General features: G+C 65.9%; 48 protein-coding genes and 1 tRNA gene (1 of these 49 running past the window's edge). 33 read left to right on the forward strand and 16 right to left on the reverse strand.

The window, feature by feature from the left end:
• Window positions 1-2,453: galactose oxidase-like domain-containing protein (locus AAGA11_10805; GenBank protein ID MEM9603344.1), on the reverse strand; the 2,453-nt coding region annotated here is incomplete at its 3' end.
• A gap of 401 nt (window positions 2,454-2,854) precedes the next feature.
• Between AAGA11_10805 and AAGA11_10810 the strand changes: the two genes are divergently transcribed.
• The 16 genes from AAGA11_10810 to AAGA11_10885 all read left to right on the forward strand — a co-directional run bounded on the left by AAGA11_10810 (window position 2,855) and on the right by AAGA11_10885 (window position 20,456).
• Entirely contained in the window at window positions 2,855-3,859 is a 1,005-nt protein-coding gene (locus AAGA11_10810; protein ID MEM9603345.1) for a phosphotransferase family protein, read from the forward strand.
• Complete coding sequence (locus AAGA11_10815) at window positions 3,856-4,785, forward strand: glutathione S-transferase family protein (GenBank protein ID MEM9603346.1); 930 nt, start codon at window positions 3,856-3,858, stop codon at window positions 4,783-4,785. The genes AAGA11_10810 and AAGA11_10815 overlap by 4 nt, the downstream gene beginning before the upstream one ends.
• A 374-nt stretch (window positions 4,786-5,159) precedes the next feature.
• Window positions 5,160-6,881, forward strand: coding sequence for a 2-isopropylmalate synthase (gene leuA, locus AAGA11_10820; protein ID MEM9603347.1), 1,722 nt, complete (start codon window positions 5,160-5,162; stop codon window positions 6,879-6,881).
• A gap of 229 nt (window positions 6,882-7,110) precedes the next feature.
• Window positions 7,111-9,954 (forward strand): hypothetical protein, encoded by a 2,844-nt coding sequence (locus AAGA11_10825; protein ID MEM9603348.1) that lies wholly within the window; start codon window positions 7,111-7,113, stop codon window positions 9,952-9,954.
• 86 nt (window positions 9,955-10,040) lie between these two features.
• The gene (locus tag AAGA11_10830; GenBank protein ID MEM9603349.1) at window positions 10,041-10,613 is read left to right on the forward strand and encodes a cob(I)yrinic acid a,c-diamide adenosyltransferase; all 573 of its coding nucleotides are present in this window, start codon (window positions 10,041-10,043) and stop codon (window positions 10,611-10,613) included.
• Window positions 10,610-11,065 (forward strand): thioesterase family protein, encoded by a 456-nt coding sequence (locus tag AAGA11_10835; GenBank protein MEM9603350.1) that lies wholly within the window; start codon window positions 10,610-10,612, stop codon window positions 11,063-11,065. Before AAGA11_10830 ends, AAGA11_10835 begins: the two co-directional genes overlap by 4 nt.
• Complete coding sequence (locus AAGA11_10840) at window positions 11,058-11,882, forward strand: hypothetical protein (GenBank protein MEM9603351.1); 825 nt, start codon at window positions 11,058-11,060, stop codon at window positions 11,880-11,882. Before AAGA11_10835 ends, AAGA11_10840 begins: the two co-directional genes overlap by 8 nt.
• A gap of 28 nt (window positions 11,883-11,910) precedes the next feature.
• Window positions 11,911-12,843 carry an ABC transporter ATP-binding protein gene (locus tag AAGA11_10845; GenBank protein MEM9603352.1) on the forward strand — a complete coding sequence of 311 codons (933 nt, stop codon included), beginning with the start codon at window positions 11,911-11,913 and terminating at the stop codon, window positions 12,841-12,843.
• A complete protein-coding gene (locus AAGA11_10850) occupies window positions 12,836-13,618 on the forward strand; it encodes an ABC transporter permease (protein MEM9603353.1) in 783 nt (260 codons plus the stop codon). Before AAGA11_10845 ends, AAGA11_10850 begins: the two co-directional genes overlap by 8 nt.
• Before the next feature lie 14 nt (window positions 13,619-13,632).
• The gene (locus tag AAGA11_10855) at window positions 13,633-14,451 is read left to right on the forward strand and encodes a class I SAM-dependent methyltransferase (GenBank protein MEM9603354.1); all 819 of its coding nucleotides are present in this window, start codon (window positions 13,633-13,635) and stop codon (window positions 14,449-14,451) included.
• A 251-nt stretch (window positions 14,452-14,702) separates the two neighbouring features.
• Window positions 14,703-15,350 carry a thymidine kinase gene (locus AAGA11_10860; protein MEM9603355.1) on the forward strand — a complete coding sequence of 216 codons (648 nt, stop codon included), beginning with the start codon at window positions 14,703-14,705 and terminating at the stop codon, window positions 15,348-15,350.
• Window positions 15,351-15,353: 3 nt separating this feature from the next.
• Entirely contained in the window at window positions 15,354-15,980 is a 627-nt protein-coding gene (locus AAGA11_10865) for a DNA-3-methyladenine glycosylase 2 family protein (GenBank protein ID MEM9603356.1), read from the forward strand.
• Window positions 15,981-16,080: 100 nt separating this feature from the next.
• On the forward strand, window positions 16,081-16,785 hold the full coding sequence (locus AAGA11_10870; GenBank protein ID MEM9603357.1) for a VacJ family lipoprotein: 705 nt from the start codon (window positions 16,081-16,083) through the stop codon (window positions 16,783-16,785).
• Window positions 16,786-16,795: 10 nt separating this feature from the next.
• Window positions 16,796-19,312: an MMPL family transporter gene (locus AAGA11_10875; GenBank protein ID MEM9603358.1), complete on the forward strand. Its 2,517-nt coding sequence runs from the start codon at window positions 16,796-16,798 to the stop codon at window positions 19,310-19,312.
• Between the two features lie 61 nt (window positions 19,313-19,373).
• Window positions 19,374-19,967 (forward strand): ABC transporter substrate-binding protein, encoded by a 594-nt coding sequence (locus AAGA11_10880; GenBank protein MEM9603359.1) that lies wholly within the window; start codon window positions 19,374-19,376, stop codon window positions 19,965-19,967.
• 183 nt (window positions 19,968-20,150) lie between these two features.
• Window positions 20,151-20,456 carry a hypothetical protein gene (locus AAGA11_10885; GenBank protein MEM9603360.1) on the forward strand — a complete coding sequence of 102 codons (306 nt, stop codon included), beginning with the start codon at window positions 20,151-20,153 and terminating at the stop codon, window positions 20,454-20,456.
• Here the strand turns inward: AAGA11_10885 and AAGA11_10890 are convergent.
• The 3 genes from AAGA11_10890 to zwf are packed head-to-tail and all read right to left on the reverse strand — an operon-like array spanning window position 20,450 to window position 23,711.
• Window positions 20,450-21,280: a MurR/RpiR family transcriptional regulator gene (locus AAGA11_10890; protein ID MEM9603361.1), complete on the reverse strand. Its 831-nt coding sequence runs from the start codon at window positions 21,278-21,280 to the stop codon at window positions 20,450-20,452. The two genes, AAGA11_10885 and AAGA11_10890, sit on opposite strands and share 7 nt — an antisense overlap.
• Complete coding sequence (gene glk, locus AAGA11_10895; protein MEM9603362.1) at window positions 21,277-22,239, reverse strand: glucokinase; 963 nt, start codon at window positions 22,237-22,239, stop codon at window positions 21,277-21,279. The genes AAGA11_10890 and glk overlap by 4 nt, the downstream gene beginning before the upstream one ends.
• Window positions 22,236-23,711 carry a glucose-6-phosphate dehydrogenase gene (zwf, locus tag AAGA11_10900; GenBank protein MEM9603363.1) on the reverse strand — a complete coding sequence of 492 codons (1,476 nt, stop codon included), beginning with the start codon at window positions 23,709-23,711 and terminating at the stop codon, window positions 22,236-22,238. The genes glk and zwf overlap by 4 nt, the downstream gene beginning before the upstream one ends.
• A 167-nt stretch (window positions 23,712-23,878) precedes the next feature.
• Between zwf and edd the strand changes: the two genes are divergently transcribed.
• Both edd and eda read left to right on the forward strand, forming a co-directional pair.
• Complete coding sequence (edd, locus tag AAGA11_10905; GenBank protein ID MEM9603364.1) at window positions 23,879-25,729, forward strand: phosphogluconate dehydratase; 1,851 nt, start codon at window positions 23,879-23,881, stop codon at window positions 25,727-25,729.
• Window positions 25,716-26,351, forward strand: coding sequence for a bifunctional 4-hydroxy-2-oxoglutarate aldolase/2-dehydro-3-deoxy-phosphogluconate aldolase (eda, locus tag AAGA11_10910; GenBank protein ID MEM9603365.1), 636 nt, complete (start codon window positions 25,716-25,718; stop codon window positions 26,349-26,351). Before edd ends, eda begins: the two co-directional genes overlap by 14 nt.
• Before the next feature lie 22 nt (window positions 26,352-26,373).
• Here eda and AAGA11_10915 read toward each other — a convergent pair whose 3' ends face one another.
• The 5 genes from AAGA11_10915 to AAGA11_10935 form a co-directional block, all read right to left on the reverse strand.
• Complete coding sequence (locus AAGA11_10915; GenBank protein ID MEM9603366.1) at window positions 26,374-27,360, reverse strand: hypothetical protein; 987 nt, start codon at window positions 27,358-27,360, stop codon at window positions 26,374-26,376.
• Between the two features lies 1 nt (window position 27,361).
• Complete coding sequence (locus AAGA11_10920; protein MEM9603367.1) at window positions 27,362-28,405, reverse strand: 3-oxoacyl-[acyl-carrier-protein] synthase III C-terminal domain-containing protein; 1,044 nt, start codon at window positions 28,403-28,405, stop codon at window positions 27,362-27,364.
• Window positions 28,406-28,699: 294 nt separating this feature from the next.
• Complete coding sequence (locus AAGA11_10925) at window positions 28,700-28,945, reverse strand: hypothetical protein (GenBank protein ID MEM9603368.1); 246 nt, start codon at window positions 28,943-28,945, stop codon at window positions 28,700-28,702.
• Window positions 28,946-29,096: 151 nt separating this feature from the next.
• Window positions 29,097-31,169, reverse strand: a complete 2,073-nt coding sequence (locus AAGA11_10930) for an EAL domain-containing protein (protein MEM9603369.1) — start codon at window positions 31,167-31,169, stop codon at window positions 29,097-29,099.
• 289 nt (window positions 31,170-31,458) lie between these two features.
• Window positions 31,459-31,545 (reverse strand) — tRNA-Leu (locus AAGA11_10935).
• Window positions 31,546-31,641: 96 nt separating this feature from the next.
• On the opposite strand from AAGA11_10935, the gene queA reads away from it, so the two are divergent.
• From queA to AAGA11_10955, 4 genes are read left to right on the forward strand one after another with little or no spacing between them, the layout of a single operon-like run.
• A complete protein-coding gene (gene queA, locus AAGA11_10940) occupies window positions 31,642-32,679 on the forward strand; it encodes a tRNA preQ1(34) S-adenosylmethionine ribosyltransferase-isomerase QueA (GenBank protein ID MEM9603370.1) in 1,038 nt (345 codons plus the stop codon).
• Between the two features lie 44 nt (window positions 32,680-32,723).
• Complete coding sequence (locus AAGA11_10945; GenBank protein MEM9603371.1) at window positions 32,724-33,161, forward strand: YeeE/YedE family protein; 438 nt, start codon at window positions 32,724-32,726, stop codon at window positions 33,159-33,161.
• Window positions 33,158-33,562 carry a DUF6691 family protein gene (locus AAGA11_10950; GenBank protein MEM9603372.1) on the forward strand — a complete coding sequence of 135 codons (405 nt, stop codon included), beginning with the start codon at window positions 33,158-33,160 and terminating at the stop codon, window positions 33,560-33,562. The genes AAGA11_10945 and AAGA11_10950 overlap by 4 nt, the downstream gene beginning before the upstream one ends.
• A gap of 32 nt (window positions 33,563-33,594) precedes the next feature.
• A complete protein-coding gene (locus tag AAGA11_10955) occupies window positions 33,595-34,473 on the forward strand; it encodes an MBL fold metallo-hydrolase (GenBank protein MEM9603373.1) in 879 nt (292 codons plus the stop codon).
• On the opposite strand, the gene AAGA11_10960 is transcribed toward AAGA11_10955, so the two are convergent.
• A complete protein-coding gene (locus tag AAGA11_10960; GenBank protein MEM9603374.1) occupies window positions 34,470-35,834 on the reverse strand; it encodes a TAXI family TRAP transporter solute-binding subunit in 1,365 nt (454 codons plus the stop codon). The two genes, AAGA11_10955 and AAGA11_10960, sit on opposite strands and share 4 nt — an antisense overlap.
• Before the next feature lie 165 nt (window positions 35,835-35,999).
• On the opposite strand from AAGA11_10960, the gene tgt reads away from it, so the two are divergent.
• Both tgt and AAGA11_10970 read left to right on the forward strand, forming a co-directional pair.
• Entirely contained in the window at window positions 36,000-37,103 is a 1,104-nt protein-coding gene (gene tgt, locus AAGA11_10965; GenBank protein MEM9603375.1) for a tRNA guanosine(34) transglycosylase Tgt, read from the forward strand.
• Complete coding sequence (locus AAGA11_10970; GenBank protein MEM9603376.1) at window positions 37,100-37,561, forward strand: flavodoxin family protein; 462 nt, start codon at window positions 37,100-37,102, stop codon at window positions 37,559-37,561. The genes tgt and AAGA11_10970 overlap by 4 nt, the downstream gene beginning before the upstream one ends.
• A 10-nt stretch (window positions 37,562-37,571) precedes the next feature.
• On the opposite strand, the gene AAGA11_10975 is transcribed toward AAGA11_10970, so the two are convergent.
• Together AAGA11_10975 and AAGA11_10980 are read right to left on the reverse strand one after the other, a co-directional pair.
• The gene (locus tag AAGA11_10975) at window positions 37,572-39,746 is read right to left on the reverse strand and encodes an HD domain-containing protein (protein MEM9603377.1); all 2,175 of its coding nucleotides are present in this window, start codon (window positions 39,744-39,746) and stop codon (window positions 37,572-37,574) included.
• A gap of 72 nt (window positions 39,747-39,818) precedes the next feature.
• Window positions 39,819-40,673: a shikimate kinase gene (locus AAGA11_10980; GenBank protein MEM9603378.1), complete on the reverse strand. Its 855-nt coding sequence runs from the start codon at window positions 40,671-40,673 to the stop codon at window positions 39,819-39,821.
• Between the two features lie 250 nt (window positions 40,674-40,923).
• On the opposite strand from AAGA11_10980, the gene AAGA11_10985 reads away from it, so the two are divergent.
• Together AAGA11_10985 and AAGA11_10990 are read left to right on the forward strand one after the other, a co-directional pair.
• Window positions 40,924-42,108 (forward strand): amino acid aminotransferase, encoded by a 1,185-nt coding sequence (locus AAGA11_10985; GenBank protein MEM9603379.1) that lies wholly within the window; start codon window positions 40,924-40,926, stop codon window positions 42,106-42,108.
• The gene (locus AAGA11_10990) at window positions 42,108-42,824 is read left to right on the forward strand and encodes a gamma-glutamyl-gamma-aminobutyrate hydrolase family protein (protein ID MEM9603380.1); all 717 of its coding nucleotides are present in this window, start codon (window positions 42,108-42,110) and stop codon (window positions 42,822-42,824) included. Before AAGA11_10985 ends, AAGA11_10990 begins: the two co-directional genes overlap by 1 nt.
• 2 nt (window positions 42,825-42,826) lie before the next feature.
• On the opposite strand, the gene AAGA11_10995 is transcribed toward AAGA11_10990, so the two are convergent.
• Window positions 42,827-44,248, reverse strand: a complete 1,422-nt coding sequence (locus AAGA11_10995) for a pyridoxal-dependent decarboxylase (GenBank protein MEM9603381.1) — start codon at window positions 44,246-44,248, stop codon at window positions 42,827-42,829.
• Window positions 44,249-44,419: 171 nt separating this feature from the next.
• Between AAGA11_10995 and cobS the strand changes: the two genes are divergently transcribed.
• From cobS to AAGA11_11025, 6 genes are all read left to right on the forward strand, one after another.
• The gene (gene cobS, locus AAGA11_11000) at window positions 44,420-45,385 is read left to right on the forward strand and encodes a cobaltochelatase subunit CobS (protein ID MEM9603382.1); all 966 of its coding nucleotides are present in this window, start codon (window positions 44,420-44,422) and stop codon (window positions 45,383-45,385) included.
• Window positions 45,386-45,389: 4 nt separating this feature from the next.
• Window positions 45,390-47,216: a cobaltochelatase subunit CobT gene (locus AAGA11_11005; protein MEM9603383.1), complete on the forward strand. Its 1,827-nt coding sequence runs from the start codon at window positions 45,390-45,392 to the stop codon at window positions 47,214-47,216.
• A gap of 276 nt (window positions 47,217-47,492) precedes the next feature.
• Entirely contained in the window at window positions 47,493-48,146 is a 654-nt protein-coding gene (locus AAGA11_11010) for a methyl-accepting chemotaxis protein (GenBank protein ID MEM9603384.1), read from the forward strand.
• Window positions 48,147-48,152: 6 nt separating this feature from the next.
• On the forward strand, window positions 48,153-50,324 hold the full coding sequence (locus AAGA11_11015) for a reprolysin-like metallopeptidase (protein MEM9603385.1): 2,172 nt from the start codon (window positions 48,153-48,155) through the stop codon (window positions 50,322-50,324).
• 78 nt (window positions 50,325-50,402) lie between these two features.
• On the forward strand, window positions 50,403-51,764 hold the full coding sequence (locus AAGA11_11020; protein MEM9603386.1) for a glutamine synthetase family protein: 1,362 nt from the start codon (window positions 50,403-50,405) through the stop codon (window positions 51,762-51,764).
• A gap of 228 nt (window positions 51,765-51,992) precedes the next feature.
• Entirely contained in the window at window positions 51,993-53,594 is a 1,602-nt protein-coding gene (locus tag AAGA11_11025; protein ID MEM9603387.1) for a hypothetical protein, read from the forward strand.
• A gap of 19 nt (window positions 53,595-53,613) precedes the next feature.
• Here AAGA11_11025 and AAGA11_11030 read toward each other — a convergent pair whose 3' ends face one another.
• Genes AAGA11_11030 through dapD form a run of 3 tightly spaced genes read right to left on the reverse strand, consistent with a single transcriptional unit; the run spans window position 53,614 to window position 56,400 of the window.
• A complete protein-coding gene (locus AAGA11_11030; GenBank protein MEM9603388.1) occupies window positions 53,614-55,182 on the reverse strand; it encodes a sulfatase-like hydrolase/transferase in 1,569 nt (522 codons plus the stop codon).
• A gap of 31 nt (window positions 55,183-55,213) precedes the next feature.
• Window positions 55,214-55,570: an arsenate reductase gene (locus AAGA11_11035; protein ID MEM9603389.1), complete on the reverse strand. Its 357-nt coding sequence runs from the start codon at window positions 55,568-55,570 to the stop codon at window positions 55,214-55,216.
• Window positions 55,570-56,400, reverse strand: coding sequence for a 2,3,4,5-tetrahydropyridine-2,6-dicarboxylate N-succinyltransferase (gene dapD / locus AAGA11_11040; GenBank protein MEM9603390.1), 831 nt, complete (start codon window positions 56,398-56,400; stop codon window positions 55,570-55,572). The genes AAGA11_11035 and dapD overlap by 1 nt, the downstream gene beginning before the upstream one ends.
• A gap of 127 nt (window positions 56,401-56,527) precedes the next feature.
• On the opposite strand from dapD, the gene AAGA11_11045 reads away from it, so the two are divergent.
• Window positions 56,528-57,671, forward strand: partial view of a thiolase family protein gene (locus tag AAGA11_11045; protein ID MEM9603391.1) — the 5' portion only. It continues 44 nt past the right edge of the window; only the first 1,144 of its 1,188 coding nucleotides appear in the window; it begins with the start codon at window positions 56,528-56,530; the stop codon falls past the right edge of the window.

Genomic DNA, 57,671 nt, shown 5'->3' on the forward strand with positions numbered 1-57,671 from the left:
CCGCCGCCGCCGCCATCGCCGCCGCCGCCATCGCCGCCGCCGCCATCGCCGTCACCATCGCCGCCGCCGCCATCGCCGCCACCGTCACCGCCGCCGTCTGCAGCCAGGCCCAAGCGGTACTGGCCGGCGTTGTACCCGTACACGCCGATCACCACCCCACTGCCATCGCCGGGCAGGGTGCATTGCTCTGCGCCGGTGCCGCCCTCCCAGGGCCGGCAGTCGTAGGCTTGCAGCGTCGGACGGGCGCCGGCGCGCACGTAGAGGTCGAGGTCTGCACTGAGGTTGTCTAGTGATGCCACGATGCCGGTCAGCGCGTTCGGGTTTGACGCGGTGTAGAACGCCCACTGACCTGCGTTGAGCGAACCGGCCAGCGCAGTGCCGACCGCGATTGGCTGACTGTCGGGCTCGACACTGGCGGACACTCGCAGGGTGAAATCCGAGGCCGCGTAACCGTACACACCGATGTGCAAGGTGGCGTTGGCGCCCTGGGTCAGCGTGCACTGCTCCGCCTGGATGCCGGATTGCCAGGATCGGCACGCGTAGTCCGTCAGGCTCGGTGCCTGGCCGAACCGGGCGTAGAGGTCGGCGTCGCTCGACAGGTTCGTGAGGTCCACCGTGAGGGTGCGTGCGCTGCCAGAGGGTGCCACGGTGTAACGGCGCCACACGCCCTGGGCCACCGCGGCGCTGACTGCGTCGCCCGGGTTGAGGTCTGGTCCTTGTGGTGCTGTGCCCACCGACCAGGTGAACGCGACGGTGTCGGTCAGTCGACCGTCGGTCACGGTCACGGTGGTGCGCACGGTTTGCTGCTGTGTCGGTGTGCCGGAGATTACGCCGGTGGTCGCGTTGATCCCGAGGCCGGCCGGCAGCGCGTCCGCGCTGAAGGTCAGGGTGTTGCCGTCACCGTCGGTGGCTGCGAGCTGCAACGACACGGCCGCACCGAGGGTGACGGATTGTGGCCCGGGTGACGCCAACACCGGCGGCGCGTTGGGCGGTGCAATGCCAACGTCGATCAGGAGCGGTTCGCCGATGCTCGGTGTGTCGTCGGCGTCGAGCGCGTACAGCCAGTAGTTGCCCGGCAACAACACATTCGGGTTGGTGGGCAGGGTGATACGGTACCGGTTGCCGGTGACCTGCTGGACATCGGGCTCGATGAAGCGTTGGTCGGTGTTGATCGCGTGGGTCACCGAAGACAGGCGCACCAGTGTGAAGCGCTGCACCGGGCGGTCCGTCGTGACTTCGAAGGCGCCACCAGCCTGCGCGGACGCGAGGTTGCCCAGCACCGCCGGACGGTCGCGCAGGTTGCCGTTGGCGTCGTAGAGGAACGGGGGCGTGTAGATCTGGCTGTTCTGGTGGTTTGCCGCGCAGTTGCCGCACAGTCCGCCGCCGCTCGCCAACACGCGACCGTCGCGCATCAACAGCGCGACCGAGTGGTAGTTTCGGGGCTCGCTGATCGCGGCGACTTCGCGGAACTGGCCGGTGCTCGGGTTCCAGATCTCTGCCGGCAGCACCGAGTCGACGTCGCTGAACAGCACGCCACGCGATTCACCGCCGACGATCAGCACGTCGCCGTTCGGCAGCACGATGCTGTTGTGGTTGGTGCGCGGTGCGAGCATGCTCGCGGTGGGCCGGACCACCGGCGTCGGGCCGTTGATGTCGATGGTCATCGCGGTCGCGGTGGCCGAATCGGTCCGGCTGCGGTCGGCGCCGCCGGAGACCAGGATGCGGCCGGTGTCGTACATGACCGCGTTGCCGAACTGCCGGTGCCGGGTTTCGCCGTTGCGGCTGCCCGCCGCCTCGACGCCACCGATGCCGTTCGGGTCGAACCAGTGCATGGTCCGCTGCGGCCCGGAGTGGAAAACCCGGCCGTCCGGGGCCGTGTGCATGAACGCATACCACTGCGCGGTGGTCGCGCCGGTCACGGCCGCGGCGTTGACGGCGTTCTGTTCATCGCGCAACCGGGCCATGTTGGCGCCCGGCAGCTGCGTCCAGCCGGCCCCGTCCCGCCAGACCTCGGGCACGGTTTGCGCCCCGCGTGCAAAGGTCGACATGACGTCGCCGTTGGCGAGTGTCAGGTTGGTGCCGTACCAACGCGGTTGCTGCATCGGCGTGGAGAGGTCCCACTCGTGTGTGTCGGTCGTGAACAGGCTGCTCGTGCGGATCGACGAGTTGCCGCCTGACGCGAACACGTTGCCGTCCGACAGTTGCGAGATGCCGGCGCAAAACATGTCGTGGTCGGCGTGGTTGGTGCTGTCGAATGTGCCGGTCTCAGGGTCGTAGACGCTCGAGAACGTGAACAGGCCGTTGTTGTTCGGGAAGGCGTTCACGCGGTTCGAGGACCAGGTCACGATGCCCCCGTCTGGCAGTGCTGCCGCCGAGACGGCGATGTGCGGCCAATCGATCACGCCACTCCAGGCGCCGTCGACATTGTTGGCAAACGCCGTCGGCGCTGCCACGCCGAGGGCGAGGGAACACAGAAGCGGGAGGAGGGGACGGCGGGGCTCTGACATCGTGAAATCCTGATCTGCGGCGGAGAGCGGGCAGGCCAGCCGAGCGGGTGTCTACACCGCGCAAGGACCTGCGCAGCCGCATGTTAGAAATCTGAACCAGGCGCTTTTTCGGGCTGTGTCACAAAGTGGGCACCGCGCGTCGGCGCCCGCCCGGGGACGGCCCGGCTGCCGCGCCAATCTGTGAACCACATCACGTAGTGCCACGCGCAACCGCGGGTCGGTGTGCGCGCGGGCTCGCGCGCGTGTGCGGCCCGTAACGCACACGCTACAATGGCGCAGCGCGCAGAGGAGTCGACGCCGTGTCAGACACAACCGCACCGGACGGTGAATCCCTGGACCTCGACGCCCTGTCGGCGTATGTCGCGCGCGAGGTGCCCTCGGTGGGGCGTGTCCACGCGATCGAAAAATTCCAGGGCGGACAGTCCAACCCCACCTTTCGACTTGAGACCGACGGTGGTGCGGTGGTGCTTCGGGCCAAGCCGCCCGGTGCTCTGCTGAAATCGGCTCATCAGGTCGACCGGGAGCACCGCGTGATGTCAGCCCTGCGGGCGACCGAGGTGCCGGTGCCGGAGATGCTGCACCTGTCGGGCGACGGTGACGGGTCGCCTATCGGGCGGCAGTTTTTTCTGATGCGCTTCGTCGACGGGGTGATCCACTGGGATCCGTCGCTGGAGACCCTCGATCCAGACGGCCGTCGGGCCGTCACCGACAGCATGAACCGCACGCTCGCAGCCTTGCACCGTGTCGACCCCGAGGCGGTTGGCCTCGGCGACTTTGGCCGCCCCGGAAACTACTTTGCGCGTCAGCTGAGCCGCTGGACCAAACAGTACCGCGCCTCGGAGACCGACCCGATTGCGGCCATGGACCGGCTGATAGGCTGGTTGGAGGCCGGCCTTCCGGACGACGACGGCAGCGTGTCATTGGTGCACGGCGACTTCCGCCTCGACAACATGATGTTCGACACCAAAACGCATGACGTGGTGGCCGTGCTCGACTGGGAACTGTCGACGCTAGGCCACCCGGTTGCCGATCTCGCCTACCAGTGCATGCAGTGGCGGTTGCCGGCGGACAGCGCCTTTCGGGGGCTGGGTGGCCTCGATCGGGCCGGACTTGGCCTGCCGGTCGAAGCGGACTACGTGGACCGCTACTGTGAACGCACCGGCCGGGAGGCCATTGCGAACTGGAACTACCACCTCGCGTTCAATTTCTTCAGACTGGGTGCCATATTGCAGGGCGTGTACAAGCGTGCCCTGGACGGAAACGCGTCGAACCCGGAGCGGGGCAGACGCATGGGTGAGGCGGTCCCGTTGCTCGCGGCCGTCGCGCTGGACACCATCGAGACACAACCATGACAGAGACCTTTGTACCCCGGACCGAAGAGGGCGCCTTCGTGCGCGCGGTGTCCGAATTTCGCCACTGGGTCACCGCAGACGGCGCAGCCGGGCCGAGCGGCGAGGGCGGATTCGAGGCGGCATCCGGCCGCTACCACCTGTACGTCTCCTACGCGTGCCCCTGGGCCAACCGCACGTTGATCATGCGCACCTTGAAGGGCTTGGAGAGCCACATCGATGTCAGTGTCGTGCACCCGCTGATGGGGCCCGAGAGCTGGCATTTCGACGACAGTTACCCGGGGGCGACCGTCGAACCGCTGTTTGGCGCGCACTTGATGGCCGAGGTGTACCGCCGTGCCAACGCGCATTTCGACGGTGTGGTCACGGTGCCTGCGCTCTGGGACCGCGAGCGCGCAACCCTGGTGAGCAACGAGTCCTCTGAAATCATCCGGATGTTCAACCGGGCGTTTGACGGCATCACCGGCAACCGGGACGACTACTATCCCGACGCGCTCCGTGCGGAGATCGACCGGTGGAACGAACGCATCTACCACACGGTGAACAACGGCGTGTACCGCGCGGGCTTCGCCACCACGCAGACGGCCTATGCGAACGCCGTTGGCGAGCTGTTTGATACCCTCGATGTCCTCGAAGCCCACCTCGCCGAGCGCAGCTTTCTGGTGGGCGACTCGCTCACCGAGGCAGACATCCGGCTGTTTCCGACCTTGATCCGCTTCGACGCGGTCTACGTCACGCATTTCAAGTGCAACGTGCGCCGCCTGGTGGACTTCCCGGCACTGCAGGCCTACACCGAGCGCCTCTACGCGCTGCCCGGCGTGGCCGAGACGGTGCGCTTCGACCACATCAAGGACCACTACTTTCAGAGTCACCGGAGCATCAACCCCACCGGCATCGTGCCAGTCGGCCCCGAGTTGGCATTTCGGTGAACCGGGCTGCGCGCCGCGGTTTTCTGCGCGTGGCTGCTGATTCACCCCGGTGACAGTGTCCGGGCCGGGGGCGAATTTCCCGGTGCTGCAGGTTGCCTTTTGGCCCGACTCTCGCTACCTTGGGGATATGAACACCCCGTGCGCCGTACTACGACTGCTTAGCCTGGCCGCTCTCTGAGCGTCCAGGGCCCGCTTGCAGTTCACAATCCCTTTCCAACGGCACACACCACCATGTCCATCTCACGCTACGCAACACGTCCCCGTGTGACCTTGTCGGTCGGTCGTCGACTTATCACCGGTCCGCATCGCGCCTGAGGCGCGTGCGAGACCGTTGCGAGTCCAGTCCCAACGAACCGCCTTTTGAGGAGCGTCCCGTGAGCACGAACCCCGGCACCAAGTACCGACCCTTCCCCCCCGTACAGATCACTGATCGGCAGTGGCCCGACCGTCGCATTGAACACGCGCCCACCTGGTGCAGCGTCGACCTCCGTGATGGCAACCAGGCGTTGATCGAGCCGATGGGCAGCGAGCGCAAGATGCGTATGTTCAAGCTGCTCCTGGCAATGGGGTTCAAGGAGATCGAGGTGGGTTTCCCGGCCGCCTCGGGCACCGATTTCGACTTCGTGCGCGAGGTCATCGAGAACGGCCTCGTGCCGGAGGACGTGACCTTGCAGGTGCTCGTGCAGTGCCGCCGAGAGCTGATCGAGAAGACCTTCGAGGCCTTGCGCGGTGCGCATCGCGCGATCGTACACATCTACAACTCGACCTCGACCGCCCAACGGCGGGTGGTGTTCGGCCTCGACCGCGCGGGGATCACCGAGATCGCGACGTCGGGTGCCGAGATGGTGCAGGAGTTCGCAGCGAGGCAGCCTGAAACCGAGTGGGTGTTCCAGTACTCACCGGAGAGCTTCACCGGCACCGAGCTCGACTTCGCGCTGGACATCTGCAACGCGGTGACCGAGATCTGGACACCCACACCGGCGCGCCCGGCGATACTGAATCTGCCGGCCACCGTCGAAGTGGCAACGCCGAATGTCTACGCCGACCAGATCGAATGGATGAGCCGCCAGCTCGACCGCCGGGACGGCGTGATCCTGAGCCTGCACCCGCACAACGACCGCGGCTGTGCCGTCGCCGCGACCGAACTCGGCCTGATGGCCGGTGGGCAACGGGTCGAGGGCACCTTGTTCGGCAACGGTGAACGCACCGGTAACGTCGACATCGTCACCCTGGCGATGAACCTCTACACGCAGGGCGTTGACCCGCAGCTCGATCTGAGCGACATCTTCCACATCATGCGCACCGCCGAACACTGCAACCAGTTGCCTGTGCACCCGCGCCACCCCTATGCGGGGGAATTGGTGTTCACGGCCTTCTCGGGATCGCACCAGGACGCGATCAAGAAAGGCCTGGCTGCGCGTGAGCGCGACCTCGAAGCGGACGCCTCGTGTGCCTGGGACGTCCCCTACCTGCCGATCGACCCGGCCGATCTTGGGCGCAGCTACGAAGCGGTGATCCGGGTCAACAGCCAGTCCGGCAAGGGCGGTGTGGCGTTCATCATGGAGCAGGACCACGGCCTGGAACTGCCTCGCCGCCTGCAGATCGAGTTCAGCCAGGTGATTCAGGCGGCGAGTGAGGAAACGGGTGGCGAGGTGGATTCGAACACCATCTGGGGCGCATTTTCATCGACCTACCTCGACACTGACGGGCCCCTGACCTTCATCGACCACCTGACCCGGCCGGAGGGCGACGCGTCGGGCATGCGCGAGATCAGCGCAAAGCTGCACGTGGATGGCCGTGAGCAGCGCGTCGTCGGTATGGGTAACGGGCCGATCGACGCCTACGTCCACGCCCTTGGCGAACAGCTGGAGCTCGGCTTCAAGGTGGTGGATTACCACCAGCACGCGACCTCACACGACAGCTCCGCGCGCTCGGCCTGCTACGTCGAGATTCAGGCTGGCGGCAACGACACCGTCTACGGTGTGGCGCTGCACGAAAACATCGTCACCGCCTCGCTGATGGCGGTCACCAGTGCCGTCAATCGGGCGATTGCCACCGGCATGCTCAACCGTGCCGAGGTGGCCACGACGGTGTAGGCAACCGCACACCGGGGCTGCACGCGGCAGCCCCGGTCTCGGGCGGGGGCAATCACCGGGGCGCGGCAGGGCGCCCCAGCTCTTTAGGTCTGATTCCTGCAGTACCGGTGGTGATCCCCCATGTGCGTGAGCCACCGTGAAACCTGCCACCCCGTTTTTGCGCCGAACCCTCGGTTCGACTGCCCTTTGTGCCCTGCTGATTGGCTGTGGGGGTGGTGGCGGAGGCGGTGTGCAGTCCGACAGCGCGGCGCTGCTGAGCGGTGTGTTGCTCGACAGCGCGGTCTCTGGCGTGCATTACGATGGCGCGCTGACCGGCCTCGACGGGCGCTACTTCTACCTCGCCGGTGATGTGCTGCGGTTTCACCTCGGTGGTGTCGAGCTCGGTTCCGTGACAGGGCGAGCACAGACGACACCGCACGACCTCGCGGGCAGTCACGACGATTACAAGCACGACCGCGTGATCCGGACCGCGCGTTTGTTGCAATCGCTCGACAGCAACGGCGTGCTGTCGGACGGCATTCAGATCTCCGACAGCGTGCGCAACGCGGCGGCGCGCGCGACACTGGACTGGACCCTGGCCGGTACCGCGTTCGAACGGGCGCTGTCCGACCTCGTCTTTACCCTGACCGCCGGGCAGGGCGCCGTGGTTTCGGCCGAAGACGCACAGACCCACCTGCACAACACCCTCGCCAACAGCGTCGAATCGTGCGCGGGTGTGCCGCGTAACGCGGCACACTTCGCCATCGGCAACCCGCGGTGCCTCGACCTCGCTCGGATGGCGGCCTGGCTCGAGGACGTCAAACCGCGCGAACTCGCGCTCGACGCGGCGATTGACAGTCTGGCGGGCGGCGGCGTAGCACGCACCGCGCTCGACCAACTCGTGGCCCTGGTGCCGACCGACACCACCGGTGTGTCAGAGAGCGACCTGCACGCGCTGGCCGACTGGGTCGCCGACCGGGTCGCCGGCAACAACAGCGGCTTGCGCACACAGTTGGCCCGTTTCCTTGCGGTGCGTTACACCGCCCGCGTCTTCGGTCCGCAGCCGTGCGACGAGCCCTGTACCGAGCCGACGGCGGACGCCGTCACCGGGGCCTTGATCGGCGCCCAGTCGGCGACCTCGGCCGCGCAGTGGCAGCGCGCCGTCAACGAAGCCCGGATCGCGCGTGGCGTCGTCGAGTCCTGGTTGTCGTACGGGTTCAATCGGGCCGCATTGCTGGCCAACGCCGGTGTGGATTCACTGCGCGATCGCACGCCGTTGCTCGACGCGGCGGCGGCGGCGCTCGGGTTTGCACGTGCAGATTACCGGGTCGATGTGGTCGACGGTTGGGCGGCGCAGCAACTGGCGTTGAACGACATGGCATTGGCGAGCCGGGGTGCCTTCGATTCCGCGTTGCTGGCCGACCCGACGGTATCGGGTGTGCGGGTGTCTGACGTGAGCCACGACAACCTGGTCGTCGGCGGCACGGCGCGCTTTCTGGTCCGCGGCCAGCAACTTAGTGACAGCCTGGTGTTGCGCCTCAGTGGCTGTGCTGCCGCGCTGACACCGGGTGGCACGAGCGAAGCGCGCGCGTTCACCTGCACCGTGGGTGGAACCAGCGGCTGGCGCACGCTCTCAGTCAGTGATGGGCTGACGCAGACGGAATTGTACAGCCTCGCTGTCTTTGTACCTGCGACGGCGGGAGACAGTGGCTCGGGCGGCGGTGCGCCGCCCAGTGATGACGCTGGAACCCCCTCACTACCGAGTGATGATGGCGGCGGGGCCACGACCGACCCTGCAGGTCTGGTGGTCAGCAGCATTGCGCCGGCGCGTGCCCAAATCGGCGAGCAAACCGCCTTTGTTTTGACTGGGCAGGGCTTCTCACAATCGACCGGTGTGAGCATTGTTGAGTGCAGCGACCTCGTGGTGAACTCGCGCACTGCGACGCGGGTTGGCTTCCGTTGCACGCCGTCTGGTCAGACCGGAAACCGCGTGGTAACGGTGACAGAAGGCACGCAGACCAATACCCAGTTGCGGGTTCGGTACGATGCAGCACCTCCAACCGTGTCACAGGTAACGCCCAGCCAAGCCTCGGTCGGTGATGCTGTGGCATTTACCGTAACCGGTACAAACCTCGACGACGGCGTGTCTTTCTCAGTAGAAGACTGTGGCTCTGCGACCCCGTTGAGCGGTGGTTCGGCGGTCGAAAGGCGTTATCGCTGCGCGTTTGACCGTGCTGGTGAAAAAGCGGGCACCATCACACACGGCGGGGAGGTGATTCACCGTTTTGACGTGACGGTCGATGCTGCTAGCGACCCTGTGGTCACTTCCGTGTCTCCGACCGATGCGGCGCTTAGTGAGCCGCTCACACTCGTGGTCACAGGTCGCGATTTGCCCGACTCTCTCGCTGTCTCACTGACTGGCTGTTCAAACCTGACCGCGAGTTCGCGCGGTGCGAGCGAACAGACTTTCACGTGCCAGCCCTCACAATCCGGCAACCTGGTCGGTACGGTCAGCAACGGCAGTGACACGCTGAGCCGCTTCACCGTGGACGTGGTGGACGACCGGGTCTCGATCAGCAGTGTTCGTCCGGGTGCAACGCGCCTTGGCGCGATCACCACGTTCACTGTGGCTGGAGAGGCGTTACCGAGCACACTCACGCTCGACATTGCGAACTGCGAAGACATGCAACCGCTCGGTGGTGGCACGACCCGCCGTCAGTTCCGGTGCACCCCAACCGGGACGCTCGGCACGCGCGACGTGGGCGTGTTGTTCGACGCGGCCAGCACGACACCGCTCTACACCCACAAGCTCACTGTGGCAGGCGACGGCCCGCTCGTGACCAACGTGTCGCCGACCCAAGCGACCGTTGGTCGGCTGACCACCTTCACGGTGGTGGGGCAGTCGTTGACCGGTCCGCTGTCTCTCAGAATGGCAGGCTGCTCGGTGTCGACCGTAGGCACCTCGAGTGCCTCGGTACACCGCTTTCGGTGCTCGGTGACGGGCGACGCCGGGACACGCGAGGCCACCGTGGTCGACAGCCGGTCTGGCGCCGTGCTGTACGCCTTCGACGTCAGGATCAACGCCGGGACCTGATCCCGGCGCACGGCCCGCTTTTGGACTTGCGGTGCCACCACAGGACAGGTACGTTGGCGGGCTGACCACCACTCGGGGCCTGGCCAATGGGTAACCGCCTGTCGAAGATCTACACACGCACCGGCGACGCCGGGGAGACCGGCCTGGGCGACGGGTCACGGGTTGGCAAGGACAGCGCGCGCGTCTGTGCGTACGGCACGGTGGACGAACTCAACAGCGCGATCGGGCTGCTGCGGTGCGAAGCCGGGCCGCCGGTGTGCACGCAAAGCCTCGCCGAGATCCAGCACCACCTCTTCGACCTTGGCAGCGAGTTGTGTGTGCCGGGTTACAGCGTGCTCGAGGCCGAGCATGTGACCTGGCTCGAGTCCGTACTCGACCACCTCAACGCGGCGTTGCCGCCGCTGAAGGAATTCATCCTGCCGGGCGGGTCGCGCTCGGCAGCCCTGTGTCACGTGGCACGTACGCAGTGCCGTCGGGCCGAACGCGAGGTCGTCGCGCTCGGTCGTGCCGAGACCTTGCCGCCGCACGCAGCGCGCTACCTGAACCGGTTGTCCGACCTCCTGTTCGTGATGGCCCGCCAGTACGTGCGTCACGACGGCGCAAGCGACGTGTTGTGGGAGCGCAGTCGCGCGTTGCCGCGCGTGGAGGACATGGCATGAGCGACACGCGTGCCGAGCGCGATTGGACGCGCGACGGGTTTCCGTTTCGGCGCACGCTCGAGACGCGTTGGAGCGACAACGACCGCTACGGCCACGTCAACAATGCGGTTTACTACACCTTGTTCGAGCAACTCATGATGGGCTTTCTCGAGCAGACTGCGGCGCTCGATCTCGACGCGCTCGGGCTGCGGTGTTACACGGTCGAGAACGGCTGCCGCTACCACAACGCGCTGGTCCACCCGTGCACGGTGGAAGCCGGTTTGCGTGTGGCCCGCATCGGCCGCTCGAGTGTGCGGTACGAACTCGCTCTGTTCGCCGACGGTGATCCGGCCGTGCGCGCCACAGGCCATGTGGTCGATGTGTTTGTCGACAGCCGGACCGAGCGACCAACGGCGTTGCCCGGGGCAGTGCACAGTGCCCTGGCACCGCTGACCGAGTACACCGATGCGTGAACCGGAGTGGGTCGGCGCGGCCTTCGATGCGGCCATGCTCAGCGGCAGCCCGCCAGCCCTGCTGCGGTTTCGCAGTCGTGTGGAGCAGTTCCACGCGGTCGTCTCGGTGCGTGCCGCTCTCGACACGGAGCCGAGTCCGGGCCGTGCTGCACGCGTGCTGCGTCAGCGCGAGGCACTGCGTGCACTGGCGCGCCGGGGCGAAGCGCTCGCGCATTGGCACCGGCTGACGCGCTGGCTCGAGCGTGTCGAGCGCGCTGTGGGCGCGGACAAACACGCGGCTGCAGCGGTGCGTCGGTTGCGCAAGCGCGCCGTGCACCGGTGCACGAAAGCGGCCGACCGCTATCGCCTCTGGCTCTCGCAGCCGGCCTGCCGTCGCCACCGCAACACGGTGGTGCGTGCGCTCGCGCGCACACCGTCCTGGGCCCTCGAACCCGGCGTCGGTGCCACCGCCTTTGCGCAATTTGTGGCGTCCGTGTCGACGGTAGACCACGACGACTGGGACGCCGTCGATGCCGCCTGGCGAGCGAGCGCCGGCTGGCTGGCGGTCGGGGCTCCGCTCGACGCGGTGAAGCGAGTCGCGTTGGTCCGCGTGCACCGTGGGCTGCAGCGCCAGCGCATCGCGCGGCGGCTCGCCGAGCGCTTGCACGCGTTGGCTGAACGTGAGCCGGCGCTGGCTGACACCGTAGAGCGCATTCAACCCCTCCTCGCCGGGCGCACGACAGACGTGCGCGGCGTGACCCTGGACGCGACGCTGATGCTTCAGCTGCCCTTGCGCGCGCGGTTTGTGCCGGGGCCCGCCGTCGGCCTCGCCGCCTGAGACGGGCAGTCGATCGAATGATGACGCCATGACAGCCGCGCTGAGGGTGCGTGGACTCGAAAAGCACTGGCCCGGCGGGCAGCGCGCGCTCGACGGCATCGACCTGCAGATCGAGGCCGGCGACTTCTATGCCCTGCTTGGACCGAACGGCGCCGGCAAGTCCACGGCCATCGGCATCGTGTCCTCGTTGGTGTCGAAGACGGCCGGGCGGGTCTCGGTGTTCGGCCACGACCTCGACACCGACCCGTACGCCGTGCGGCAGGCGATCGGGCTCGTGCCCCAGGAGTTCAACATGAACACCTGGGAGGTCATCCGCGAGGTGTTGATCAACCAGGCCGGGTTTTACGGTGTGCCGCGCCGCACGGCGGTGGGGCGCGCGGACGAGAGCCTGGCGGCGTTGGGCCTCCACGAGCGGCGATTCGACCACGTGCGGCAGTTGTCGGGCGGCATGCGGCGTCGGCTGATGATCGCGCGCGCGCTCGTGCACCGCCCGCAACTCCTGATACTCGACGAACCCACGGCCGGTGTCGACATCGAGATTCGCCGGGCAACCTGGGAACTGCTTCGAGCGCTGAACGCCGAAGGCACCACCGTTCTGCTCACCACCCACTACCTCGAGGAGGCCGAGGCGATGTGCCGCACCGTGGGCATCATCGATCAGGGTCGGATCATCGAGCAGGGTCCGGTGGCCGAGCTGCTGAGCCAGGCCGCCGTCCAGACCTTCATTCTCGACCTGGCCGAACCGATCGAACGGGCGCCGCAGTTCGAGGGCATGGCCTGCGCGCTCGAAGGCGACAGCGGACAACGCCTGCGGGTGAGTGTGGCGCGGGACGTGGCGCTCAACAGCGTGTTCAGTGCCTTGAGCCAGGTCGGCATCGCCGTGTTGTCGATGCGCAACCAACAGAACCGTCTGGAGGAATTCTTCCTCCGGCGCATCGGACAGGTGGCGCCCCATGACTGAACGGGCCGACGCCGACCACTGGGTGGCCTACACCACACTGGTGACCCGCGAAGTGCGGCGATTCATGCGGATCTGGGTGCAGACGCTGGTGCCTGCCGGCGTCAATGCACTGCTGTATTTCGTCATTTTCGGCAGCTTGATCGGCGCGCGCGTCGGCGAGTTGCAGGGTGTGCGCTACATCGATTACCTGGTACCCGGTATCGTGCTGATGTCGGTGATCCTCAACAGTTACAACAACGTGGTCAGCTCGTTCTTCAGTGCCAAGCAACAGCGTTACCTCGAGGAGATCCTCGTCTCGCCGATGGGCAGTGTCGCGGTGCTGGCCGGCTACGTGAGCGGCGGGGTGGTGCGCGGGCTGTGCGTGGGGGTGATCGTGCTGGCGGTGGCGTCGGGGTTCAGCGATATCCCCATCCACAACGTGGCCGGGGTGTTCGCCTACACGGTGCTCACGGCGACCCTGTTCGCGACGCTCGGTCTGATGAACGCAGTGTTTGCGCGCAACTTCGACGACATCAGCATCGTGCCCAATTTCGTGCTCACCCCGCTGACGTATTTCGGCGGGGTGTTCTACTCGATTTCCCTGTTGCCCCCGTTTTGGCAGGTGCTCTCCGAACTCAATCCCTTGTTCTACATCATCAACGGCTTCCGCCACAGCATGCTCGGTGTCGCCGACATCACCTCCGGCGTGGCGCTGGCGGTCACGTCGTTGCTGGTGTGTGCGGCGCTCGGCCTCGCGTGGTGGATGATCGACCGCGGTATCCGCATCAAGTCCTGAGAGGAACCCAGCCCATGCCAGCCAAACGCAAACGCATGCCCACAGCGGACACCGTCGACCGCCATGTGCTGTACCAGCAATCCGTGCAGGCGCCGTCGTTCGAACTCGACTTCATGCACACGGTGTTCAAGGCCTGCCGCAAACGGGCACCGCGCAGCATGCGCGAGGACTTCTGTGGCACCGCGCTGGCGTGCGCTCAGTGGGTCGAACGGCACCGCGAAAACACGGCGGTCGGTGTCGACCTCGATCGCGAGGTGCTCGCCTGGGGCGAGCTGCACAACCTCGGCGGCCTGAAACGATCGCAGCGCGAACGCGTGTCGCTGCAGGTGAAAGACGTTCTGCGCGTCGGCACGCGCGTGCAATACGATTTCATCCAGGCGCTGAACTTCAGCTATTGGATTCTGATGGAACGCGCCCAGCTCCTGGCCTACTTCAAACGCGTGCGCAAGGCGCTCAAGCCCGACGGGATACTCTTTCTGGACGCGTTCGGCGGCTATGCGGCACACAAGACCGGCATCGAGCGCCGTGAGGTCGACGGCTTCGTCTACGAGTGGGAGCAGGCGACGTTCAACCCGGTGACGAACCGGATGCAGTGCTACATCCATTTCGCGTTCAAAGACAAGAGTCGGTTGGACCGGGCCTACAGCTACCGCTGGCGTCTCTGGGGGGCGGCTGAGATACGCGATCTCTTGCAGGAAGCCGGGTTTGCGACCAGCCTGATGTACCTGCAGGCGTTCGACCCGGAGACCGATGAACCGATCGACGAGTATGTGTGCACGGACGAGTGCGAGGACCATGCGTGTTGGCTCGGTTACATCGTCGCGTTGCGCTGACAGGACTTCCATTTGGTTGTCAAGACGTGGTCGTGTGATTTTGTGAAAAAAAAAGCGCCTCAAAGGCTTGCAATGGCGCTGGAACGGTGGCAGACGGTTAAAAAACAACCACTTGGAAGCGACGCCTTGTCCACAGAAGTTGGGGATAACTCTGTTGATAAGCCGCCAAAGGCGCCGTTTTTCCGGGCCTCTGCTGGCGCTGGTTAAAACGTGACCAGCTGAGCAGCCCGGCCCCTGTCGAGGAGGCTGTTGTGTCGCAGTTGTATTTCTATTTTTCGTCGATGAACGCGGGCAAATCGACCGCTCTGCTGCAGTCCGCACACAACTACCGTGAGCAGGGCATGCAGGTGCGTCTGTTCACCGCCGCCCTCGACGACCGTTTTGGCGTGGGCCGGATTCGATCGCGGATCGGCATCGAAGCCGACGCCGACGTGTTCGACGCTGACACCGACCTGTTTGCGCTGATCGACGCGCTGCGGACACCGCACGGCCTCGCCTGTGTGCTCATTGACGAAGCGCAGTTCCTCAGTCGGCAGCAGGTCGATCAGCTGACCGCCGTGGTAGACCTGCTCGGAATCCCGGTGCTCTGTTACGGCATTCGCACGGACTTCCGCGGCGAGCTCTTCTCCGGGTCGCAGCGCCTGTTGGCGGTTGCAGACAAGCTCTACGAACTCAAGACGGTGTGCCATTGCGGGCGCAAGGCGACCATGGTGGTCCGCAAGGACGACGTCGGCCAGCCGGTCTTTGCCGGTGGCCAGGTCGAGATCGGCGGCAACGACCGCTACGAGCCGGTCTGCAGGCGCCATTTCCGCGAGGCCATGCAGCAGTGGCTGCGCCTGCACGGCAGCGCCAGGGGGACGGCCGTCGCGCCCGCAACCGCGCTCAGCGTCGACCTCTAGCTGATGGGACTCAGCGAATCGACGCTGCACGCGCACCTCGACACGCTCGCGCACAGCGACCCCGATGTCGCGCGCGCGCTGGAAGCCGTCGGCTACCCGGCGCCGCGCCACCGCGATCCGGGTTTTGCCACGTTGTTTCAGGTGATCGTCTCGCAGCAGGTGTCGACCCGGGCGGCGAGCGCCATTTGGCAGCAGTGTCAGGCGAGCTTCGGCAACGAGCCGACTGCAGACGCCGTTCGCGCGGCGACGCCAGCGCACTTGCGTGCCTGCGGTTTGAGTGCGCGCAAGTGCGAATACGCGAGCGACCTGGCTGACCGCTTCGTGTCGGGTGAACTTTCGGCTGCACAGATTGCGGCCCTCGATGACGAAGCGGCGATTACCGCACTGACGGCCGTGCGGGGCATCGGCCGGTGGACCGCCGAGATCTACCTGCTGTTCGCCGAAGGTCGGCACGACGTCTGGCCGGCGGACGACCTCGCGATTCAGGTGGCGTTTCAGCGGCTCAAGGGGCTTGACGAGCGGCCGCGGGGGCGGGCGTTCTATGACCTCAGCGCACCCTGGTCGCCGCGGCGCGGTGCGGCGGCACTGCTGATGTGGGCGGTGTACGGCAGCGGCACGCTCGATCCCTGAGCTCGACCCGGCACGTGGCAACCCGTATGGCGCTGTCGGACTACGGCGGCGACACTGCTCTGAGCTAAACTCCGCGCACAACGTGAAAGTTGGACATTTCGTGAAAACACTCTCTGCGATGCTGGCAACCGTGTTCCTTGCCGTGACGCTGTTTGCCGTCGCGACGCCTTCGGCTCACGCCAGTGACGACGTCTACGACCCGTTCGAAACCTTCAACCGCAAGGTGCAGAAATTCAACGACGCCGGTGACAAGTACGTGATCAGTCCGGCTGCGCGTGCCTACCGCAAGGTCACGCCCAGCCTGTTCCGCGCCGGTGTGCGCAACTTCCTGTCCAATCTCGCGTACCCGGTCACGATCGTGAACCAGTTTCTGCAGGGCAAGGTTCGCCTCGGCATGCAGGACACGGGGCGGTTTCTGCTCAACACCACGGCCGGCATCGGCGGCTTGGTCGACGTCGCGTCCACGGTGGGCCTGGAGCACCACGACGAGGATTTCGGTCAGACGTTCGCGACCTGGGGTGTCCCGCGCGGGCCGTACATCGTGTTGCCGATCTGGGGCGGCGTGTCGTTGCGAGAGGGCATTGGCGACATCCCGGACACGCTCGTCTACCCGCCGACCCATTTTGCCACGCAAACCGAAAGCGTCGTGCTCGGGGTCCTTTGGGCGCTCAGCCGGCGCGACGAACTGACCGGCGCGGAGCAACTGGTCACTGGCGACCGGTATCTTTTTATCCGCGATGCCTACCTGCAGCAGCGCGACTACCTGATCGCCGACGGCGAAATCGACGACCCGTTCCTCGACTGATCTGACCGCGATGTCACAGCCCCAACCCAGCGCACCGACTTCACGCGTTCAGCGCGCTGCCGATGCCATCGTGGCACTGCGCTGGCCCGTGCTCTGCGTGACGGTTCTCGCGCTGCTTGCCGCGTCGGTGTTGGCGCCACGCTTTCGTTTTGACGCCTCGGCCGACACGCTTGTGGCGCGGTCTGATCCGGACTTGCGGTACTACCAGGCGCTCACGGAGCGCTTCGGCGACGAGGAGTTCATCTTCCTGATTTACGCGCCGCACGACGGGGTGCTGTTGTCTGAGACGTCGATCGCGCGACTGCGTGTGCTGCAGGATGAAATCAGCGCCACACCCGGCGTGCGCAGCGTTTTCAGTGTGCTCGATGCGCCGTTGTTGAAGAGCCCGCCGGTGTCGTTGCTCGATCTGCTCAACGGGTTTCGCACGCTGACAAGCGGGGATGTCGACCTCGAACTCGCGGCCGAAGAGCTGCGCACCAGCCCCTTGTTCAGCGATCTGCTGGTGTCTTCGGACGGGCGCAGTACGGCGTTGCGCATCGACCTCGAGACGGACGCGGAGCTCGCGGCCCTGCACGACGAGCGTGAACGGCTGCGCGACGACCGCGATGCCGGTCGGCCGGTAGACGCCCAGGCCCTGGGCGCGGCGGAGGCCGCCTACGACGATGCGCGCGCGGCCTTCCTGGTCAAGCGCGACACGCTGCTGCGGCAATTGCGCGACTTGCGGGACCGGTACCGCGAGGACGCCACGGTGCACCTCGGTGGGGTGCCCATGGTGGCGGCTGACATGATCGACTACGTCAAACGCGACATCGCCGTCTTTGGCCTCGCAGTGCTGCTGCTGGTCATGGCGATGCTCTTTCTGTTCTTTCGGCAGTGGGTCTGGGTGTGGGTGCCGTTGTCGGTTGCGGCGGCAGCCATCCTCTCGACCGTGGGCGTGTTGGCGCTGATCCGCCAGCCCGCGACGGTCGTCTCGAGCAATTTCATGGCGTTGCTCGCGATCCTCGCGATTTCGTTCTCGATCCATCTGATTGTCCGCTACCGGGAGTTGGCGGCGCTCAACGCTGACAGCAGCCACGCCCAGCTCGTGTCCCGGGCGCTGTCGAGCAAGGTGGCACCGCTCTTCTACACCGCACTGACCACGATCGTGGCCTTTGCGTCGCTCGGCAGCAGTGACATTCTGCCGGTGATCCACTTCGGCTGGATCATGGTGCTCGGCGTGGCTCTGGCCTTTGTAATGAGCTGCACCCTGTTCCCGGCGGTGGTTGCCCTTGCCGGCGGGGGCGCGCGCTCGGCACCGCGTCAGGATGCGTCCCCGCGTCTGACCACCTGGCTCGCGGGTCTCGCCACAGGTCACACCGGCACGGTACTCGGCGCGGCGCTGGTGGTGGCGGTGGTGACCGCAGTCGGCGTCAGCCGGCTCTCGCTCGACAACCGGTTCATCGATTATTTCCGCGCCGACAGCGAAGTGCGGCAGGGACTGGTCTACATCGACCAATACCTCGGCGGCACCGTGCCTTTCGATGTGGTGGTCCGGTTTGCGCCGTTCGAGGGTGCACTCGATGAGGACGACGACTTCGCCGAGGACACTGGCGAGGGCGACGATTTCGCCGACGACGATTTTGCCGAAGACGGCGACTCGGGCGATGCCTTCCCGGAGCGGTACTGGTTCACCCCGGACAAACTGGCACGGCTCGACGCGTTGCACGGCCGTCTCGAGGCGATCCCGCAGGTTGGGAAGGTGTTGTCGCTTGCCAGTCTCGAGCGGGTTGGACGCGAATTTAACGACGGCGAACCGCTGAGTTCGCTGCTGATTGTCGGTGTGCTCGGTGCGTTGCCGGCCGATATCCGATCGCTGCTGATCGACCCGTATGCCAACCCGACAACGGGTGAAATGCGCCTCTCTGCTCGCATGGTGGAGAGCGGCCCACCGTTTTCCAAGGACGCGCTCATCGCGCAGATTGCCGCAGAGGCGAAGGCGGCGGGTTTCGATGTCGACGAGGTGCGCACCAGCGGCTTCATGGTGTTGTTCAACAACATGCTCAAGCAACTGTTCGAGTCGCAGACGTCGACCATCGGCTACGTGGTCGGGCTGACGTTCTGCATGTTCGCGCTCCTGCTGTGGTCGCTGCGGCTCGCCGTGCTCGGCCTGGTGCCCAACGTGCTCGCCGCGGCGGTGGTGCTGGGCGTAATGGGCCTGGCCGGCATTCCGCTCGACATGATGACCATCACGATTGCCGCGATCAGCGTCGGCATTGGCGTCGACAATGCGATCCACTACCTGCACCGGTTCCGCAGTGAACTCGCGGTCGATGGCGACGTCAGAGCCGCTGTGCATCGAAGTCACGACAGCATCGGGCGGGCGCTGTACTTCGCGTCGTTCACGATCATCGCCGGCTTTTCGGTGCTTGCTTTCTCGAGCTTCGTCCCAACGATCTATTTCGGGCTCCTGACAGCCTTGGCGATGGCGCTCGCCACGCTCGCCAACCTGCTGGTTTTGCCAAGCTTGTTGGTTCGTTTCGTGCGCTGACGCGGTAGACCGACGGACAGCGCCACGGGGTATGGGAACCGTGTCACACGGGGGAGACAAGATGACTTTTGCAAACGCCATCAAGGCGTGGGTGCTCAGCGCAGTGCTGGTTGCTCCCGCGTTCGCCAACGACGCAACGGCGCTGGTCGAGCGCACCGCACAGCAACTGATCGCATCGGTGCAAGCCCACAGCGACGCGCCCGCGTCGTTGGCCGAGGAGGTTGGCGCGGTACTCGACCCGGTGGTCGATTTCGCCCGTATTTCGCGTGGTGTCATGGGAAAAACCCACTACGCGGCCGCCAGTGAGGCACAGCGCACGCGCTTTGCCAGCGTGTTCCGCGACAGCCTGGTTGACACCCTGTCACAGGCCCTGACGAGCTACGGCGACGTGTCGATTTCGGTCGAGACGGGCAAGGGTGACGGGGTCAAGAAACAGAGCGTGTTAGTCCAGGCGCGTCGACCCGACGGCAACACCGTCAACATCGTTTTTGCCATGGGCGCGTCGGACGGTAACTGGAAGGTGCGCAACCTGACCTTCGACGGGGTCAACATGGGGTTGTCGTTTCGCAGCCAGTTCGCCGGCGCCATGAGCGCCAAGAACAACGACATGGATGCCGTGATCGACGAATGGGCTGTGCTCGACACCGCGTCCTGAGCGCGAAGCGTCACGATTCCAGGGCGGCCAGCGGGTCGCCTTTTTTTTGTTCTTACGCACACAGTCAGTAGCCAGAGGCGGCCGTGTGTGTCAAATTTGACACGGTGCGCCAGAATGCCATTTCACCTTGCCAGAACGATAGCGCTGGTCTAGATACTGTGGGTCTGGTTCGAGGCGTTGACGATGATTGATCTGGCAATCGTGTTGATCGGGTGTGTGTGTTTTGCAACGATATCCGTGTCGCGCAAAGTGATGCTGGTGGAGCGCGGTGGCGCGGTCAGCCGACACAACGGGTCCAAGCAATTCATTCAGGAACGCCGCTTTACTCGGTTCATGCACCTGAACCTGGCCGCCGCGGGCGTTGCGATTGCCGTACTGCTTTTCGTGCAGTCACAGAACGCCGTATCGTTGCCGCGCCTGCTCCAGGCCGATGTCGGCGCCGCCGATGCGGTCGCCGCCCAACTGCGCGGCGACGACGTCACTCATTGAAGGTATTTGTCGTCCAGAGCGGCGTTCGCGCGGCCGAGCTGGGTGCGCTGCGAGGTGTCGCGCATCGCGAGGCCGACTGCGAGCGTGTCGACCACCGCGAGTTGGGCCACGCGCGACGACACCGGCATCAGCAGCTCCTTGCCGTCGCTCGGTGACACGTTGCACAGCGCGCACGCGAGCGCGGCGAGTGGTGTGTCTGCCGGGGTGATCGCGACGACGCGCGCGCCGCAGCCGCGCGCCAGCTCAACCGTGGCAATCAGGTCTCGGTTGCGGCCACTGTTCGAAATGGCGAGCACCGTGGTGTCGGGCGTCAGCAACGCCGCCGCGGCTGCGTGAACGTGGGGGTCGGTGTGACAGACCACCGGTTTGCCAAGGCGCAGCAGCCGCAGTTGCGCCTCCCGTGCGACGTTACCGGAACCCCCCATGCCGTACACTTCGATGCGGTTGGCCGCGTCGAGCAGGCCCATGGCGCGGTCGAGGTCCGCCTCGTGCAGCTCCTGCAACAAGGTGTGCAGCCGTGCGTGGACACTGCGCACCACCGAGTGTGCGATCGCACTCGATGAGTCCCCCGGCACCACCTTTGCCCGGACGGGTACCCGGGTTGCAATGTCCTGGGCAACGCGCATCTTGAAGGCGAGGTAGCCGTCGCACTGCATCGATCGACAGAAACGCACCACCGTGGGTTCACTCACCCGCGCGGCGGCGGCGAGTTCGGCGATCGTGAGGTTGGGACAGGCTTCGGGGTCGGACAACACGTGCTCGGCCACCTGACGCTCGGCACGGCTCAAGTGCGGCAAGTGTTCGGCGACCCGTTGGAGGATCATGCGCCGCGCGACCGCTGTGGCAATGACATCGCCGCGCCGAGCAGGCCCGGGTGCGGGTGTTGGATCACGAAGAGCGGAATGGGCGCCACCACGCGTGCCATGCGGCCCTTGTTTTCAAAGGCCTGTCTGAGGCCCCAGTGGTCGAGCGCGTCGACGATCGCGGCGGCGATCCCGCCGCCGATGTAGACGCCGCCAGTGGCGCCGAGAATCAACGCGAGGTCACCGGCGTAGCTGCCAAGCATGCGGGTGAACACCCGCAGGGTCTGCTCGGCGCGCGGGTCATCGGCGTGCTGAGCGCGCCAGCTGATGTCAGCGGCCCGGGGTTGCGTGTCGAGCGTTTCGGCCTCGTCGTGTGACAGTGCCCAGTGGACGTTGCGAAGGCCATCGCCGGAGAGGATGCGCTCGAGTGACACCCGCCCGAACACGCCCTCAAGGCGTGAGACCACGTGCTGATCGACGGCGTCCCCTTGGGGCACGCTGACGTGGCCGCCCTCGCCTGCGAGGGCGACTGTCTCGCCGGACGGCGTGGTGATCAAGCCTGACACCCCGAGACCCGTGCCGGCGCCGAGCAGCGCGCGCGGGCCGCGCGGGTCGATGTCACCGCCACCGAACTGGCGGAGGTCCGCTGACGTCAGGTGCGGCAGGGCGTTGGCAAGCGCCGTGAAGTCGTTGACCAGATCGACTGAATCAAAGCCGAAGTGCTTCACCAACCGGTCGCGCGACAGGGTCCAGTCGCTGTTGGTCAATGCGACGGTGTCGCCGGTGATCGGCGTCGCCAACGCCAGGCAGGCCCGCCGTGGGGAGACCTTCCGGGTCGCAATGTACTGCTTCAACGCGTCGTCGAAGGACCCGACATCGCGGTGCGTGATGACCTCCACGTCGCGCAGGCTCGCCCCTTCGGCGAGGGCAAAGCGAGCGTGCGTACCGCCGATGTCGGCGACCAGGTCGGGTTCGGTCAAAGGGATTCCTCGTGCCAACTCAGCCCACGGCGGCCGAGCAGGCCGCCCGACGCAGCGGGGCCCCAGCTGCCGATTCGGTACGGTTTGGGTGTGATGCCGTGCGACTGCCACGTGTCGATGATCGGGTCGATCCACGCCCACGCTGCGTCCTGCTCGTCACGGCGCATGAACAACGCCTGCTTGCCGGCGATCAGGTCGACCAGCAACCGCTGGTAGGCGTTGATGTAGTTGGCGTTGTAGGTCTGAGACAAGTCGAGGTCCAGCATCACCGGTTTGAGTTGCAGAGCGTCCCCCGGTTTTTTTGACAGGATGTGCAGCCGGATGCTCTCCACAGGCTGCAATTGTATGACAAGTCGATTGACGGAATTGGCCGAGACCTGGTCACTGAAGATCGAGTGCGGCAGCGCATCGAAGGTGATGACAATCTCACTGACCTTGGTTTGCATGCGCTTGCCAGTGCGGAGATAGAACGGCACGCCGGACCAGCGCCAGTTGTCGATGGTGGTTTTCAGCGCGACGAAGGTCTCGGTCTGGCTGTCCGCCGCGACGCCGTTCTCCTCGAGGTAGCCAGGCAGGGCCTGGTCACCGAGTTGGGCACCGACGTACTGGCCTCGCACGGTGTTGCGCAACACGCGTTCAGCGGTCATCGGGCGCAGCGAGCGCAGCACCTTGAGTTTCTCGTCGCGGATGCTGTCACCTTCCACCGACAGCGGCGGTTCCATGGCGATGATGCAGAGCAGCTGCAGCAGGTGGTTCTGCACCATGTCACGCAGCGCGCCGGTGCGGTCGTAGAAATCCCCGCGTCGACCGATGCCGAGTTCTTCGGCCACGGTGATTTGCACATCCCGGATGCGGCCGCGTCGCCAGAGTGGTTCGAACAGCGAGTTGCCAAAGCGCAACGCGATCAGGTTCTGCACCGGTTCCTTGCCGAGGTAGTGGTCGATCCGGAAGATCTGGGACTCCTCGAAGGCGTCGGCGATCAGGTCGTTTATCTCGTTGGCCGAGGCGCGATCGTGGCCGAGTGGCTTCTCCACCGCCACGCGCGAGCTCGGCAGGATCAGCCCGTTGCCGTGCAGATGTTGGCAGATCGGCCCGAACAACCCGGGGCCGGTGGAGAGGTAGTAGAGCCGCGTGTTGTCGGGTTTTGCGTCCAGCCGAGCGCCCAGCGCGCGGTAGCTGTCGGCGTCGGTGAGATCCAGGCGCACGAACTCGACATGCTGGAGGAAGGTCGCCCAGGTGTCTTCGTCGAACAGATCCGGGTGCACGTGCGGCTGCGCATCGGAGGCCAGGAGGGCATGGAAGGCGTCGAGGTCCAGCGCGGTGCGCGCAACAGCGATCAACCGGCTGCCCTCGGGCATACCGCCGTTCTTGTAGATGTTGTAGACCGCTGGCACCAGCTTGCGCATGGCGAGGTCGCCGGTGCCGCCAAAAATGACAAGGTCAAACTGCTGCGCGTTGGCCGATGTGCTCATGCGAACTCCCTGCGTCGCGTGACGGAAACACTGAGGAACGGGACACGCGGGTCGCCGGCGCCCAGCCTGAAATTATATTTCAATAAAAAGGCCAGTTGGGGTGATAGGGCGGTGATCCACCCGAATAATCGTTACAATATGTAGCTAAGCTACATTTTTTCGTCGACATGAGTGCCCTGAACCCGATACTTCGAGACGTCACCGACCGCATCCGTGAGCGCAGCGCCGCCAGTCGGGCTGCCTACCTCGCCGCCGCCGAGCAAGCGGCCCGAACGTGGCCAGCGCGTCAGGCACTGTCGTGCACCAACATCGCCCACGGCCTTGCAGCGGCGCCAGCGAGCGACAAGCTGAGGCTGCGTGAAATCAAGCCGGCCAACCTCGCCATTGTCACGTCGTACAACGACATGTTGTCGGCCCACCAGCCTTATGGGCGCTACCCGGAGATCCTCAAGCAGGCTGCGCGTGAGGCCGGTGCGGTCGCCCAGGTGGCGTCGGGCGTGCCGGCGATGTGCGACGGCATCACCCAGGGCCAACCCGGCATGGAACTGAGCCTGTTCAGCCGCGACGTGATCGCACTCTCCAGCGCGGTGGGGCTGTCGCACAACACCTTCGACGGGGCGCTTTGGTTGGGCGTGTGCGACAAGATCGTGCCCGGTCTGCTGATTGCGGCCTTGCGCTTCGGGCACCTGCCTTCGGTGTTCGTGCCGGCCGGCCCGATGGGCAGTGGCATCAGCAACAGCGAGAAAAGCCGGGTACGGCAACGCTTCTACGCCGGTGAGGCGACCCGCGAAGAACTGCTTTCCTCGGAGCTTGCGGCGTACCACAGCGCCGGTACGTGCACTTTCTACGGCACGGCCAACAGCAACCAGCTGCTCATGGAGTTCATGGGTCTGCACGTGCCGGGCGCGGCGTTCGTGCCGCACGACAGTGGGCTCCGGGACGCACTCAGCGCGAAGGCGGCCACCCGGTTGGTGTCGCTGACAGCGACCGCCGGCACCTACCGCCCTATCTCCAAGATCGTCGACGAGTGCGCCCTGGTCAATGCGATTGTCGGCTTGCTCGCGACGGGTGGCTCGTCCAACCACACCATTCACCTGGTGGCGATTGCACGGGCAGCCGGTCTGGTGGTCGACTGGGATGACTTTGACGCCTTGTCGCGTGCCGTGCCGCTGCTGGCCCGCGTGTACCCGAACGGCAAAGCCGACATCAACCAGTTTCATGCCGCCGGCGGCGTCGGCACGATCCTCAACGAGCTGTTGCAACGGGGGTTGTTGCACCCGGATGTCAAAACCGTCGTCGGCGACACGATCGCAGACTACGCCCAGGAGCCGCTCAGCGAGGGCGGTCGCCTGGTCCTGAAACCCTCACCAGCGCCTGGTCAGGCGCCAGACATCATCGCGTCAGCCGACGCGCCGTTTGCTGCTGAAGGGGGCCTGCGGCTGGTGGCTGGAAACCTGGGCCGCGCCGTTGTGAAGGTGTCTGCGGTCGACCCGGCACGCCACGTGATTGAGGCTCCGGCGCGGGTCTTCGACTCGCAGGCGGCAGTGCACGAGGCGTTCGCAGCCGGTGAGTTGGACCGGGACGTTGTTGTTGTGGTGCGCGGCCAGGGTCCTCGGGCGAATGGCATGCCGGAGTTGCACAAGCTCATGCCGCCGCTCACGATTCTGCAGGACAGGGGCTTCCGCGTTGCGCTGGTCACGGACGGTCGGTTATCCGGCGCCTCGGGCGTCGTGCCTGCGGCCCTGCACGTGTCGCCCGAGGCCGCTGCAGGCGGCACAATAGCGCGGGTATACGACGGCGATACTGTGCGGGTGGATTGCGATGCGGGCACGCTGTCCGTGTGTGTGTCGGACGACATCCTGATCCAGCGCGACCCCTGCACCGTGGCCGCCTCGGAGGCGGGGCTCGGTCGCGAGATGCTCGCGGTCTTCCGCGACACCGTGAGCAGCGCCGAACAGGGTGCGTCGGTGATTCGAACAGAGTGCGACAGTGAGGAGACCGCGCATGTCGGTGTTTGAGCAGCTCGGGCCGTGCCCGATCATTCCCGTGATTGTCATCGAGACACGCTCTCAGGCCGTGCCGATGGCCGAGGCGCTGATCGCCGGTGGTCTCGACGCGCTCGAGGTGACGTTGCGCACGCCCGAGGCGCTCGGGGCGATTGAGGACATTGCCAAGGCGCTGCCGGACGCGGTGGTCGGCGCAGGCACCGTGACGTCACCCGCGCAATTCGATGCGGTTCGGGATGCCGGTGGTCGATTCGCCGTCAGCCCCTGCCTGACGCCAACGCTGGCGGCGGCGAGTCAGCGCACGGCCATGCCCTGGTTGCCCGGTGCCGTCACCGCCACGGAAGTCCAGTTGGCGCGGGAGGCCGGTTTTGTCGACCTGAAGTTCTTTCCCGCCGGCACCAGCGGTGGACCCGGGCAGCTCAAGTCGCTGTCGGCTGTGTACCCCGATGTGCGCTTTTGTCCCACCGGTGGCGTCAACGTCGACAACCTCGCCGACTACCTCCGCGTGCCCGCCGTCTGCGCGGTGGGGGGGTCCTGGTTGACACCGGCTGCCGCGGTGGCCAGCGGCGACTGGGGCACCGTCACCGAGACGGCCAGGGCGGCGTGCCGCGCTGCGGCCGCCGTGTCGGGCTGATCGGCCCCGCTGCGCTGCGGCGTCAGACGAAATAGACGGGCTTGGGCGGCTCGCTGGTGCGGTCGACGTAGAGCGGTGTGACCGTCCCGGATGCAGTCACCCTGTCTATGGCCTCAGCCGCAGCGCGCCGTGTGCGTCGGCAAATGGCGAGACTCCGGAGGTCGACGCAGCGGATGACCGAGCCGCGCACGCGCATGAGCCGGTGAGCGACCCAGGGTGCGGTCGCCTGGTCCGAGAGCTTCTTCAACAGGCCGAGCACCACCGGGGTGGGAATCTCGGTGCGTTTGAGCAGTGACTCGATCGCCATGATGTGGGCCAGGCTCATCTGCTGGGCCGTGCGGAGGTTGTCGCGCGGCAAGGTGACGGCGGGCAACAACGCGCCCGAGGCCGCATAGACCAGCACGGCGCAGAAGGCGATCACGGCGAGGTGTAACACGTCGACTGCCGTGGTGCTCGGGGTCTCCTGCACCATCATGACGACCAGCACGATCACCATGACGTGTGTCGGCACGGCCGCGACAGCGAAGGCGCGCCACTCGACGCACCGCTGTGGCTCATCGTGCTGGCCCCAGCGCCAGAGCCCGAGGGCGATCTGCCCGAGCACCCCGGACAGCATGGCCAGCAGGTAGAGGCTGTACAACGGCCCCGGTGACCGGGTCAGGCGGGCGCCGTTGTGGATCACACCGTCGATGATGAGGTCGGAGGCCAGCGTCAGCCCGGCCAGAACGCCGGCACCGAGAAACAGCACGGCGATCAGCCGGGGGTTGACCAGAAACACCGAGACCATGCCCGCCATGAAGAAACACGACGCCGCGTAGAACAGCCGCACCGTGGTCTCCGAGCCCAGCGGGGTGTCGATGTGGACCAGGGTCGCAGTGATGACCGTGTAGGCCACCAACACGATCAGGGTCGGGTAGCGAGCCCGCCACCGCGCCGCCGATCGGGTGATGTAGAAGCAAAGTGTTGCAACCATGCAGCACAAGGCTGCGAGGTTGAGCGTGGCCGTCATATCAAACGCACCGTAGTAAAAGCGAACCTGAGGAGATACCCGAACCGACGATGTTGGCTCCCACCAGATCCCCTGACCTCAATCCCTGAGAAACACAGTCCCAGCCTAGCAAAGTACTACACGTAATGACATTCCCGAACCGGGTCACTGTCTCTACGATTTTCTCGATAGGGTAGCCCAAACCGGCGGAATAGTCTGCAATCGTGGATTTGGACGGCTGGTGAACAAAAAGGTGTTCCAGTGATTCAATGGAATTGTTCCGCTCGCGCATGAATGCCTTGAACGACGCAATGGCGAACGGCGCGGCCACCTCGAGCAACATTGGCGGATCGACCACGAGCGGGTGCTCCTGCGAGGCCAATATGCAAAGCTCGGCACTGTTCGAGTCTGCGGCCATCTTGATGCCCATCAGTTCGAGACTGTGGTCAGTCGGTTGCGCGCTGACCACGGTGGCGGCACCGATGCTGCCGAGTGTGTAACACGCAGCGTAATGACGCACGTGGTTGCTGATGTCCGGCCCCAGGCCATGAGGGTCGTCGCCGGTTTCGGCGAAGGCCGTGATCGCCTCGGTGGCGGCGCGGGTGGCGGCGTCGCCGGTTTCTCCCGAGACAATCAGCACGTGGTTGTACGCCCCGGTGCGCACAAGCCCGTCGGCAATCTGAATGGCGGAGAACACGCCGTTGCAGGCGTTCTGGACATCGAAAAACGCCGGCCCGACAGGCAAATCGTAGTGCTCGGCGAACTGCTTCGAGACGCGAGCAGAGGTCGCGGGCTCGGCCATGTCCTTGTACACGCTGCCCATGATGATCAGGTCGATGTCGGCGGCGTTCAGCGACGACTGATCGATGCAGGTGATTGCAGCTGACAACGCCAGCTCGGACGGTGGCGTGTTCTCGGCGAGGTGGAGCGAGCGAATCTGGCTCAGCCGTTCGATGTACTGCGGTGCGAGGCCTGCGAGCCGTGCAACCGGCGCGAACATGTCGCGGGGTCGTGTGGTTTGCTCAGGTGAGTGGATACCGGGCGGCAGAAGGTAGGTGGATTGCATGGGTCGTCCTTGAGTGCGGTCGTCAAGAACGGGTCGAGCTCGCCTGCAGTGGCCGGTCCGAGCACGAGCGTGTCCCTTGACGGTGGTCGCGCGGAAAATAGGGTGAAGCGACGAAACTGCATATTCCGAACCAGCCCGAGACACACGAACTGTCAATAACCCAAATTAATTAGTTATTAAAAATCGGTTTTAATGTGATGTGATTTTTGAATCACCGTTTTAAATAACCGGCGCCGTGCACGGCAACCCGGTTGGTGTCTGCACCCGCTGGTCGCCTCGGCGGTGCGCGGCTGCTCAGCTGTCGGTGGGGCCGTCGTCGTTTGCGGCGTCCCCCACGATCACGCCGTGGGTACACATCGGCGATCCGACCGGGGGGCTTGCCTTGACCACCAGCCAGACTTCCACCAGCACACCGTCAGCGCGTCGGCGGTCGCCGAGTCTGAGATCCTGGTGCTCGCCTGGCCGCACACCGTGCAGCATGTGCGGCAGCACCTCGCCGATGCGCCCGAGCCAGGCGACCTGTTTGGGATGGAGAAACATACTGTAAGGATATACAGTTTTTTGCTGGCCGAGTAGCGGTGTGTGGTCGGCGAGGCGGTGGCACCGACGCAGAGCTCACGCGCGTGTCGGGCCGGGCCTCGAGCGGATGCCGGACACTGCGGTGGGTGTGACGCGGATGGCTCCGGTGTCGTCAGGCGGCTTCCTGGAACTCGGCGAAGCTCAGCACCAGCGGTCGCTTGGCCAACTCGACCGGTTTGTGGAGGTGGTAGCCCTGAGCGAAGTCGACGCCAATCTGCTCGAGCAACTCCAGCGACGCCTGGTTCTCGACAAACTCGGCGACGGTCAGTTTGCCCATCGCCTTGCCAACGCGGTTGATGGCGGTGATGAATTCGCGGTGGGTGGTGTTGGTGTCCAGGTCCTGCACGAACATACCGTCGATCTTGATGTAGTCGACAGGCAGGCTTTCGAGGTAACCGAAGGACGAGAACCCACTGCCGAAGTCGTCCAGCGCGAGCTTGAAGCCGAGCTCGTGCAATTGCACGAGGAAATCCCGTGCGTTCTTGCCCACTGCGGCGGTCTCTGTGATCTCGAAGCACACCCGATCGCTTGGTGTGTTCAGCTTGCCACAGAGCTCCTCGATGTACCGCAGGACCTCGTTGTCACCGATCGAGCGGCCGGACAGGTTGATGTTGATCAGGCTGTTCTGGCTGGTGTTGAGGTTACCGGCCCGCAGCCACTCGAAGGTCTCGTTGATCACGAACTTGTCGATGCGGGTCGCCAGCGAGAACCGTTCGGCAATGTCGAGGAACGAACCCGGGCTGACCACATTGCCGCCGTCGTCCAGCATCCGCACGAGAATCTCCATCGAGTGCACTTTCGGCTCGATCGACGTGGTCTCGACGATGTTCTGGTAGTGCAGCTGCATGCGCCGGTTCTCGAGCGACTCCCGGATCTTGGCGACCCACTGCATCTCGCTCTGCCGCGATTCGACAACGCCCTCTTTGCCGGAGTGGAAGTAGACGCGGCCACCGCCGGCGTTCTTGGCCTCGTAGCAGGCCGTGTCGACAATCGACAGGACCGTGTCGACCGTGTGCTCTTCGGCGTTGAAGAACGTCGCGCCGAAACTCGCGGTCACTTCGAAATGCTGGCCGTCGTACTCGATCCGCAGCGGATTGAGCTCATCAACACAGCTTTGCACCGTCTCACGGAATTTGACCTCGGTGGTGAACGGCGCAAACAACAGGAACTCGTCGCCGCCGAGCCGGATGGCGTAGCCGCGCTTGGGCAGGTGGCTGCTCAGCACGCTGGCCACGCGCTGCAGCAGGTGGTCACCGGCAGCATGCCCGCTGGTGTCGTTGACGATCTTGAACAGGTCCAGGTCGATGAAACAGAGACCGTGTCGGCCCTTGCCGTCGGACAGCACACCGTCGAGTACGCCATTGAAGCCGGTGCGGTTCAACAAGCCGGTCAGCTCGTCGTGGCGGGCGTGGTGGCCCAGGGTCGAGGCGAGGTGTTCGGTCTCTTCGACCTTGCGCAGCAGGCGCGCATTCGACTGGCGCAGCAGCCTCGCCATGCGACGGCTCTGTTGGACGTAAACGGTGAAGAGCGCGCCGGCGGCAATCAGGCCCAACACCAACACGAAGCACGCGAGGAAGAAGCGGGTGCTCATGCGATCGGCTGCGATCGGGAAGACGTTTTGCACGTGCAGGTTGCGCTTGAACAGAAGCACCTGAAAGGTGTTCACTTGGCGGTCGAGCGCCGCACTGCGTTCGATCGCGCGCGTGGCCTGGGACACCGAGCCCACTGTCAGGCCATTGATGGTTCGCAAGGCCTCGGGCATCACCGAGGCGCTGGTTTCGTAGATCGTGTGCAGCAGCTCGACGAGTTGGCGCGTGTGGTCCGAACCCGCGGCAGCCGACGCTGTGCGTTCGGCCGTGCGCAGCAGGCTCTGGGTCTCGCCTGAGGTCAGCAAGGACAGTTGCAGCCCGAGTGCCTCAAGTGCCTCGCGCAGATCGTCGCGTTTTATCGCGGCGTCCCCGTGACCAAACCCGCGCACCGCCTCGCGGTAGCTCTGGAAGGCTTGAACGGTGAGCGCGGCGCGCTGCAGCAGCGTCGCCTGGGCGGCTGCAAGCTGGGTTTGCGTGGCGTTGATCGACGAGAAGGAACTGGCGGACACGTACACGGTGATCAGCGCCAACAGTCCGGCCGCGGCGAGAGCCGCTCGAACAGCCAGTTGCTTCTTCTTGTACGTGCTTGCCAGCATAGTGTCGCTGTCGTCACCTGTTGGTTATCGGCCATCCGACGGTGTGGTAGCAGCTCCCTCTGCACGGTGCCCAATACACCCCCGCGGACTCGAGGCGCGATCGGCGCTGCGCTACAACTCGCAAACCGGCTCTGCGCTGGCACGTGTATCGGCAGCGGTGTCAGTGAGCTGAAGCGGCGTCGGCCAAGGGGGCGGTCCGACTGGCACTGCGGGACGGTGGGGCTCGACGGGCGCGGTTGTCAGTGGCCTAAAGCCGGACGTGGTCGCGGCGGACGAACGCTCGTTTGTGTGGTACCGGGGGGGGGACTTGAACCCCCACAGCCTTGCGGCCGGCGGATTTTGAATCCGCTGCGTCTACCAATTCCGCCACCCCGGCATCTGAGCGTCGGCAAGCGGGGGAGCATAGGTGAGATTGACGGGCCGGTCAAAGGCGCGCACCGGCGTCGCTGTCCCCAACTGATACCATGCGCGGATGAAGCTGTCCGACTTCCAGTTCGACTTGCCCGCCCACTTGATCGCGCAAACGCCACCGGCCGAACGGAGCGGCGCACGCCTGCTGGCATTCGGTGGGGGCGTGGCGCCGAGCGACCGGCACATCACCGATCTGCCGGCGTTGTTGCAACCTGGCGACCTGATGGTGTTCAACAACACCGCGGTCATCAAGGCGCGGGTGCGTGGACACAAGGCGGACTCGGGTGGACGCGTGGAAGTGCTGGTCGAACGCATTCTGCCGTCAGAGGCGCAGGTGCTCTGTCAGATCGGCGCGAGCAAGCCCGTTCGGGCGGGCGCTCGCTTGCGTCTCGAGGGGGCGGTCGAGGCCACCGTGGAGGACCGCGAGGGCGCGTTCTTTCGGTTGTCGGTCGATGCCCCGGATGTGTTCGCCTGGCTCGATGCGCACGGTGAGATTCCCTTGCCACCCTACATCGCACGACCGCCTGACCGCGTCGACGCCGCGCGCTACCAGACTGTCTTCGCCTCGCAGCCTGGCGCGGTCGCAGCGCCGACCGCCGGATTGCATTTTGACGATGCACTGCTGAGCGCACTCGATGCGCGTGGTGTGTCGCGCGCGGAGATCACCCTGCACGTCGGTGCCGGCACCTTTCAGCCGGTGCGCGTCGAGCACATCGCCGAGCACCGTATGCACCCCGAATGGCTGAGCGTCGACAACACGGTCGTCGCCGCGGTCGAGGCGTGTCGCGCGCGGGGAGGGCGCGTGATTGCCGTCGGCACCACCACCGTTCGGGCGCTGGAGACCGCCGCCCGCGCCAACGCCGGGACACTCGCGCGCTACCACGGCGACAGCCACCTGTTCCTCACGCCGGGCGAACCGTTCCACGTGATCGACGGTCTGATTACCAACTTTCACCTGCCGGGGTCGACTCTGCTGATGCTGATCAGCGCCTTCACGGGCCTCGATACGGTCCGCGCCGCCTACGCGCACGCGGTCGCGGGCGAGTACCGATTCTTCAGCTACGGGGATGCCTGTCTGATCTGGCCAAGCCGGGCCTGACAGGATATATTCATAAAAAATAATATGTACGCAGCGGTGTCCACATGACGGAATTCACCCCGACAGCGTCGCTGGCCGGCGGCGTCCTGATCGGCCTTGCGGCGTTGTGGATGATGGCCGCGCTGGGCCGCATTGCGGGCGTCAGCGGTCTGCTGGGCCGCCTGATGCCGCCCGGTGCCGCAACCGGCGAGGCGCGTGGCATCAGCGTCGGTTTCGTGCTCGGTATGCTGGCGGCCCCGTTGCTGCTGGTGCTGCTGAATCAGCCCGTGGAGCACACCGTTTCGGGCGCCGGGCCGGTGCTGGGCGTCGCCGGCCTGTTGGTCGGTGTTGGCACCACGATCGGCAACGGCTGCACGAGCGGCCACGGTGTCTGTGGTCTGTCACGCCTGTCGGTTCGGTCGGCGGTCGCCACTGCGGTGTTCATGCTCTTTGCCGGCCTCACCGTATACGTCGTGCGCCACGGTCTGGGGCCTGCCCAGTGACGGCAGTCGCCGCTGCATTCGCCGGGCTGGTGTTCGGCTTCGGGCTGCTGCTCTCGGGTATGGCCAACCCCGCCAAGGTGCTCAACTTTCTCGACATCGCGGGCCCGTGGGACCCGAGCCTGCTGTTCGTGATGGGCGGCGCGATTGCCGTGGTGCTGCCGGGCTACCGTCTGTTGCGCCGCCGCGAGGCACCGCTGTTCTCGGCTGCGTTTCAGTGGCCGACCGCCTCGGCGATCGATCGCCGGCTGCTCGGTGGCGCTGCGCTCTTCGGGATCGGCTGGGGGCTTGGTGGCTTCTGCCCAGGGCCGGCGCTGGTCGCCGTCCCGCTCGCGTCGCCCGGCGCGTGGGTGTTTTTTCTGTGTATGCTGATGGGTATCGGCGTGGCGCGGCGCCTCGTGTGATGCGCCAACCCTGGTTGAATGAGGTCTAGGTCATGATCAAGCCCGATGTCGAGTCGTTCTTCGACACTGACACCAACACCTTCACGTACATCGTTGCGTGCCCGCAAACCCAGCGCTGTGCCGTGATCGACTCGGTCGCCGACTTCGACCAGCCAGACGGGCGGGTGCGCTACGACTCTGCCGACCGCGTGATTGCACGTGTCGCCGAGCGGGGACTCACGGTCGATTGGGTGCTCGAATCCCACGTGCATGCTGACCACCTCTCAGCCGCGCCCTACCTGCGGCGCGAGATCGGCGGGCGCATGGGCATCGGCAGCGAGATCATCTCGGTGCAGGAGATCTTCGGCAAGGTGTTCAACGCCGGGCCGGATTTTCCGCGCGATGGCCGGCAATTCGATCAGCTGTTCGAAGACGGCGACACGTTCACGATCGGTGAGTTGCAGTGCCGTGCGATCCACACACCGGGCCACACGCCCGCGTGCATGAGCTACGTCATCGGTGATGCGGTGTTTGTCGGCGACACCCTGTTCATGCCGGACTTTGGCACCGCGCGTTGCGATTTTCCGGGTGGCAGTGCCGAGACGCTGTACGACTCGGTGCAAAAACTCTTCGCCTTGCCACCCGAGACGCGCATGTTCATGTGCCACGACTACCTGCCGGACGGCGGCACACGGGACACTTTCTGCTACCAGACCACGGTCGGTGAGCAGCGCGAGAAGAACTACCAGCTCAATGCGCAGACCAGTCGCGACGAGTTTGTCGCCATGCGCAACAAGCGCGACGAGGGCAACTCGGCACCGCGGCTGCTCTACCCCTCGGTGCAGGTCAACATGCGTGCTGGCCACATGCCGGAGGCTGAAGAAAACGGCACCGCGTACCTCAAGATTCCGCTGAGCGGACAGCAGCGCTAATCAGACGGGCGGGTCACCGGTGCACTGTGCGCGCGGGCCCGAAGCTGGTTGCGCAGCAGGTCGATGTGCTGCCGCAGGGTGTAGAGCTCGTGGTAGAACGAAAGCGGCACGTCGACCCGTCGGATTTCGTTTTCGATCTCGTCGATCGCCTGGTGACACTGGGCGAATGACCAGGGGCGAGCCGGGTCCTCTGCCGCGGTGTCGATCAGTTGCACCTCGTCGTACCATTGGTATATCCGGCGCCGCATCCGCCAGCGGTAGGTCGGCGGCAACAAGCGACTCATCGGAATCATCAGCGCAATCAACGGCACGAGCATGATCTTCATACGGTCGAGCAGGTTTGCAACCCAGAACGGCAAGTAGCGCTGCAGAAACGGCGGTCCGTTTTGCAAGTACCGCTCGGCGTCGGGCTGCACCGGAAAATCCAGCCACCGCGTCGACGGGAAGGTGTCGCTGTCCGCGAGCAGGCTGCCCTGACCGTGCTCGGAAACCACCACGTGCATCAGCAGTTGAATCAGAGCCGGGTGCAGGCTGTCGCGTGCGACCAACGTGGCAGCCGGGGCCACCAGCGGGATGTTTTCGCGCGGCAGGTTGCCCTCAAACGACAGGCTGCCGGCGTAGAGGGTCAGGGCTTCCAGAAACGGAAAATGCCGCGCGTAGGCGGGCGCCCGACGTAACGGGGTGGTGCGCACTGCCGGGTTGCGCAACAGGGATTGCAGCGCTGGCGCCTCGGCCGACCCGACGCGGAACGCGCCGTCGAGTTGCCCGGCCGCGAGCGCCGTCTCCAACGGCTGATCGATGGTCACTGGCGTGATGTCGTCGAGTCCGACGCCGTTCTTGGCCAGCAACTGCAACGCGACGGCGCGCGTGCCACTGCCCTCGGCGCCGATGTCCAGCCGAGTGCCGTGCAACGCGTGCAGGAAATTGACGGGCCGGGCGTCGGGCGTGAACAGCCACACAGGCTCGAAATACACGCTGGCGAGGCCCACCAGCGTGTCGCTCTCGCGTTCGGTGGCAGTGCCGCCTTGCACGAACGCCACGTCGACGTCGCTGTCCGGGTCGCGCAGGCGCCGCAGGTTTTCGATGGACCCTGGCGAGGTCTCGATGTGCAGGGTCACGCCCTCGCGTGCGAGGGCGCGCTGGTAGGCGAGGGCAGTCTGGTAGTAGGCACCGGACTCGCTGCCGGTGGTGATTGTCATGGCCCGCGGCGGTGCAGGTTCGACGAACTGGTAAGTCAGGTAGAACGCGAGGGCGACGACCGCCAGCGCGACCGTGAGCCACGCCCCTTGCAGCCGCCACGCACGCGAGCGCGCGCGCGATGCCCGGATGGCCTGGAGCATGGGTTGGTCGACGTCTGTCACGGTGCGGGCGTCCGGGTGGCGGGGCAGGCGGCTGGTTGAGCGGCGCCTATGGTAGCGTCTGGCGAGCGGCCTTTCACCCGCGGGTCGGCCGGTACGGCGGACACAGGGCCCAGAGAAGCGCAGGTGCTAGACTCGTCGGTCCCCGGTCACCGTGCACCCACCCGCATGCGGTTCGAGCTCTTGTCGCAAGACGGCGCCGCGCGCCGAGCGCGCCTGCACCTGCGCCACGGTGTGGTCGAGACGCCGGCGTTCATGCCGGTGGGCACCTACGGCACAGTGAAAGGCATGACACCCGAGGACGTGGTGGCGAGCGGCGCGGACATTCTGCTTGGCAACACCTTTCACCTCTGGTTGCGGCCCGGCACCGAGGTCATCAAGGCACACGGCGACCTGCACGATTTCATGCAATGGGACAAGCCGATCCTCACGGATTCCGGTGGCTTTCAGGTCTTCTCGCTCGCCAAACTGCGCAACATCACCGAAGACGGCGTGCACTTCCGTTCCCCGGTCAACGGTGACAAGGTCTTCCTCGACCCGGAAACCTCGATGCGCATCCAACGGGATCTCGGGTCGGACATCGTCATGGCGTTCGACGAGTGCACGCCGTACCCGGCCGACCGCGACCGGGCCGGCCGTTCGATGGCGCTGTCGATGCGCTGGGCCGCGCGCTGCCGTGCTGCGCACGATGACAACCCCAACGCGCTGTTCGGCATCGTGCAGGGCGGGGTGTACCCCGATTTGCGCGCCGAGAGTGTCGACCAGTTGCAGGCGATCGGCTTTGACGGCTACGCGATCGGCGGTCTCGCGGTCGGGGAGCCCAAGGACGAGCGTAACGCCGTGCTCGATGCCGTCGGACCGCTGTTACCCCGTGACCGACCCCGTTACCTCATGGGGGTGGGCAAACCGGTCGATTTCTTTGACGGCGTGCTGCGCGGTGTGGACATGTTCGATTGCGTGATTCCGACGCGCAACGCCCGCAACGGTTTCCTCTACACCAGCACCGGTGTGATCAAACTGCGCAACGCCAAGCACCGCTTCGACACCGGACCGATCGACCCCAATTGCAGCTGCCCGACGTGCGCGCGTTACAGTCGCAGCTACCTGCACCACCTCGGACGCTGCAACGAGATGCTCGGCGGTCGCCTGAACACAGTGCACAACCTGTATTTCTTTCAGTCCCTGTTGCGCGGTATCCGCGAGGCGATCGAAGCGGGGCGATTCGATGAGCACCGGCGCGAGGTCCTCGACCGCATGGGGGAAAGGCCGTGAACCCACTCCTGATGGTGGCGAACAAACCGTCCGAGAACACCGCGCGGCTCTGGGCTGCGGCGCAGCGCGGCCTCACGCACCCCGACGTCGAGGGGCCTGGGGCGCAGTGTCTCGAACCGCTCCAGGCCGGTCCGACCAACGTGCGCGCAGCAAGCGGCATCCTGCTCGGTACCACCGAGAACTTCGGCTACATGAGCGGTCTGTTGAAGGACTTTTTCGAGCGGACCTACTACACCTGCGAGGGCGAGACCGAAGGCCTGCCGTACGCCGTCTACGTGCGGGCCGGGCGCGACGGCACCGGCACGGTGCGCGCAATCACCGGCATCTGTCAGGGGCTTGGCTGGCGGCCGGTGCAGGCGCCGCTGGTGCTGCACGGCGCCTGGCAGGACGGGTTTTGCGACGAGGTCGAAACGCTGGCGATGACGTTGGCGGCCGGTGTCGCAGCCGGCGTGTACTGACGCGGCCGCCTCATCGCGCGATCAGGCGCGGCAGGGGCGCAAGGCTGCAGCGGCCGCAGCGTTTGTGGTAGTGCGCCACGACCTCGTCGGCTTCGGCTTGCCGGCGTGCAGTGTTGATCGGGTCATCGAGACCGAGTCGATGCCGAAGCACGCGGCGAAACAGGTAGCTGTCGCGGTAGCCTAGAAAGGTGCTCTCGTTGCGGCCGCGATCGGGGCAACTGTCGCGGCTGAACAGGGTCACGTGGCCAAAACTCGGCACCTCACCGCGCGCGACGCGCTCGCCGAGCTTGCTGTCGTCCAGCAAGGTGTCCAGCACGCGGGCCTTCAGCGCATCCTGGCCGAGTTCGGGGTCGGTGAAGCAGGCGATGAGTTCGCTTTCCGCTTCGGGTGTGAGCCCGTACTCGCTCGCGAGAATCGCAAGGTTCTGCGCCATGTACCGATCGGCGGCGTCAAGTGTCTCGTCCACCAGCGCAACCATTCCTTCCATCATGCTCTGCGGCAGGCCGAGTTGATCGCGGTACCCGGGCTCGTGCCGGTGTTGCACGATTTCGCCGGTGAGTTTTTCGATCAACGGTCGGATGATCGGACCGCGTACACGCTCCGCCCAGTAGATTCGGATGCCGCTGTGGCGCCACCAGCCCTCGAGGCTGTCGGGGTCGCGAACGCTCTCGTTGAAAGTGGTCATGGTGTCGACCAACTTGGTGATGATGCCGGCCACCGTGTACGGCGTGCGCGCGTCCGTCGGCCGGATGCGCATGGTGGTGTAGCGTCCGACATCGTAGGCTGCGCGCACCGTGCGCAGACCGGGTGATTCGAGCGTCTGGTGGGCCTTGAGCGTGCCCTGGGTTGCATTGCGCGCGTCGGTGACTTCGCCGACCATGGCGGCAATCGGTGCGCCGAAGCGCTTGCGCAACAAACGCAGCGAGTGGTAGTACCCGGCCACGGCGCTCGAGCCGTCCTCGACCACGTCGTGCATCATGGCCGCCGCGGCGGTGCTGACGTCCAGGTTTTCACCAAACTCGCGCCAGGCCGCGTCGGCGAGGCAGAAGGCGTGCGAGACCATGGTCACGCGCGACTTGCGCCGGCACTTGTCGAGGTGACGCGTCACCTCGAGTGCGGCAAGGTGCAGCGTGTTGATGTCGTTGGGCCACGCCGCGGCATCGAAGTACTCCATCAGCGGCAGGTTGTTGTGGACTTCGTGCACCGCACGGCCGCGTCGGCCAACCAGCCGGTGCCGCTTACGCGCGTCGCGCAGCACGTCGTGCACGGCCTGCAGCAGCGTGTGTTCGAGCGGCTCGCGCAGCGCGTGGTGGTCGACGCCCGGCAGGTCAAAGGCCGCGCGCGCCATGTTGTAGTCGATCTCGAGCTGGGTGCGCTCGGGGAACGCGCCCCGTGTGTCGATCCCGGCCTCCTGCAGTTCACGCCGTTTGTCGGCGCAGAGGGTGGCGATGATCTCCTCGCCCGCGGCCCGTGCAGAGAGGCGCAGGCGCGCTGCGACCACCGCCGCGATCACGTTGGCATAGCGTGGCGACACCGACAGATGCGAGGTTTCGCCGAGCTTCCAGGCGTCGAGAAAATCCGCGTAGTGTTGGCGAATGTTGCGCACGTGTACCGCCACCTGACGGCCGAATTCCCGCTCGATGTAGGCGTTGTCGACGACCGGCGCGAGGTCGCGGTCGAGGGTGAGCAGGCGGTCGCGCTTGTCCAGGCAGCGGTGAATCAGGGTGGCGACCACGAGGTTGGCGCTGATGCGGCGATCGCCGCCCCCCTGTCGGCCGAACCGGCGAACGCCCTGCATGATCACGCCGGCGAGGACCACGGCATTGATACTGGGTTCGAGCTTCGGCAGCCGGTTGGTGTTGATCAGCTGCTCCCAGCCGGGGTGGGCTGGATCGATGTGGTCAAGGCGCCGGTCGAAGGGGTCCAGCGGCGTCCCCGGGTAGAACACGCTCGCGAGAATCTCGCGGCCGCGCACGGTGTCCCGCGTCGCTGCTGCGATCTCCCTCACGGGGATGGCGGTTTCGATTTCGGCGTTGCGCCAGGCGGCCGAGACCGGCCCGATCAGTGCCCGTTCGTCGTCGAGGGTGCTCGCGATCAGGCGGTAGGCCTTGATGGTCTTGCCGAGTTTCCCGGGCTCGGGCCGCGGTGTCGCGGAAACAGCGGTGTGGCCGTTTCGCGCGACCACGTCAGGCCCGCCGCAGTCCGGCCGGGGAGACGCTGTTGATCGGCACCGGGTGCGTGGGCGACAGCACGGTGGTCAGCCGGACTTGCCGTCAATGATGGCGCACAGCCGTTCCACCGCAGTCTCGGCGGTGATCGTGCTGGTGTCGATCTGGTGGTCGGCCTGGCTGTAGAAGGTTTCGCGTTCCTGCAACATGAGTTTGAGGTCATCCAGCGACTGCTGGTGGCGATCAAACGGGCGCATGTCGCCCTGCTGCATGACGCGGTTCATGTGCTGCTCGGGCTGAGCCTGTACCCACACCAGCGTGCAGCGTTCGCGCAACAGGTTGTAGGTCGGGGCTTCGGCGACGAGGCTGCCGCCGGTCTCGATGATGCAGCGGGTCGTGCCTTCGACGATGTCGGTCAGCGCCGCGCCCTCCCAGCGGCGGTAGGCGTTCTGGCCGCCGAGGTCCATGATCTCCGCCAGCGACATCCCGGCGAGTTCGACAATGCGATCGCTGATGCGGATGAAGGGCATGTCCAGCGACTCGGCCGCACCGCGGCCAATGGTCGACTTGCCTGCGCCGCGCATGCCGAGCAGGGCAAAGCGGTTGGCGGTTTCGCGGCGGGCGGTGCCGACCACCGTTTGCACATGCGCGAGCAGCTTGTGCTTCTGATCGTCGTCCATACGGTTGATCAGAGCGTGCAGCTCGGCGTCTTCCGGGCCGTGTCGGTCGAGGTCGATGAGGTCCAGCAGGTTCACGTCCAGCGCTCGGGAGATCTTGTAGAGCATCGCGAACGACAGGTTTGCCTGGCCGCTCTCGACCTGGGCGAGGTAGCGCTCGGATATCTCGGAATGGTTGGACAGGTGTTTGCGAGACACGCCGCGCTGGGCGCGGAGTGATCGGACGCGGCGGCCGATTTCGGCCAGCCAGTTGTTCATTGCTTCCATAGTGTGCCTGCTGCTTGCCGGCCAGTCGGAGCATGGCCGGGCATCGTCGGGGCGTTGAACCGTGCCGGTTGGGGCTCAGTGACGCGCACAAATCGCGCCACCGGCGGTCCGGACGCCAAAGGGAGATGATAGCCCGTTACACCCCGCTTGTCGGGGCAAACGGGCGTGAATCGGACCCCGATTTGGTAGAATTCGCGGCTTGCATCGGACACCGCGCCCGGTGCCGCTGAAAAACCACCGGAGCCACAACGTGTTTGAGCAATTTCCCGCGCCGAAAGCGGACGCGATCCTCGCCTTGATGGCGGCCTACCGAAACGACCCGCGAGCGGAAAAAATCGACCTCGGTGTCGGTGTCTACCGCGATGCCAACGGCGACACACCGGTGCTCGACGCAGTGCGAGAGGCGGAGCAGCGTGTGTTTCAGTCACAGCAGACCAAGGCCTACGTCGGCATTTCCGGCGACCTCGAATTCTGCGAGCAGATGGTCGGCATGACCCTCGGTGACGCGGTCGACGCCGAGCGTGTGCGCTGCCTGCAGGCGCCGGGCGGTTCGGGTGCCTTGCGCCTGCTCGGGGAGTTGATCAATCAGGCCAAACCGGGCGCACGCGTGTTCGTCAGCGATCCGAGTTGGCCCAACCACATCCCGCTGTTCGAGGCGAGCGGCCTGCAGATCGCCGCGTACCGCTACTTTGACCCCGCCTCGCGCGACGTCGATTTCGACGCCATGCTCGAGAGCCTGTCCGACGCCGGCGCGGGTGACATCGTGTTGCTGCACGGCTGCTGCCACAACCCGACCGGCGCCAGCCTGCGCGCCGAACACTGGTCCGTCATCGCCGAGCGCGCCAACGCCCAGGGCTTCCTGCCCTTTGTCGATTTCGCCTACCAAGGGTTCGGCGAGGGCCTCGAGGCCGACGCGGCCGGTGTGCGCGTGCTCGCGAACGCGGTGCCCGAGATGCTGATCGCGTCGTCCTGTTCGAAGAATTTCGGCCTCTACCGCGAACGCGTCGGCGCCGCCATGCTGATCGCCGAGAACAACACGCTGGCCGACCTCGCCCAGAAGAACGCGCAAACGGTTGCGCGTGGCAACTACTCGATGCCCCCGGACCACGGTGCCAACGTGGTCAAGACCATCCTGACCGATGACAGCCTGCGCGCCCGCTGGGTTGCCGAGCTCGACGGCATGCGCGACCGCATGATCGACACGCGTCAGAGCCTCGTGGCCGCGCTTCGCGACGCCACCGGCAGCGAGCGCTTTGATTTCATCGCGCGCCACACCGGCATGTTTTCGCGCCTGGGTATCCCGCCAGAGCAGGTCAACCGCCTGCGCGACGAACACGGCGTCTACATGGTCGGCGACAGCCGTATCAACGTCGCCGGCTTTCGCGCCGGACAGGCCGAGACTTTCGCCCGCGCCCTGGTGGCCACCGAAACCTGATGAGCGACCCCCTCCGCGTCGGCATCCTCGAGACCGGTCGGCCCCCGCCACACCTTCAGGGGGCGTACGACAGTTACCCGGACATGATGGTGCAGATGCTCGGCCCGCACGACCGTGAACTGGTCTTCACGCAGTACGCCGCGCTCGACGGGGAACTGCCGGCCTCGGTCGAGGTGTGTGACGCCTGGTTGATCACCGGCTCCAAGTTCGCCGCCTACGACCCCGACCCCTGGGTGGCGGCGCTCAAGGGGTTTGTGCGGCAGGCGTTTGAGCGCGGCCGACCGATGCTCGGCATCTGTTTCGGCCACCAGATCATGGCGGCGGCGCTCGGCGGTGAGGTCAAACTGGCCGATGCCGGGTGGGGCGTCGGCGTGCACAGGTACACGCTGGACGCGGCGCCTGCGTGGTTGGGTGAAACCCCGGCCACGCTCGCGATCCAGGCGTTCCACCAGGACCAGGTCGTCACCGTGCCGCCCGGTGCAACCGTGCTGGCGCACTCCGACTTCTGCCCGGTGGCGGCGCTGGGCTACGGCACGCAGGCACTGTCGGTGCAAGCCCACCCCGAGTTCACGGCCGACTACGTGAGCGAACTGCTGCGCTTTCGCCGGGAACTGATCGGCGCGGAGCGCGTCGATGCGGCACTCGACGGCATCGGCGCGCCGCTCGACAGCGACCTGATTGCCCGCTGGTTTGCCGGCGTCGCCCGCGGCCGCTGAGCTCAGCCGGCGGCGCTGCGCCTGAGCAGCGCCCAGAGCGCCTCGACGTGCTCGCGTTCGGTGCTCTCGACGCCGACCGACACGCGCACAAACCAGCGCCCGTCGAGCGTGGCCGGCGACAGGAAAGCCTCGCCAGAGGCGTTGATGCGTTCGACCCAATCGAGCGTGTGAGCGTCCAACGCCGCGTCGCTGAGCGCGAGCTCGGGTGGGTTGTGTCGCACGCTCACGGTCTGCAGCGTCAGCGGGGCGACCAGCTCCCAGTCGGGGTCTGCGTCCACCGCCTCGGCCAACCACGCGGCGTTGGCCAGGTCGCGGCGCAGGCGCGCCTGGATGGCGGCAACGCCGTCGAGCGCCAGGTGGAACCACAGTTTCAGTGCCCGAAAGCGCCGCCCCAGTGGAATGCCCCAGTCGCGAAACTGGGTCACCTGGCCGTCGGCCTGGCTCTGCAGGTAGCTCGGGTTGGTCGACAGCACGCGGACCAGGGTGTCGGTGTCACGCACATACAACAGCGAACAGTCGAGCACGGTGCCGAGCCACTTGTGCGGGTTCCAGCTCAGCGAATCGGCCCGTTCGACGCCGTGGAACAGCGCCCGGCACTCCGGCAACAGCAGTGCACTGCCGGCCATGGCAGCGTCGACGTGCAACCAGAGACCGTGCGCTTCGGTGACATCGGCAACCGCGTCGACCGGGTCGAACGCCGTGACGCCGGTCGAACCGCAGGAGGCCACCACCAGCGCTGGCACCCGACCCGCTTGTGTGTCTTCGGCGATCGCGTCCGCCAAGGCGTCGGCACGCATGGCGCGGGTGACCGGGTCACAGGCGACAGAGCGGAGATTGTGGTCACCGAAACCGGCCATCTGCACGGCTTTGGCGACCGACGAGTGCGCCTGGTCGGTCGTGTACACGACCAGCGGCGTGTCCACCGCCTGGAGCCCCCCGTGCAACTTGCTGAATCCGGAGGCACGTTCGCGTGCCACCATGGCCGCGACCAGCATCGCGCTCGAGGCGGTGTCGTGGATCGCGCCGCGCCACGCCGGGCTGAGGCCAGTGAGTTGCCGAAGCCACTCGCACACCACTTCCTCGACTTCCGTCAGCGCCGGGCAGCTCTCCCACGAGATCCCGAGGCTGCCGATCCCGCTCGTGGCGATGTCGCCCAGTACCGACGACAGCGTGGCGTTGGACGGGAACCAGCCGTAGTGCATCGGGTGCTGGATCTGGGTCAGCCCCGGCACCACACGCGAGTCGAGCTGCTGCAGCACATCTCCAAAGGGGGCTGGGTCCAGCGGAGCCTCGTCAGGAAAGCGCGCGCGCACGTCCCCGGGGGCGACCTGCGCCCGGACCGGCGCGTCGGCAACGGCGTTGCGGTAGTCGGCTATCCAGTCGATGAGCTGGTGGCCGGCGTCACGGAATTCTTCGGGGGTCATGGTGTCAGTGGGACTCTGGCTTGCTTGTGAGTATATCGAGCGGAACCAACGGCGTGACAGGCATCCGCAGGCGTCCACTGGACCCAGTGGACAGCACGGCGTGGCAGGCAAAACACGGGTAACATGGCCGGTTACGTGCGCCCGCCTCCCAACACAGACAGTGAAGAGAACATGATCAATCAAACGCAGTCGACCTCCGGTTTGCCCGACACCACGGTGGCGGTTCAGGACGTCTTCGGCTTCGAGAGCAGCGTCTCGGTACCGGCGTACAGCGCGGCAGGCGAACACGTGCCCGAAGTCGACCCGGACTACCTGTTTGACCCCACCACGACGCGCGCGATTCTCGCGGGGTTCTCGCACAACCGCCGGGTGCTGGTGTCGGGCTTGCATGGTACGGGCAAGTCGACGCACATCGAGCAGGTCGCAGCGCGGCTGAATTGGCCCTGTTTGCGGATCAACCTCGACAGCCACGTCAGCCGACTGGACCTGATCGGCAAGGATGCCATCGTCCTGCGCGACGGCGTCCAGGTCACGGAATTCCAGGACGGTATCCTGCCCTGGGCCATCCAGAACAACGTGGCGCTGGTGTTCGACGAGTACGACGCCGGCCGACCCGACGTCATGTTCGTGATTCAACGGGTCCTTGAGACCGCGGGTCGACTGACCCTGCTCGACCAGAGCCGTGTGCTGCACCCGCACCCGGGGTTCCGATTGTTTGCCACCGCCAACACCGTCGGCCTCGGCGACGCGACCGGCCTCTACCACGGCACGCAGCCGCTCAACCAGGCGCAACTCGACCGTTGGTCGATCGCAACCACCCTGAACTACCTGCCGCACGACCAGGAATGCGGCATCGTGCTGGCGAAGGCCCAGGCCTTGCGCGACGACGAGGGCCAGGCGACCGTCGACCGCATGGTGCGCCTCGCAGACCTCTCGCGCGGTGCGTTCCGGGCTGGCGACCTCTCGACCGTCATGTCGCCCCGCACGGTCATCACCTGGACCGAGAACCTCGCGATCTTCCAGGACGTGGCAGAGGCGTTCCGCTTCACCTTTCTCAACAAGTGCGACCCGCTCGAGCGGCCGCTGGTTGCCGAGCTCTACCAGCGCGCGTTCGGTGTCGAGCTGAACATCGGCTAGGCGGATGGCGGTCCCACCGAGAGCCCGCGGCCACAACCGGCGACGCGCACAGGCCATCGGGCCGCGCGAGGCGGCCCAGCAGGCGCAGGCCGGTTGCGTTCGCGCGCTCGCCGACGCCGAGTGCCTTTCGGTGCAGTTCGGCAACAACACGCCGTCCATCGATGGCGACACGGTCACGCTGCCGTCGGCTGGCGCCGACATGAGCAGCGAACAACGCACGCTGTGGCGCGGTCAGGCCGACGCGCTGGCACTCGAGCGTCGCTACCACGACGCTGTTCAGCACCGCCAGCTGGCGCCCGCGAGCGGCGCTGCGCGGGCGGTGTTCGATCGCCTGGAGGCGGTGCGCCTCGAGGCGCGGGGCTGCCGCGAGTTTGCCGGTGTGGGTGACAACCTCGACGCCGCGCTGTCAGATCGGTTTCGCTACCTGCTCGACAACCCCGACAGCGAATACTCCCCGCTGGCCGAGGCGCTGGCCCTGCACACGCGCGAGCAGCTCACCGGCCGGCCGACACCGGACACGGCCGACACCGTCATATCGAAGTACCGCAGCTGGCTGGATCAGCACATCGACCTCGACTACAACCGCCTGGGTCAGTGCCTCGACGACCAGGCCCGGTTCGCCGCCGTGGTGTCCGACATGCTCGCCGGATTGAACCTCGGGGACGGGGAAGCCGAAGCGACCGGGTCGGCTTCGGCCGAACCGCCACCTGACGAGGACGCGAGTGAGGACGGGCCGCAGGACGGTGCCGACGACGCACCTGACGACGACAGCGGCGGCGATACCGACGACGCCGAGAGCGACGCGGATGCCGACAGCTCGGACGAGTTGGCGGACCCCGGCGACGAAGACGCGGACGGCGAAGCGATAAACGCACCCGAAAAAGCCGGCAAGGCGCGCAAACCGGACGCTTACAGCGTCTACGCCACCGAGTTCGACGAGGTCATTGCTGCGGAAAAGCTCGCGCTTGGCTATGAACTGGACGAGCTGCGTTCGCAACTCGACCGGCTGATCGGAGACCAACAAGTGGCAATCGGCCGCGTGGCAAACCGGCTGCAGCGGCGTTTGCTGGCGCAGCAGGAACACGCCTGGCAGGTCGACCTCGAGGAGGGCGTGCTCAACACGGCGCGGCTCACTCGGGTGATCACGCGGCCGGAACGGCCGCTTGCGTTCAAACAGGCGCACGTGGTGCCGTACCGCGACACGGTCGTTACACTGCTGCTCGACAACTCCGGGTCGATGCGCGGTCGGCCGATCGCGATGGCAGCCTCGTGCGCGGACATCCTCGCGCGCACCCTGGAGCGTTGCGGCGTGCGCACCGAGGTGCTCGGGTTCACCACCCGCGCCTGGAAGGGCGGGCAGAGCCGCGAACGCTGGCAGAAAGACGGCTCGCCGCGCAACCCCGGTCGCCTGAACGACCTGCGACACATCATCTACAAGACGGCCGACGCGCCGTGGCGGCGCTCGCGCCGCAACCTCGGCCTGATGCTGCAAAAGGGGCTGCTCAAGGAGAACATCGACGGCGAGGCGCTGACCTGGGCGCACAACCGGCTTCTGGCCCGGCCCGAACGCCGGCGGATTCTCATGATGATCTCGGACGGTGCACCGATTGACGACAGCACGCTCTCGGTCAACGCGGGCAAATACCTCGATCAGCACCTGCGCGAAGTCATCGGCCGGATCGAGCAGCAGTCACCGATCGAGTTGGTGGCGATCGGCATCGGCCACGATGTGACGCAGTACTACCAACGCGCCGTGACCATCGTCAATGTCGACGAGCTGGCGGATGTCATGACCCAGGAACTGGCCTCGCTGTTCGACGCGCCCATGTGACTCCGTCGCCGGCGTCGCGCGGTCAAGACTGGAGCGGGACGGACGCTACGACAGGTATCCGTTTCGCCAAAGGCATGCCGTCGTGACCGATTCCGCTGTTGCTTCCTTCTGGTTGTTGCTCGCAGGCCTGTGCGTCCTGGGCGCCTGGGCGCTCGAATTCGCACCCCACGTCTGACGCCGGCCACACGCCGAGCGGGCATTGCGTCGCTGCAATGCCCGTCAAGAAGCGTCGGCCGCCGCCGATTCAGAGTGCAACCCCTCGCCGTGCAGTAGACGATGGCCCAAAACCGATCGAAAGACGCGTTTTTCGTCAAGGCCCTGTTCACCGACAAGACCTTCCGCGCGCAGGAAATCCGGCGCGTGTTGGTGGTGGCGTTGGCCTACGCGCTGTTCACCACGGCGCTGCTGGGCGTCTTCTACCACGCCCTGATCGGCGGCTTGGTGGCGGGCGTGTCTCCGCTCTTGTTCGCCTCCGAGGACATGGGCCAACTCGACAGCCAACTGCCCGGCATGGCCGAGACGCTCGGCCGCTGGCTCGTGATCATGCTCGCGGTGAACCTCGCGATGACAGCGGCCATCGGCGTCTACATCGTGCGGCGGCTGGGTGAGCCACTGCTGGCGATCAAGCGGGTGTTGCGCCAGGTCGGGCAGGGCGACCTCACGGCTAAACTGCGGCGTGGCAACGACGAGAAATTCGGTGACCTGTTCGACGCCTTGACGGACGCCGTGGAGGGCATCCACGGCCGTGTGCAGGCGGTCGGGCACCGGGTCGACGCGCTGCGCGAGACGCCCTTGTCGGACGACGCCAGCGCGCGTCTGGGCGAGCTCGAGCAGGCGCTGGCGGCGTTTCAGACTGATACGCCCGCAGTCGGCACACCCGCAGCCGGTACGCCCGCAGCCGGTGCGCCTGACGACAGCACGCAGGGCTAGGGGATGATGCTCGCCGCGCGCCGTGCCTGCCTTGCGTTGCTTGTGTGTCTGGTCTCCTGGAGCGGGGTCGTGCACGCCGACGTCTCGCTCTACCAACAGGCGAGGGCACTCGAGGCGCTCGGTGACTTCGAGGGCGCGCTTGCACGCTACGACGCCTTCCTGAAGACCACGCAGGCGGGTGACGACGTGCTGCAGGCGCGCGTGAAGATGCCGGTGCTGCGCGAAGCGATCGACCTTGGCGCCGACGCCTCCGTGCAGCTCTATCTCGATGCACTCGATGCGCGCTACCAGAGCGACACCGGGGACGCGTTGCTCGCACTCGCCCAGTTGCGTGCCGCGTTCCCGGACAGCCACCTCGCCGACGATGCGCTCTACCTCAGCGGCTACATCTTGTTGATGGACCGCTTCGACTACGCCGCCGCTCGGCAGCACATGGTCGAGCTCCGCCGTGCGCACCCGGACAGCAGCTACCTCGACGCCTCGATGTACGTCGAAGCCATCGCGCTCGAGCAGGCCGGCGACACGGACGCCGCCAGGCTGATGTTCCAACAGTTGCGCGACCGCCATGCCTTGATTGCCATCGACCGCCTCAACCTCGTGCTGCCACGCACGTCGTTGCAATCCCGCCTGTGGTTCGACCGTGCCGCCAGCCGCTTGGCGAACCTCGACCAACACGCACTCGAGGCAACGCGGATCGTCGAGCAGGGCTACCTCGACACCGGTCACTACGAACGCCGGGTGGTGTTGCGGGTGGCCGGCCGCGACGTGCCGCTGCTGCTCAATCCGAGCCGGGTGTTCCGCTCGACTCGGTTCGTCGATGAGTTCGACCGGCCGATCGACCTGGGCAACCTGCGGGCCTTTGACGGGGTGATCGAGGGGCGGCCGCATTCCTGGGCGCGCGTGGTGTTCAACGGCAGTGACGTGCAGGGGCTCATCCGTGACGGTGACGCTCGCTACGACCTGAAAACCGACACCGCGACCGGTACCCTCGTCGACTACAACACACGGCTCGCCGACAGCGACAAGATCGCAACGCACACCGGAGGCGCCCAGCCCGTCGAAGCGCCACACGCCACGCCGGACGCCAACCCGCGCCGGGCGCCCGCGTCCGATCTCGGGGTGTCCAAGTACGTCAACCGCGTGGTGCGGATGTCAGTGGTGATCGACAGCCAGTACAACGACTACACCAACAACAGCGGACTGTTCGAAGCGATGACCGTGACGTCGATTGCCGATGGCATCTACCGTGACGAGCTCGGGCTGGCATTGCAGGCGGAGTCGGTGGTGCTCGTCACTGACCGCGATCGGGATCCGATGCGGATCGGCAACGCGAGCATGGACGACATCCTGAACAACTTTCGTGCGTTCCGACTCACCAGCCGGGCGATCGCATCGGAGTCGAGCCTGGTTTACCTGCTCTCGGGCAACCGCAGCAACGACAACCAGGTCGGTCTGGCCTTCATCGACGTGGCCTGCCGCAGCGACGGCTACGACGTGAGCGCGGCGACGCCTTACCGGCAGAATTTCCTGCTCGCGGCACACGAGATGGCGCACAACCTCGGTGCGGAACACGATACCGACACGCAGTGCGCGAGCGACGCGTCGAAGATCATGTCGCCGTATTTCAGTTCCGACACCCAACAGGAGTTTTCCTCCTGCTCGAAGGTGTCGATCAACCACAGCCTCCAGGGCAGCTGCCACGCGCCCGCTGTGGATCTGCAAGCCACCATTGGTCATGCGAGCGATTCGCGCCTGACGGCCTGGGTCAGCAACAACGACCCGACTCGGCCAGCCAGCGCGGCCCTGAGTGTGTCGGTGCCTGACACCACGGTTGCCGCGCTGCCCGAGGGGTGCACGCAATCCACCAACGGCGACGTGGTGTGTGACCTCGCGAGCCTTGCGGCCGGCGACACACGTCGACTGGATTTCGCGCTGCAATACGTGGGCGATCCCGCGAGTGATCGCCGCGTGGGTTTGAACGTTCAGCCGACCGTGGTCGAGGATGCGTTGTTGCACAACAACGCGGCACTGCTCAAGCGCTCGGCTGGCAGCGAGTACAGCAACACCGGGCCGGTGGCATCGGCGCCGAGCGCCGGCGGCGGCGGCAGCCTGTCGCCGATCGACATCGCCCTGCTGCTGGTGCTGCCACCGGCCGTCTGGCTGCGCTGGCGCAGTTGACCGGCCAGGGCCAGGGCGAAGCCTGCGCAGTGGTGTAGGCTCTTGGGACCACACACCCTCAGCACCTGTCCACGCCGCATGCCCACCGACCTCGAGCCCACGTTGCGGGCCTTCCGCGACGCGCACCCGTCCATCCAATCCGTCGACACGCTGCTGGTCGATCTGAACGGTATTTTGCGAGGCAAGCGCATGCCGATCGCAGGTTTGCACAAGCTTGGCACGGAGGAGCTGTGTTTCCCGCGGGGCTCGACCCTGCTCGACACGCTCGGCCGGGCCGCGGACAGCTTGCCCTGGGGTGTACTTGACGGCGATCCGGACCGGCCGGTGTTGCCCGTGTTGTCGAGCCTGAGTCCCGACGCCGTGCGCCATACGACCGACGCACAGATCCTCGTCTACCCCGTGGAACTCGATGGCACAGCGTGGTTCGCGTGCCCCAGAGCCGTGTTGCAGCATCAGATCGACGCACTCGCAGCGCAGGGGTGGGTTGCGACAGTGGCGATCGAGCTGGAATTCCACGTGTTCGAGCGTGCAGTGGAGGACGCACTTCGACCGGCGCAAGCGGACCGCACGGCACTGCCGTTCACCGGTCCGCAAACCTACAACCTCACGCAACTCGACGACCATCGAACGTTGGTGGAAGCCATCCAGGGCGCCTGCGCGCGCGCGCACATCCCGGCAACGAGTGTGTTGTCGGAATACGGCAGCGGGCAGTTCGAGATCAATCTCAAGCACCAGCCTGACCCGATGCTGGCCTGCGACCACGCTGTGTTGCTGCGCCGCGCGGTGAAGGCGGTCACCGACGACTACGGGATGCTCGGCACCTTCATGGCCAAACCCCGGGCAGACGATTCGGGCAACGGCCTGCACGTGCACGTGAGCCTGCACCGCGACGATGGCAGCCCGCTGTTCGACGGCACGGCAACCGCACCGGGTCCCTGCCTGCGCCATGCCGTGCGCGGTCTGCTCGACACCTTGCCCGAGTCGATGGCGTTGCTGGCCCCGAATGCGAACTCCTGGCGCCGCTACAGCGCGGACTTCTACGCACCGACCACCGCCAACTGGGGGCTCAACCACCGCCAGGTCGCGCTGCGCATCCCGATGTCCTCGCCGGCCAACCTGCGCGTCGAACACCGTGTCGCCGGCGCCGATGCCAACCCGTACCTGGTGGTCGCTGCGGTCCTGGCCGGCATGTTGCACGGGTTGGAACAAGAGTTAGAACCTATGCCGCCGGTCGAAGAGGGGGCAGCAGCCCAACCCGGCACCGACCTCCCACTGCGCTGGCGTGAGGGTTTGCAGTCGCTGAAGAAGGGCCCCGTGCTGGGAGACCGGCTTGGAAACGCGTTTGTAGACGCGTACTGCGATATGAAGCTTGTCGAGGAAGAGCAGTATCACATGATCGTCGGCGACAGTGATTTACAACACTATGCACGGACTGTGTAGCCCATCAGCACACAGAGTTGAAATCTCTCTATTTGTGAGCCCTCAATCAAATCTAATCCATTTGGGCATTTAAAGTAGAAATCGCGTGACTTGCGCATTACGGCCGGTGATATTCCTTGATAATGGGCATTCGACACGGGTTGATTGCAGGAGCAAAGTGAGGTGTTTGCGGTGCGACCAGTTCCAGGCGGCGCTCTAGAATGGTCTAGCAACACGCCCGGTCACGCCGTGACAACCGGGTTACTGGCCTGCACGTTTGCATTGGTGTACGCGCTGACACGGGGGCACGCCCCTGCAGATTACGACGCCGTGAATTTTCTGCTTGGGGTGCGCGATTTCGATCTTGGGCGGCACCAGCCGCACCCCCCCGGTGCACCGGCTTTTATCGCTGCAGGCAAAGCCCTGGTGTGGCTCGGGCTGTCACCGCTTGCTGCGCTGATTGCGTTGTCGATAACGGGCGCCATGCTGTTTGTTGCGGTGTGGCACCGTATGCTGTTGTTGGTGCTTGCGCCCGGACAGGCGCTAGCCGCTGTGGTGTTGCTCGGGCTGACACCGGCTATCTGGCTCAGTGCGACCCAACCTATGTCTGACACGCTTGCCGTATCGGCCGTCGCCGCGGTGCAGTGGCAGGTGCTCTGGTACGACCGGACCCGGCAACCTCGGCACGTCTGGTTGGCGGTGCTGTTTGCTGTCCTCGCACTCGGCGTACGGCCGCAATTCGGTGTGTTTATTATCGCCATGTTTTGCGTTTCGGCTTGTTACTTGCGCTTGCCGATCCCGTTGCTCGTCCGCGCGGTGGGCTGGTTTTTCGTCCTCAACTTGTTGTGGTTGCTGCCTGTTGTGGTCGCACAGGCTCAACAAGATGGAGGAAACTGGTTCGCGTACTTCAAGCACATCGTGTTGTTCTACGGGGAATTCAGTGAAGCGTCGGGGTCGCCTGTGTTGGCGAGCAGTGTCGATGTCTTGCACGTTGGTGAACGCGTGGTCGCGCACGTCGGGTCGATGGGCTACTTTGGTGCTGGGCTCAATCTCTGGTATCCAGAATCCGTCGCTGAGCGGCTCGCGTCATTCGGGTCTCAACGAACACCGATTCATGCAGATTTGCAAGAGTGGAGCTTTGCAGGCAGCGTCTTCTTGGTTTTTTACCTCATTGGTGCAGTGTGCGTCCTGCCGCGGCTGCGAAGCGCACTCCAGCGCAGAGAGGCACAGCTCCTGGCTCTGGCCGCCACGTGTTACGCGGTGACCGTGTTGCTGCTCGTCCCGCCACACACGCGATTTTACCTGCCTCTGTTGCCGCTTTTGGTGTTGGTGCCCGTCGCCGGGTTGGGTCGCTCCCAGGTCGCCACAGTGTGGAGGGGTGCCGTCTGCGTGGTGGCGATCGCAGCACTGGTCAGCGTAGTACAGGATGCTCGACAGCAGGTGCCGCCGCCGCTGGCGTTAGCCTATGACGTGGTCGCGTTGAGCGAGGCGTCGTCGGTACCGATTCACGCCGTGCTCGATTCCAACGGGCGTCGCCATGTGCAGTTGCTGGCGCCAGCCGTGCCCCAAGCACGCCGAACGGAAGACACACGAGACCGTATCGAGTCTTGGATCGACCAGGGTGTCCGTGTGGTGGTCAGCTCACCGGCGAGTGTCGCGCACCTCGGTGACCGCGTGCGAGTGGAATTGGTCGGAGAGTACCGCAGTGCGTTGCGCGTGTGGATGCGGCACACTGGCGCGCAGCTCTACGAGGTTATACCGGTTGAACACACGGCAACGACTGACGGTGGATCGACTGACGGCGGGGCGAATGCGCCCCCGCGTGCGAGAGCCGTACTCGGCGACGGTTGAAGCTGAGCGCGCTGGCGCCTCAAGCTGCGAGCGCCCGCTCGAGTTTGTACATCAGCAGCCGTTCCTCCCGTGGCCAGCGCGCGGTGGAGTCGACCAGCTTGTGTTCCATCTCGGATTCCGGGTGCACAGCGCGTCGCGCCGCGCGTTCTTCGGCCATGTGTTCGAGAACCCGACATTGCAAGTCCGTCAACGTGTCATGCAAGAGGGGGTCGTCGACCCGGTTGTGGAGTTCGTAGGGGTCTGCTGCGAGGTCGTAGAGCTCGTCGTCGTCACCCCACACAGCCACGTATTTGAACTGGCCGCGGTACACGATGCGCTGATAGCTGACGTCGCCGCTGTGTCCGTAGTGTTCGACAACGAGGTGCTCTCTCCACGGAGCGTCAGACTCGGACAACAGCGGCACGACGCTGCTGCCATCGAGTTCGAGGGCACCGACGTCGACACCCGCGGCATCGAGCACGGTTGCGGGGATGTCCAGTCCACTGACCAGTTCGTCTCGGCGCTGTGCCGGTGCGACCCGGTCGGGCCAGCGCACCACCAGCGGCACGCGACCGACTTCCTCGGTGTACGTCGAGTACTTGTCCCAGCCGGCACCGTGGCTCGCGATGGCATCACCGTGGTCTGAGGTGACAATGAACAGCGTGTCGTCCACCCACCCGCGCCGGGCGAGGGCATCGTCGAGCAGCCCGATGGCGGCGTCGGTCTGGAGACCCTGCGCGTAGGCCCGCGCCAACAGCGTTTGCCAGATCGACCAGTCCGGCCAACGCTCGTGCGCGCGAAAGTCACATCGCAGGTCCCGGTGCACGCCGAAGCGCATCGGTTTGCCGTCGAGGTCCTCCGCGAAACTCGGGTACGGGGCAATGCGCGACGGATCGACCAGCGCGGCAAAGTCCGCACTCGGCAGGTAGGGGTGATGTGGCCCCCAGAGACTGACCACCAGACACCACGGCGATGCGGTGTCGAGGGTATCGAGTTCGTCAATGGCGCGGTTGACCACAAAAAACTGCTCCTGCGCGCGCGGGTCGCCCTGCAGCACACCGCAGCCGTCCATGTACGTCCAGGGCTCTGCCGGGTCGAGCACGACCTCGGTGCCGTCGAGTTCGGGGTTGAACAGGTTGTGGTCCAGCGTGCAACGCGGCTGCTCGAGGCCGATCCGGTCGAGGTAGCGTTTGTACTCGGCGCTCGCGTACACGTTGCCGTAGTCGGGCAGGCTCCAGCCCGCCATGCCGTAATCGGACGGCAAGCGGTTCTGCCCGCAGTGCCACTTGCCGACAAAGCGCGTGTCGTAGCCTGCCGTGGCCAGTCCGTGATTGAACAGCCATTGGTCGGGCAGGAACTCCCGCCGGTTCTGCGGGATGTCGTATTCCGGGTTCCAGCGCAAGCCGTGGCGACCGGCGCGTTGCCCGCTCATCAGGCTCGCGCGCGCCGGGGTGCACACCGGCACCGTCGTGTAGGCACGCTCGAACCAGGCGCCGTCGCGCGCAATGGACTCCAGCCGGGGCCAGTGGTAGTCGAGTGCGTTCGCCCGGTAGTGGCCGTGGAAGGCCATGTGGTCGACCACCACCCAGACGATGTTCGGCCTGCTCATGTTAGCGCATCGCGCCGGGCGCCACGTCGCGTCACACCCGGTCGGTCAGGTGGGTGGACCAGCTCTCGGCGTCGAAGCCGACGGTGGTGTGGCGGCCCCATTCGACCACCGGCCGCTTGACCAGGCTCGGATTGCGCGCGCACAGCGCCGGCGCGGAGTCGACGGAGAGCGCCTCGCGCTCGGCGTTGTTCAGCGCGCGCCAGGTGGTGCCACGTCGGTTCACAAGCCGATCGAGCGGCACCTCGGTGAGCCAGCGCTCGACGACGTCGGCGGTCAGACCGGCTTTCTTGAAATCGTGAAAGGCGTAGTTGACACCCGCGGCGTCGAGAAACGCGCGGGCTTTCTTCACCGTGTCACAGTTGCGGATACCGTAGAGCGTGACAGTCATCAATCGGTGTTGCGCAGCAGTTCGTTGATGCCGACCTTGGCGCGGGTCTTGGCGTCGACGCGCTTGACGATCACCGCGCAGTAGAGGCTGTACTTGCCGTTGTCGGCAGGCAGGCTGCCGGAGACCACGACCGAGCCCGCAGGCACGCGGCCGTACAGCACTTCGTCACGTTCCCGGTCGTAGATCTTGGTGCTCTGACCGATGTACACGCCCATCGACAACACCGCACCTTCTTCGACGACCACACCTTCGACCACCTCGGACCGCGCGCCGATGAAGCAGTTGTCCTCGATGATGGTTGGTCCGGCCTGCAGCGGTTCGAGTACACCGCCAATCCCGACCCCGCCCGAGAGGTGCACGTTCTTGCCGATCTGCGCGCACGAACCGACCGTGGCCCAGGTGTCGACCATGGTGCCTGAATCGACGTACGCGCCGATGTTCACGTAGCTCGGCATGAGCACCACGTTCGGCGCACAGAAGCTGCCTTTGCGCGCCATGGCCGGTGGCACAACGCGCACGCCGGATGCGGCGATCTCGTTGTCGTTCATGCTGCCGAACTTGCTCTCGACCTTGTCGTAGAAGCGGGTGAAGCCACCGGCCTCGATCGGCGCGTTGTCTCGCAGTCGAAAGGAGAGCAACACGGCTTTTTTCAACCATTGATTGACAACCCAGTCGCCGACGCCGCGGCGTTCGGCGACGCGAGCCTCGCCCGAGTCGAGCAGGGCGATGGACGCCTCGACCGCGCGACGGACGTCCGGATCGTGTTGGCTGGGGGTAATGCCATCACGGTGTTCAAACGCGTCTTCGATGATCGCTTGCAGGTCGTTCATGGGGGGCTTCCGGCAAAACCGCTAGTGTATCGCGATCCCTCGCGGGGCGGGTTGCCACGCTAATCGGGCCGAATGGATTTACGTTTACGTAAACGTAATTTAGACTCCGAGGCACGGGAGGGCGGCTATGAGTCAAACGGATCCGGTCGTGATTGTCGGTGCAGCGCGCACGCCGATGGGGGCCTTTCAAGGTGCGTTGGCGCCGCTGACGGCGTCGGCACTGGGGGGTGTGGCCATCCGTGCGGCGCTCGAACGCTCGGGGCTGCCGGCCAGCGAGGTCGACGAACTGATCATGGGCTGTGTATTGTCCGCCGGGCAGGGCCAGGCACCGGCGCGCCAGGCCGGTTTCGCCGCCGGGCTCGGTGAGGCGGTGCCGGCGACCACGGTCAACAAGATGTGTGGTTCCGGCATGAAAGCCACACTCCAAGGCGTCGATCAACTGTTGTGCGGGGACGCGCGGGCCGTCGTGGCGGGTGGCATGGAGAGCATGAGCAACGCCCCGTACCTGTTGCCTGCCATGCGCGGCGGCGCGCGCATCGGACACGCCGTGTCGCAGGACCACATGTTCCTCGACGGCCTCGAAGACGCCTATGAACCCGGTCGCCTGATGGGCAGTTTTGCCGAAGACTGTGCGGCGCACTATCAGTTCAGTCGGGCCGACCAGGACGCCTACGCCCTGACGTCGCTCGACAACGCCCTGCGCGCCCAGGGTGACGGCGACTTCGACACCGAAATCGCCGCGGTCGATGTCACCTCGCGGCGCGAATCGCGGCGTGTCACCGCCGACGAGCAGCCTGGCCGGGCACGGCCGGAGAAGATCCCGACACTCAAGCCCGCGTTCAAGGCAGACGGCACGGTGACGGCGGCCAACGCGTCGTCGATCTCGGACGGCGCGGCCGCGCTGGTGCTCATGCGCGAGAGCGACGCGCGGACCGCCGGTCTGCCGATCCGAGCCCGGTTGCGTGGCCGCGCGAGTCACGCGCAGGCGCCGGGCTGGTTTACCACCGCCCCGGTGCCGGCAACCCAGCGTGCGCTCAGCAGGGCCGGGCTCACGGTGGCGGACATCGACGTGTTCGAAGTCAACGAAGCCTTCGCGGTCGTGCCCATGGCATTCATGCAGGAGCTCGGTGTCGGCCGCGATCGCGTGAACGTCAACGGCGGCGCCTGTGCCCTCGGTCACCCGATCGGCGCCAGCGGTGCACGCATCCTGGTCACCCTGCTGCACGCGATGGAAGCGCGTGATGTCGAGCACGGGCTCGCCGCCATATGCA

Source organism: Pseudomonadota bacterium, from assembly GCA_039196715.1.
GTDB lineage: Bacteria > Pseudomonadota > Gammaproteobacteria > CALCKW01 > CALCKW01 > CALCKW01.

What these genes read in the sequence shown, in the direction of transcription:
- AAGA11_10815 (MEM9603346.1), top strand. Translation starts at nt 3,856, where the DNA reads ATGACAGAGACCTTTGTACCCCGGACCGAAGAGGGCGCCTTCGTGCGC.
- AAGA11_10995 (MEM9603381.1), bottom strand. Translation starts at nt 44,248, where the DNA reads ATGACCCCCGAAGAATTCCGTGACGCCGGCCACCAGCTCATCGACTGG.
- AAGA11_10990 (MEM9603380.1), top strand. Translation starts at nt 42,108, where the DNA reads ATGAGCGACCCCCTCCGCGTCGGCATCCTCGAGACCGGTCGGCCCCCG.
- zwf (MEM9603363.1), bottom strand. Translation starts at nt 23,711, where the DNA reads ATGAGCACATCGGCCAACGCGCAGCAGTTTGACCTTGTCATTTTTGGC.
- AAGA11_10865 (MEM9603356.1), top strand. Translation starts at nt 15,354, where the DNA reads ATGGGACTCAGCGAATCGACGCTGCACGCGCACCTCGACACGCTCGCG.
- AAGA11_11010 (MEM9603384.1), top strand. Translation starts at nt 47,493, where the DNA reads ATGGCCCAAAACCGATCGAAAGACGCGTTTTTCGTCAAGGCCCTGTTC.
- AAGA11_10875 (MEM9603358.1), top strand. Translation starts at nt 16,796, where the DNA reads ATGTCACAGCCCCAACCCAGCGCACCGACTTCACGCGTTCAGCGCGCT.
- AAGA11_11035 (MEM9603389.1), bottom strand. Translation starts at nt 55,570, where the DNA reads ATGACTGTCACGCTCTACGGTATCCGCAACTGTGACACGGTGAAGAAA.
- AAGA11_10890 (MEM9603361.1), bottom strand. Translation starts at nt 21,280, where the DNA reads ATGATCCTCCAACGGGTCGCCGAACACTTGCCGCACTTGAGCCGTGCC.
- AAGA11_10920 (MEM9603367.1), bottom strand. Translation starts at nt 28,405, where the DNA reads ATGCAATCCACCTACCTTCTGCCGCCCGGTATCCACTCACCTGAGCAA.
- AAGA11_11005 (MEM9603383.1), top strand. Translation starts at nt 45,390, where the DNA reads ATGGCGGTCCCACCGAGAGCCCGCGGCCACAACCGGCGACGCGCACAG.
- AAGA11_10885 (MEM9603360.1), top strand. Translation starts at nt 20,151, where the DNA reads ATGATTGATCTGGCAATCGTGTTGATCGGGTGTGTGTGTTTTGCAACG.
- AAGA11_10925 (MEM9603368.1), bottom strand. Translation starts at nt 28,945, where the DNA reads ATGTTTCTCCATCCCAAACAGGTCGCCTGGCTCGGGCGCATCGGCGAG.
- AAGA11_10955 (MEM9603373.1), top strand. Translation starts at nt 33,595, where the DNA reads ATGATCAAGCCCGATGTCGAGTCGTTCTTCGACACTGACACCAACACC.
- eda (MEM9603365.1), top strand. Translation starts at nt 25,716, where the DNA reads ATGTCGGTGTTTGAGCAGCTCGGGCCGTGCCCGATCATTCCCGTGATT.
- AAGA11_11015 (MEM9603385.1), top strand. Translation starts at nt 48,153, where the DNA reads ATGCTCGCCGCGCGCCGTGCCTGCCTTGCGTTGCTTGTGTGTCTGGTC.
- AAGA11_10855 (MEM9603354.1), top strand. Translation starts at nt 13,633, where the DNA reads ATGCCAGCCAAACGCAAACGCATGCCCACAGCGGACACCGTCGACCGC.
- AAGA11_11020 (MEM9603386.1), top strand. Translation starts at nt 50,403, where the DNA reads ATGCCCACCGACCTCGAGCCCACGTTGCGGGCCTTCCGCGACGCGCAC.
- AAGA11_10930 (MEM9603369.1), bottom strand. Translation starts at nt 31,169, where the DNA reads ATGCTGGCAAGCACGTACAAGAAGAAGCAACTGGCTGTTCGAGCGGCT.
- AAGA11_10980 (MEM9603378.1), bottom strand. Translation starts at nt 40,673, where the DNA reads ATGGAAGCAATGAACAACTGGCTGGCCGAAATCGGCCGCCGCGTCCGA.
- queA (MEM9603370.1), top strand. Translation starts at nt 31,642, where the DNA reads ATGAAGCTGTCCGACTTCCAGTTCGACTTGCCCGCCCACTTGATCGCG.
- tgt (MEM9603375.1), top strand. Translation starts at nt 36,000, where the DNA reads ATGCGGTTCGAGCTCTTGTCGCAAGACGGCGCCGCGCGCCGAGCGCGC.
- AAGA11_10835 (MEM9603350.1), top strand. Translation starts at nt 10,610, where the DNA reads ATGAGCGACACGCGTGCCGAGCGCGATTGGACGCGCGACGGGTTTCCG.
- AAGA11_11030 (MEM9603388.1), bottom strand. Translation starts at nt 55,182, where the DNA reads ATGAGCAGGCCGAACATCGTCTGGGTGGTGGTCGACCACATGGCCTTC.
- AAGA11_10840 (MEM9603351.1), top strand. Translation starts at nt 11,058, where the DNA reads ATGCGTGAACCGGAGTGGGTCGGCGCGGCCTTCGATGCGGCCATGCTC.
- AAGA11_10945 (MEM9603371.1), top strand. Translation starts at nt 32,724, where the DNA reads ATGACGGAATTCACCCCGACAGCGTCGCTGGCCGGCGGCGTCCTGATC.
- AAGA11_10845 (MEM9603352.1), top strand. Translation starts at nt 11,911, where the DNA reads ATGACAGCCGCGCTGAGGGTGCGTGGACTCGAAAAGCACTGGCCCGGC.
- AAGA11_10915 (MEM9603366.1), bottom strand. Translation starts at nt 27,360, where the DNA reads ATGACGGCCACGCTCAACCTCGCAGCCTTGTGCTGCATGGTTGCAACA.
- edd (MEM9603364.1), top strand. Translation starts at nt 23,879, where the DNA reads ATGAGTGCCCTGAACCCGATACTTCGAGACGTCACCGACCGCATCCGT.
- AAGA11_10850 (MEM9603353.1), top strand. Translation starts at nt 12,836, where the DNA reads ATGACTGAACGGGCCGACGCCGACCACTGGGTGGCCTACACCACACTG.
- cobS (MEM9603382.1), top strand. Translation starts at nt 44,420, where the DNA reads ATGATCAATCAAACGCAGTCGACCTCCGGTTTGCCCGACACCACGGTG.
- dapD (MEM9603390.1), bottom strand. Translation starts at nt 56,400, where the DNA reads ATGAACGACCTGCAAGCGATCATCGAAGACGCGTTTGAACACCGTGAT.
- AAGA11_10880 (MEM9603359.1), top strand. Translation starts at nt 19,374, where the DNA reads ATGACTTTTGCAAACGCCATCAAGGCGTGGGTGCTCAGCGCAGTGCTG.
- AAGA11_10830 (MEM9603349.1), top strand. Translation starts at nt 10,041, where the DNA reads ATGGGTAACCGCCTGTCGAAGATCTACACACGCACCGGCGACGCCGGG.